Genomic DNA, 57375 nt, shown 5'->3' with positions numbered 1-57375 from the left:
GAGGCCCGTGCCCCGGTAGGCGTACGGGTTGCGCGGGTCGTCGACGGTGCCGCCGAGGCGGACCTGCCCGGTCACCATGTCGTGCCGGGCGAGCCGGGCGGGCAGATCCCGCTCCCCGGACGGGTGCAGACACGCCGCCGCGCCGTCCTTCAGCACGGCCCCGGTGAACGTCGCCAGACTGTGCCGCCCACTGCGCACCCCCTGCCACGCCCGCATGATCCGCGCATGATCCACATCCCGCATCAGCCCGGCCCCCGCCTCCACGACCAGCCGCTCGGCGGCATCGACGGCCCCGGCTTCACGAAGCTGGTTCCACTGGGCGGGGTCGTCCTGGGCGGCGGGGGCCGCCTGCTCCGGCGGCCCGCCTCGGAGGCGTGGAGCGACGAAGCGGCGCCAGACCTCGCCCCAGCGGCCCAGCCGGGCCACCGCGACCAGGATCAACAGGGCCACGAGCAGTTCGTAGCCCCCGTACACGATGAAGGTGCCGACCTGGCCCCCCTCGCCGGAGCCGCCCTGCCAGGAATCGGGAACGATCAGGTCGAGCGGGATCCACCACCAGTAGCCGAGATAGCCGTTCTGCAGCAGGGACCACACGAGCCAGCCCACCAGGAAGGCGATGAGGGCGCCGCCCAGGAGCTGTCGTTTCGGGATCTCCTCGGGTTCCTCGTCGGGTCGCGGTGTATGTCCGAACCGCCACACGCCCGGTGCCGCGTCCGGTCGCGGTGCCCGCAGCCACGCGAGGAAGGAAGACCCGTCCGGCATCGGAGGAACCCCTGGCGCGCGCGAGGGCCGAGGGGGCAGAGCGGCTCCCTCGGGTGGTCCCGTCGGGCGCGGCACAGGATTCGCATGCGTGCCCCGCGCGTCCCGCGTCCCGTCGCTGTTCATCGCGCTTGCCCCCTGACCAGCCGTTCCGTCCACCATCAGCGAGCCAATCTAACGCCCCCGCAAGGGGAGTTCACCGCTTACGTGGCCGGGCGGGCCATGATGCGGCCTGTCCGTGACCCACCCGCCCCCGATTCACCTCCGGCAACGCGCCATGTCCACCAAGGACAAGCGACACCGCCGACAACGCCCACATGGAGCATGCCCAGCAGTCCTTCCCGGTCCTAGCCTGCGAGAAAAGAAGACAAGCGTCCGCAACATCCCCAGGAGCCCCACATGAGCGCACTTCCCCAGGAGCGCCGCGTAGTCACCGCCATCCCCGGACCGAAGTCCCAGGAGTTGCAGGCTCGTCGTGTCGCCGCGGTCGCGGCGGGGGTGGGGTCGGTGTTGCCGGTGTTCACCGCGCGCGCGGGCGGTGGCATCGTCGAGGACGTCGACGGCAACCGGCTGATCGACTTCGGCTCGGGCATCGCCGTGACGAGCGTCGGCGCGAGCGCCGAGGCCGTCGTCCGCCGGGCCACCGCCCAGCTCCAGGACTTCACGCACACCTGTTTCATGGTCACGCCGTACGAGGGCTATGTCGCGGTCGCCGAGGCCCTCGCCGAGCTGACGCCGGGCGACCACGCCAAGAAGTCCGCGCTGTTCAACTCCGGCGCCGAGGCCGTCGAGAACGCGGTGAAGATCGCCCGGTCGTACACCAAGCGACAGGCCGTCGTCGTGTTCGACCACGGCTACCACGGGCGCACCAACCTCACGATGGCGCTGACGGCGAAGAACATGCCGTACAAGCACGGCTTCGGGCCGTTCGCGCCCGAGGTGTACCGCGTCCCGGTGGCGTACGGCTACCGCTGGCCGACCGGCCCGGAGAACGCGGGCCCCGAGGCCGCCGCGCAGGCCGTCGACCAGATCTCCAAGCAGGTCGGCGCCGAGAACGTGGCCGCGATCATCATCGAGCCCGTCCTCGGCGAGGGCGGCTTCATCGAGCCGGCCAAGGGCTTCCTCCCGGCGATCAGCAAGTTCGCCTCCGACAACGGCATCGTCTTCGTCGCCGACGAGATCCAGTCGGGCTTCTGCCGCACCGGCCAGTGGTTCGCGTGCGAGGACGAGGGCATCGTCCCGGACCTGATCACCACCGCCAAGGGCATCGCCGGCGGTCTCCCGCTCGCCGCCGTCACCGGGCGCGCGGAGATCATGGACGCGGCGCACGCGGGTGGCCTGGGCGGCACCTACGGCGGCAACCCCGTCGCCTGCGCGGGCGCCCTCGGCTCCATCGAGACGATGAAGGAGCTCGACCTCAACGCGAAGGCGAAGAGCATCGAGGCGGTCATGAAGGCCCGGCTCACCGCCATGGCCGAGAAGTTCGACGTCATCGGCGACATCCGGGGCCGTGGCGCCATGATCGCCATCGAGCTGGTCAAGGACCGTACGACGAAGGAGCCGAACCCGGAGGCGACCGCCGCGCTGGCGAAGGCCTGCCACCAGGAGGGCCTGCTGGTCCTGACCTGTGGCACCTACGGCAACGTGCTGCGCTTCCTGCCGCCGCTCGTGATCGGTGAGGACCTCCTGAACGAGGGCCTCGACATCATCGAGCAGGCGTTCACCCGCATCTGACACCCGTGCGAGCGCCCCCATTGCGGGGCGCCCGCATACGGAACCTCCCATCCGCCTCCGACGTCCCACGCTTCCCGGAACCGGAATCCGATCCTGGATTCCGGTCCCTGTGGACAAGCGTCGGAGGGCGTGAAGAAGGTGTGCAAGGTGGATGTCGGGGCGCGATTCCGCCTGTCGTCACCGCGATCCCTGTCGTAGGTTCTACCGCAGATGAGAGATACACCCCGCCCACAGGGGACTGTGGGCGACACAGGGTCGGGGCCTCCCCAGCTTCGCCCTGGTCGTGCCCTCGCGCACACACCCGGAGCTTCCGGCTCCGGATCTCCTCACCGATCGGATGGCCGCGCGTCCCAAACCCCCCGGGGCGTGCGGCACACCGATCAGGACGGCCACCCCCGAACCACCCCCCCTGTTCGGGGGTGGCCGACCACCCCCTCCGGCCGCCCCGCCGCCCTCCTCCTTCTCGGCGCCCCGGCCCTCCTCTTCGCCCTGATCACCTGGCAGGTCCTCGCGCACGGCCCACTGGCCCGCGCGGACGAACGCCTCAGCGACTCCCTCGTCCACCGGGGCGCCCCCACCCAGTTCCTCGCCGACCTCGGCAACATCACGGTCGCCGTCCCGGTCCTCGCCGCCGTGCTCCTGTACGTGGGGTGGCGGCTGCGTGCCACCGGTAGGGACCACTGGTGGCGGCCGTCGGCGGGGGCAGCGCTCCTCATGGCCGCCGTACCGCTCTGGGTGATCCCGCTGAAGGAGCTCATCGCCCGCTCGGGCCCGCCGATCATGGGCCCCGGCACGGGTTTCTACCCCTCCGGCCACACCGCGACCGCGTCCGTCGCGTACGGCGGTGCCGTCCTGCTCCTGCTGCCGTGGCTGCGCGGCGCCCCCGCGCGCCGCGCGGTCGTCGTCCTCGCGGTCGTCCTGAACATCGGGGTCGGCTTCGGCCTGGTGCGCCAGGGCTACCACTGGCCGCTCGACGTGGTGGCGAGCTGGTGCGTGTGCGCGCCGCTGCTCTCCTCGCTGTGGTTCGGGGTGCGTCGCCACACCGCACAGGGGTCGCCCTGAAGAGGTGACGTTCTGAAGGGGTGACGTTCTGAAGGGGTGACGTTCTGAAGGGGTGACGTCCGCGTCGGCCGCACGGGCGGCCGACGAGTGCGCGGTGCGGCCGGGGGACGGCCGCCTCACGACGGTGGGGCTGTCAGCCCCCGGCTACCGCTCCTCGTCCCCGGCCAGGCTCGCCGCCGCCTCGTGCATGGCCAGTTCGAGCAGGGCCGGGTCGGTGAGGGTGCCGCTGCCGTCCGGCGGGATCAGCCAGCGGACGCCACCGGTCTGCCGGCCGGGGTACGGCACCACGATCCAGGTGCCCCGGCCCGCGCTGCGCACCCCCGTGCCGAGCCACCGCGACGCCGTGCCCGGCGGTACGAAGAAACCCATGCGGTCGTCGCCGAAGTCGACGAGCACGGGTCCGGGTTGGTCGATGATGCGGGTCAGGACGTCGAGCGTGGGATAGCCGAGTCGGCCCGGCAGGATCAGCACGTCCCAGGCCCTGCCGGCCGGAAGCAGGGCGACCCCCAGGGGGTTGCGCTCCCACTCCCAGCGGCAGGCCTCGGGATCCGGTGATACGGATGCCAGCCATTCGGCCGCCGTCTTGGCCCCAGTCATGACAGGGACCTTCCTCTCTCTAGAGCTCCGTCGGACGCGGTTTCGCGTCACGAGCACAGACAGAGGTTCCGGCCGGGCATTACGCGGGTTCCGACCACTTCTTGGTGGTGAATGGGGTAACACGGTCCGGCAGGGCGTACGCCTGTTGATCACGGGTGCGCCTTCACGCCCCGCTGGCAGGCGTTTCTGGGGGTTCCGGACGGCGCCGCGTCGGCCGCGTCAGCTGTCGAAGCCCAGTCCCAGCCGGTCCATGGCCTTCAGCCACAGATTGCGGCGGCCGGCGTGGGAGTCGGCGCGGGCCAGGGACCATTTGGTGAGGGCGATACCGGTCCAGGCGAAGGGTTCCGGCGGGAACGGCAGCGGCTTGCGGCGGACCATCTCCAGCTCGGTGCGTTCGGTGCGCTCCCCCGCGAGCAGGTCGAGCATGACGTCCGCGCCGAACCGGGTGGCGCCCACGCCCAGGCCCGTATAGCCGGCCGCATAGGCGACTCTGCCCTGGTGGGCGGTGCCGAAGAAGGCCGAGAAACGGGAACAGGTGTCGATCGCTCCGCCCCACGCGTGGGTGAAGCGGACGCCCTCCAGCTGCGGGAAGCAGGTGAAGAAGTGCCCGGCCAGCTTGGCGTACGTCTCCGGGCGGTCGTCGTACTCCGCGCGCACCCGGCCGCCGTACTGGTACACCGCGTCGTAGCCGCCCCAGAGGATCCGGTTGTCGGCGCTGAGCCGGAAGTAGTGGAACTGGTTGGCCGAGTCCCCGAGCCCCTGCCGGTTCTTCCAGCCGATGGACGCCAGCTGGTCGGCGGTGAGCGGCTCGGTCATCAGGGCGTAGTCGTAGACGGGGACGGTGTACGCGCGGACGCGCTTGACCAGGCTGGGGAAGATGTTCGTGCCGAGCGCCACCTGCCGGGTACGGACCTGGCCGTAGGGGGTGCGGACGGCCATGCCGGCGCCGTACGACTTCAGGTTCAGCGCGGGGGTGTGCTCGTAGACGCGGACGCCGAGTCGGATGCAGGCCCGCTTCAGGCCCCAGGCCAGCTTCGCGGGGTGGAGCATGGCGACGCCCCGGCGGTCGTGCAGGCCCGCCTCGAAGGTGGGTGAGGCGACCTGGTCGCGGACGGCGTCGGCGTCGAGGAACTCGATGCCGTCGGCGAGGCCCTCGCGGGCGATCTCGTCGTACCAGTCGCGCAGTTCCCAGGCCTGGTAGGTCTCGGTGGCGACGTCGATCTCACCGGTGCGTTCGAAGTCGCAGTCGAGGCCGTGGCGGGCGACCGCCGTCTCGATCTCGTCGAGGTTGCGGGCGCCCAGCTCCTGGAGCTTGTGGATCTCGTCGGGCCAGCGGGCGAGGCCGTTGGCCAGGCCGTGGGTGATCGAGGCGGCGCAGAAGCCGCCGTTGCGGCCGGAGGCGGCCCAGCCCACCTCACGGCCTTCCAGCAGGACGACATCCCGGTCCGGGTCGCGCTCCTTGGCGATCAGCGCGGTCCACAGTCCGCTGTAGCCGCCGCCGACGACCAGCAGATCGCAGGTCTCGGCGCCGGTCAGCGCGGCCTCGGGACGGGGCTTGCCGGGGTCTTCGAGCCAGTACGGGACCGGCTGTGCGTCGGAGAGTGACTTTGTCCAACGGTTCATGGCGCTTGGGGCCATGATTTCAACTCCCTACAGAGTGATCCGGACGGGCGGCGCTATGCCTTCTGCCGCTTTCTGCGATTCCCGATGGCCATTCCGGCCACCACGAACAGTACGGCGACCAGGAACATGGCCGTACCGATGACATTGATCTGCACGGGTGTGCCGCGCTGTGCCGAGCCCCAGACGAACATGGGGAAGGTGACGGTCGAACCCGCGTTGAAATTGGTGATGATGAAATCGTCGAAGGAGAGCGCGAAGGCCAGCAGCGCACCCGCAGCGATACCCGGCGCCGCGATGGGCAGGGTGACACGGACGAAGGTCTGCACGGGACCGGCGTACAGATCGCGCGCGGCCTCCTCCAGCCTCGGGTCCATCGACATCACGCGGGCCTTGACGGCGACGACGACGAAGCTGAGGCAGAACATGATGTGGGCGATGAGGATCGTCCAGAATCCCAACTGTGCACCCAGATTGAGGAACAGGGTGAGCAGCGAGGCCGCCATCACGACCTCGGGCATCGCCATCGGCAGGAAGATCAGCGAGTTGACGGCGCCCCGCGCGCGGAAGCGGTACCGCACCAGCGCGAAGGCGATCATCGTGCCCAGGACGGTCGCGCCGAGGGTCGCCCAGGCGGCCAGCTGGAGGCTGAGCGAGAGCGAGCCGCACAGGTCGGCCACCCCGCACGGGTCGGTCCAGGCCGCCGTGGAGAATTCCTGCCACTCGTAGTTGAAGCGGCCCTTGGGCTGATTGAAGGAGAAGACGGTGACGACGACGTTCGGCAGGAGCAGATATCCGAGCGTCAGAAGTCCCGCGATGACGACGAGACGGCTCTTGAGCCAGTTGACGAAGGCCATTTAAACGAGATCCTCCGTCCCGGACTTACGGATGTAGACCGTGACCATGAGAAGGATCGCGGCCATGAGGATGAACGAAAGGGCCGCCGCCGTCGGATAGTCGAGGATCCGCAGGAATTGGCTCTGGATGACGTTGCCGATCATCTGGGTGTTGGTGGAGCCGAGGAGTTCGGCGTTCACGTAGTCGCCGCTCGCCGGGATGAAGGTCAGCAGCGTGCCGGAGACGACGCCCGGCATCGACAGCGGGAAGGTGACCTTGCGGAACGTCGTGAACGGCTTGGCGTACAGATCGCCGGCCGCCTCGTGCAGCCGTCCGTCGATGCGTTCGAGGGAGGTGTAGAGCGGCAGGATCATGAACGGCAGGAAGTTGTAGGTGAGGCCGCAGACCACCGCGAGCGGGGTGGCCAGCACCCGGTCTCCGGCGGTGAGGCCGAGCCAGCTGGTGACGTCCAGGACGTGCAGGGTGTTGAGCGCGCCGACGACCGGGCCGCCGTCCGACAGGATCGTCTTCCAGGCGAGGGTGCGGATCAGGAAGCTGGTGAAGAACGGGGCGATCACCAGGATCAGGATCAGATTGCGCCAGCGGCCGGCCCGGAACGCGATCAGATAGGCCAGCGGATAGCCGAGCAGCAGGCACAGGACCGTCGCCGTGCCCGCGTAGAGCACCGAGCGCAGGAACTGCGGGTAGTACTCGCTCAGCGCGTCCCAGTACGTCGCGAAGTGCCAGGTGACCCGGTAGCCGTCCTCCAGGGAGCCCGTCTGCACGGACGTGGAGGCCTGGTAGACCATCGGCATCGCGAAGAAGACCAGCAGCCAGATGAGGCCGGGCGCGAGCAGCAGATACGGCGTCCAGCGGCCCCTCTTGCGGGGTGGCTTCCCGGTGGTGGCCGGGGCGGGGGCGAGAGGCGGGGGCGCCTCGGCCTCGGTGAGGGTCGACATCAGACGGCCGCCCCCTCGTCGACACCGGCGTCGATGTCCTGGGCGGCGTCCAGGCCGAAGGTGTGCGCCGGATTCCAGTGCAGGACGACCTCGGCGCCGGGGACGAGCCGGGTGTCGCGGTCGATGTTCTGGACGTACACCTCGAACTCGGGGCAGACCGAACTGTCGATCACGTACTGGGTGGAGACGCCTATGAAACTGGTCGCGGCGATCGTGCCCGTGATGCGGTTGCGGCCGACCGGGATCTCCCCGGCGTCGTCCGCGTGCGTGAGGGTGATCTTCTCGGGGCGTACGCCGACGAGGACCTTGCCGCCGGTCGTGGCGGGTGCCGAACATCGCGCCTCGGGGAGCACGAGCTTGCCGTCGCCCGCCTTGAGCACGATGTCGCCGGCGCTCTTCGAATCGACCTCGGCCTCGATGAGGTTGGAGGTGCCGAGGAAGTTGGCGACGAAGGTGGTCCGCGGGTTCTCGTACAGGTCGGCGGGTGAGCCGAGTTGCTCGACGTGCCCGCCACTCATCACGGCGACCGTGTCGGCCATGGTCATGGCCTCCTCCTGGTCGTGCGTGACATGGATGAAGGTGATGCCGACCTCGGTCTGGATGCGCTTGAGCTCCAGCTGCATCTGGCGGCGCAGCTTGAGGTCGAGGGCGCCGAGGGGCTCGTCGAGGAGCAGGACCTTCGGGTGGTTGATCAGCGCGCGGGCGACGGCCACCCGCTGCTGCTGGCCGCCCGACAGCTGATGCGGCTTCTTGCGGGCCTGTTCGCCGAGCTGGACCAGTTCCAGCATCTCCCCGACCTGCTTCTTCACGCTCTTGATGCCGCGCCGGCGCAGACCGAAGGCGACGTTCTCGAAGATGTCGAGGTGCGGGAAGAGGGCGTAGGACTGGAAGACCGTGTTGACCGGCCGTTTGTACGGGGGCAGGTTCGTCACGTCGAGGTCGCCGAGGAAGACGCTTCCACAGGAAGGTTCCTCCAGGCCGGCGATCATGCGCAGGGTGGTGGTCTTGCCGCAGCCGGAGGCGCCGAGAAGGGCGAAGAAGGAACCTTCCGGCACGGTCAGGTCGAGCGGGTGCACGGCCGTGAAGGAGCCGTAGGTCTTGCCGATACCGGAGAGGCGGACGTCGCCGCCGCCCTCGCCTGTGCTCTTCTTGCTGGTCATCGTTCTCGTCACGCCCCTGTCAGCTTCGCGAACTTCTCTTCGTACGCCGTCTCTTCCTTCTGGCTGAGGGAGCGGAAGGCGTGTGACTTGGCTGCCATGGCCGCGTCGGGAATGATCAGCGGGTTGTTCGCCGCGTCCGGGTCGATCCTGGCCAGCTCCGCCTTCACACCGTCGACCGGGCACACGTAGTTGATGTACGCGGCGAGTTCGGCGGCCGGCTTCGGCTCGTAGTAGTAGTCGATGAGCCGTTCGGCGTTGGTCTTGTGCCGGGCCCTGTTGGGGATCAGCAGGTTGTCCGTCGAGGTCAGATAGCCGCTCTCGGGGATGACGAAGTCGACGTCCGGGGTGTCGGCCTTGAGCTGGACGACGTCACCGGCCCAGGCGATACAGGCCGCGAGGTCGCCCTTGGTGAGGTCCGAGGTGTAGTCGTTGCCGGTGAAGCGGCGGATCTGGCCCTGGTCGACGGCCTTCTGGAGGCGGGCGATGGCCGCGTCGAAGTCGTCGTCGGAGAACTTCGCCGGGTCCTTGCCCAGGTCCAGCAGGGTCATGCCGATGCTGTCGCGCATCTCGGAGAGGAAGCCGATCCGGCCCTTCAGCTTCGGGTTGTCGAGCATGTCGGAGACCGACTTCACCTCCTGCCCGTCGAGCGCCTTCTTGTTGTAGGCGATGACCGTGGAGATGCCGGTCCACGGATAGGAGTACGCGCGCCCCGGGTCCCAGTCAGGGCTGCGGAACTGCTGGGAGAGGTTCATGAAGGCGTGCGGCAGATTCGACGCGTCCAGTTTCTGGACCCACCCGAAGCGGATCAGCCGGGCGGCGAGCCAGTCGGTGACACAGATGAGGTCGCGCCCGGTGTCCTGACCGGCGGCGAGCTGCGGCTTGATCTTGCCGAAGAACTCGACGTTGTCGTTGATGTCCTCGGTGTACTTGACCTTGATACCGGTGCGCGCGGCGAACTGGTCGAGGCTGGGGTGGTGCTTGCCGCCGTCGTCGACGTCCATGTACTCGGTCCAGTTGGAGAAGTTGACCACCTTCTCCTTCGCCGAGTGGTCCTCGGACGAGACACCCGAGGTGTTCTTCGCCGCGGGGATGCCGCAGGCGCTCAGCGCGCCGAGCCCGCCGATCGCGAGTGCGCCGCCGGTTCCGGCGCGCAGCAGCGAACGGCGGCTGAGGGCCGCCCTGCCGTTCCTGAGGCTGCGCCGCACGGCGGCCACCTGGGCCGGGGACAGGCGGTCGGGCTCGTACTGCTCCATGCGCGTGATGCCCTTTCGGAGGCGCCCTTTCGGGAGGGTGGGCGGGGACCGGCCGGGGGTCGGGCGGCCGGTCCCCGGGGTGGCTAGCGGTCCCCGAAGATCGTGCGGTGCCAGTCCTTCCTGGCGACCGCCGTATTGTCGAACATGACGTGCTTGATCTGGGTGTACTCCTCGAACGAGTACGAGGACATGTCCTTGCCGAAGCCGGAGGCCTTGTAGCCGCCGTGCGGCATCTCGCTGATGATCGGGATGTGGTCGTTGACCCAGACACAGCCCGCCTTGATCTCGCGGGTGGCACGGTTCGTCCGGTACACGTCCCGGCTCCAGGCGGAGGCGGCGAGGCCGTACGGGGTGTCGTTCGCGAGCCGGATGCCCTCGTCGTCGCTGTCGAAGGGCAGGACCACGAGCACCGGGCCGAAGATCTCCGACTGGACGATCTCGCTGTCCTGGGCCGCGTCCGCGACGAGGGTGGGCCGGTAGTAGGCGCCGTTCTTCAGCTCCCCCTGGGGCGCCTGGCCGCCGGTGACCACGCGCGCGTACGCGCGTGCCCGCTCGACGAAGGCGGCGACCCGGTCGCGCTGTGCGTGCGAGATCAGCGGGCCGAGGTCGGTCCCCGGGGCGAAGGGGTCGCCGAGCCGGACGGTCTCCATCAGGGCGGCCGTCCGCGCCACGAACTCCTCGTAGAGGGGGCGTTGTACGTACGCGCGCGTGGCGGCCGTGCAGTCCTGGCCGGTGTTGATGAGGGCGCCCGCGACCGCGCCGTTGACGGCGGCCTCCAGGTCGGCGTCGTCGAAGACCACGAAGGGGGCCTTGCCGCCCAGCTCCAGATGGAGGCGCTTGACGGTGGCCGTGGCGATCTCGGCGACGCGCTTGCCGACGGCCGTGGACCCGGTGAAGGAGGTCATGACCACGTCGGGATGCCCGACGAGGTGCTCCCCGGCCTCCTTGCCGGTCCCGGTGACGATGTTGATCACACCGTCGGGGATTCCGGCGTCCGTGGCCGCCTGCGCGAACAGCAGCGAGGTCAGCGGGGTCAGCTCGGCGGGCTTGAGGACGATCGTGTTGCCCGCGGCGATCGCCGGGAGGATCTTCCAGGCGGCCATCTGGAGCGGGTAGTTCCAGGGCGCGATGGACCCGACGACACCGATGGGTTCACGGCGTACGTACGAGGTGTGGTCGCCGGAGTACTCGCCGGCCGACTGGCCCTGGAGATGCCGGGCGGCGCCCGCGAAGAACGCGGTGTTGTCGACGGTGCCGGGCACGTCGAACTCGCGCGTCAGCTTGAGCGGCTTCCCGCACTGCAGGGACTCGGCCCGCGCGAACTCCTCCGCCCGGTCGGCCAGGACGGCGGCGAAGCGGTGCAGCGCGTCCGACCGTTCACCGGGGGTGGTGGCGGCCCAGCCGGGGAACGCCGCGCGGGCGGCGGCGACGGCCGCGTCCACGTCGTCCGGGCCCGCCAGCTCGTAGGTGAGGACCTCGTCACCGGTCGCGGGGTCCACGACCGTGTGGGTACGGCCCGATGTGCCCTTCGTCGGGCGGCCGGCGATGTACTGCGCGCCGGCCGCGAAGCGGTCCTGTGCGGGGAATCGGTCCGGGGTGGCGCTGCCCGGGTTCTGCATGTCGCTCTCCTCCGCCGGTGCCCCCTGTGTCCTCGGGGGTGGGTGGCGTAGCTCCAGCTCGATTTGAGTGCCGATCCTGACAGAGCCATGCGGCGCCAACAAGTGATTCCGTTGTTGCCTTTTGGTTACGCGACGGAATCTGTCGACCAGGTGTCCAGTCAGGGCGGGAAATCGAGGACGGATTGTCAGTGGTGGCTGCCAGACTCGTCGACATGGAGAAGATCGATTCTTGGGACACGCTCACCGGGGCGGTCCGCTCGGGGGCAAGGGTCAGGTACCTGCACTTCTGGGGCCACCGGCCACGGCCCGACGGCCGGATCGGCGCGAGCTGTCTGAGCCAGTGGTGGCCGTCGCCGTTCACGGTGGACGGCGTGGAGTACGCGACGGCCGAGCACTGGATGATGGCGTCGAAGGCCCGGCTGTTCGGGGACGCGGAGGCGGAGCGCGAGGCCGTCGCCGCGGCGGGCCCCGCGCAGGCCAAGAAGATCGGGCGGCTGGTGCGCGGCTTCGACAATGCCGTGTGGGAGCGGGAGCGCTTCGCGATCGTCGTCGAGGGCAGCATCCACAAGTTCGCCGCCCACACCGACCTGCGGATGTTCCTCCTGGGCACGGGCGACCGCGTCCTCGTCGAGGCCAGCCCCCTCGACCGCGTCTGGGGCATCGGCCTCGCCGCGGACGACGGACGCGCCATGGACCCCGCGCGGTGGCGGGGTCCCAATCTGCTGGGCTTCGCGCTGATGGCGGCCCGGGAGAGATTGTCGAGCGGGGTCGACGTCTAGCGGGTGCGGGGCGAGGCCAGGCCGGCGGTCGGGGCCGCGCCACCGGCGTCGGCCGGCAGCACCAGCGAGAGCGATGTGGAGTAGCCGTCCTCGAAGGGGTCGGTGTCCGAGTCGTAGTCGTCGCTGCCGGGCGCCACGACGAGCAGGACGATGAAGCCGATGCCCAGCAGGATGCCGACGACTCCGCAGATGATCCCGGCCAGGGCGTGCCCCGGGTTCGTCGCCTCGCCCTTGCGGACCTTGACCCGGCCGATGGACCCGAAGATCACGGCCATGATCCCGAGCAGGATCGCCAGCGGCCACAGACAGAACAGCACGGCGGCGCAGATGCCGAGCACCATCGCCGCGATGCCCATCCCGTTGCTCGGCGGCGGCGCCATCGCAGGCCAGGCGTAGCCCGCGCCGGGAGCGGGGTGGCCGGCCACCGGGTAGCCGGCGTGGGGAGCCGGATAGCCGGCCCCGGGGTGTGCGTGGGCGCCCGGGTAAGCCGGGTATTGCGGATAGCCGTACGGCACCTGCCCGGGCCCGTCGGGGCTGAGGGGCGGGGGTGGTACGGCGGCTCCGGGGGCCGCGTAGGGGGCGCCGGGCGCGGGAGGCGGGTAGGACGCGTGGGGCGCACTGGGCGCGTGGGGCGCGGGCGGGGCGAACGGGTTGGGGGCAGGGGCGGTGGACCCGGCGGGCGGCCCGCCCCCCGGCGGTGCGAACGCGCCGGGACCGGCCCAGGGCTGCGGCCTCGCGGGGGTCGATGGAGACGTCGACCCACCCGAACCGGCCGGTGCCGGGCCACTCGTGTCCGCACCCGGCGTAGACACGACCGTCATCCGGTCGTGCACCGAGGGCGAGGAGGGGGCGGAGGCGCTCGGCGCCGGGGTGTCGGCGGGCGCGGCCCATGGATCGCGGGGAGCCGGAGCCGCGGGAGCGGCCGAAGCGGCGGGCGGGGTCGACCACCCGGGCGGAACCGGGGCGACGGGCTGGGCGGGCTCAGCGGGTGCGACGGGCTGGGCGGGTGCGACGGGCTCGGCAGGCTCGGCGGGGCCGGAACTCGTGGACGCGGCCGGCGCGGCCGGCTTGTCCAGCGCGACCGTCGCCGCCGGGGCCGGTATCGCGTCCTCGGGCCCGGGAGCGGCGTCCGACCCGGCCGGCAAGGGGAAACCACCGGCCACCGTCGACGAGTCGGCCCCTTCGACGACCGTGGGCGGTATCGCGTCCTCGGTCACGGTCGGAAGGGAGGCGCCGTCGACGACCGTCGGCGGAACGGCGTCGTCGATCACTGTCGGCAGGGTGGCACCGTCGACCACCGGCGTCGGAACGGCGTCATCGGTCACCGTCGGGAGGGTGGCGCCGTCGACCACCGTCATGGGTATCGCGGCATCACCCTGCGGTGACGCCCACGGGTCGGGCCGCGGATCGGCCGGTGTCTCAGGAATCGGTGCCTCGTCGGACGGCATGAATGGGTCCCCCTGTACGTTCCGTGCCGCTCTGCGTCGTCTTGTCCGTCGTACGCGATCAGCTGTACGTCCGGTCATGCTAAAGCCCGTGGTTCGGCGCGCGGATCGCCGCCTACGATGATCCCGAGTCATCGATCAGCCGATCACCCGCGTCCCCCGACGTAGACCCAGGTCCCGGGCGGACGCCGTTCCCGGGGAGGAACCTTGACCGACCACCGCACCGCGCAGAGCGTGCCCGTGAACCCCGCCGTCTCCGGCGCGTCCGCCGCTCCCGGCGCCTTCGGCACCCGCGACCCGCACGCCTTCATCGCCGGTCTGCCCAAGGCCGAACTGCACGTACACCACGTCGGCTCCGCCTCCCCCCGGATCGTCTCCGAACTGGCCGCCCGCCACCCCGACTCCAAGGTACCCACCGACCCCGAGGCGCTCGCGGACTACTTCACGTTCACGGACTTCGCCCACTTCATCCAGGTGTATCTGTCCGTCGTGGACCTGATCCGCACCCCGGACGACGTCCGGCTGCTGACGTTCGAGGTGGCGCGGGACCTCGCCCGGCAGCAGGTGCGGTACGCCGAGCTGACCATCACGCCGTACTCCTCCACCCGGCGCGGGATCGAGGAGCGGGACTTCATGGAGGCGATCGAGGACGCGCGGAAGGCGGCGGAGGCCGAGTTCGGGACCGTACTGCGGTGGTGCTTCGACATTCCCGGTGAGGCGGGGCTGGTCTCGGCCGAGGAGACCGTCCGGCTCGCCACCGACGACGGGCTGCGGCCGGAGGGGCTGGTGGCGTTCGGGCTCGGCGGGCCCGAGATCGGCGTACCGAGGCCGCAGTTCAAGCCGTACTTCGACCAGGCGATCGCGGCGGGGCTGCACTCGGTGCCGCACGCCGGCGAGACCACCGGGCCCGAGACGATCTGGGACGCGCTGAACGAGCTGCGCGCGGAGCGCATCGGGCACGGCACCAGCGCGGCCCGCGACCCGAAGCTGCTCGCGCACCTCGCCGAGCACCGGATCGCCCTGGAGGTCTGCCCGACCTCGAACATAGCCACGCGCGCGGTCCGCACCCTCGACGACCACCCCCTCAAGGAGTTCGTACAGGCCGGGGTCCTGGTCACCATCAACTCCGACGACCCGCCGATGTTCGGCACCGACCTCAACTCCGAGTACGCGATCGCCGCGCGCCTCCTCGACCTCGACGAGCAGGGGCTGGCCGCGCTGGCGAAGAACGCCGTGGAGGCGTCCTTCCTCGACGAGGCCGGCAAGGCCCGGCTGTCCGCCGAGATCGACACCTACACCTCGGCCTGGCTGACCCCCTGACCCGATCGGGACGACCACCCTCATGAGCACCGTGACAGCCGTCGCCCACCGCGGCGCCCCCTACCGCCACCGTGAGAACACCCTCGACTCCCTGCGCGCCGGGCTCGAACTGGGCGCGGACGCCGTCGAGTTCGACGTACGGACCACCCGGGACGGCGTGCCCGTCCTGCTGCACGACGCGACGCTGAACCGGCTCTGGGAGGTGGAACGGCCGCTGTCCGCGCTCTCCGTGGCGGAGCTGCGCGGGCTGACGGCCGACGGGGTGCCGACGCTGGCCGACGCGCTGCTGACCACCAAGGGCAGCCGGGTGCTGGTCGACCTGCCGGGCGCGGTGAACCCCCGGGCGGTGCGGCAGATCCTCGGCGTCGTACGCGAGTACGACGCCGAGGACCGCGTCTACTACAGCGCCGACCCGCCCACCCTGCTGGCCGTCCGCGCCGCCGCCCCCACCGCCGAGATCGCCCTCACCTGGAAGACCCTCGCCCCACCCCGCCCCGCCCTCCTGGACACCATCCGCCCCCGCTGGCTCAACTACCGCTTCGGCCTCATCACCCGCCCCCTGGCCGACCGCGTCCACAAGGACGGCTACCTCCTCTCCGCCTGGACCCCCGACACCCGTCGCTCCATGCGCCGCCTGATCGAAGCGGGCGTCGACTCGATCACGACGAACCGAATCGACGCGCTGAGCGCACTGAGGCGGCGTTTCTAGACGGCGCTTCTGACTGGGGCCCACCACAGCGCGCCCTTCAGGGGCGCGGGGAACTGCGCGATCAACCACAACGCACCCGCACCCGCCGAAGCCCACACACCCCCGAGCTCTCAGGCGCCCCACACCACGCACCCTCAAGCTCTCAGGCACCCACGGAGTGCCCAGGCGCCCTACACCTCCGACCGCTGCCCCACAGTCGCCGCATCCTCCGGCCTCTCCCGCGTGACGTACTGCGGGACCGGGGCCGAGTCCTTGCCGTCGTCACGGACGAGGCCGTAGCGGCGGGCGCCGCGGTCGGGGCCGTAGGTGATGTCCCCGGTGACGGTGTCCCAGGTGGAGGGGGCGACGGTGATGCCGTAGTCGGCGCCGCGTTCGTTCTGGGTGAGGGTGACCGTGCCGTCGAGGTAGAAGTACTCGTTCTGCCACATCTGCTGGGTGCCGTCGGGGAGGACGGTGTATCCGATGTCGGGGCCGCCCATGCCGGAGGTCCTGCCGTCGGCGGAGGTCGGGTCGTCCATGCGGCGGCCACCGCCCGAGGCGACGTGGAAGAGCTTGCCCTTCAGGCCGGTCCAGGCCGGCATGACCAGGTTCCCGGGCCGGTACTGGGGGGAGATCTGCCAGCGGACCAGGACGTACCCCTCGCCCGTGAAGGTCACGTTGTCGCCGCGGTGGTTCATCACGGTCCGTGCGCCGCCGCTGCTGGTGACGCCGGACTCGGGCCGGCGCGGGAGGGCGGCGGGCGGGGTGTCCGGGTCCGGCGCCTCGTCCACGGCGTCCACGACGCTGCCGTACAGGTCCTTCTCCTTCGTCCGCGACGGCGACGGGGAGGCGGAGGGGGACGGCGAGGGCGACGGGGAGGAGGAGCGGGAGGGCGCGGGGGCGCGGGGTGTCGAGGCGGCCGGCACGCGCGCCGTGCTGAGCGTCGTGGGCGCGGCCTGCGGGGGCCGGTCCTCCGGGGGCTTCGTGACGACGTACGCGCCCCCGGCGACGATCGTCGCGCCCGCCGTCATCGCGACGGCGGGCTTGGAGAGGATGCCGAGCATCTTGGCGGACCAGCCCACGGAGGCGGTCACGGCGGTCGCCGCCACGGCGGTCTTGCCGCCGAACGCCAGCGACAGGGTGAAGCCCACGGGGACGGGGACCAGGGCGAGGCCGACGAGGAGGCGTTCGGCGGGGACGACGACCTCACCGGGGCGGCCGTGGCCGTCGCAGCGGGAGCAGCCCCGGATGTGCCGGGCGATGCGCTTGCGCCACACCGAGTCGGGCCGCCCGCTCCACCGGGCGGTGACCCGGCCCAGGTCGGAGCAGGAGGAGTCGAGGGCGCGGACGATGCCTCGCGCCGTCTCCAGCCGGGCCTTCATCCGCTGGACGCGTACGGCGGCGTGCTGTCTGCTGATACCGACGGCGGCGGCGAGCTCGCGCCGGCTGAGTTCGCCCGCGACCTCCAGCCACCACAGGGACAGCAACTGCCGGTCCTCGTCGTCGAGCCAGCGGACCGCTTCCGCGACCTCCTTCCGCTGCCCCTCCAACTGCAGCCGCAGCACGGTCAGTTCGGCGAAGTCGGCGGCGCCCAGCGCATCGGCGTCGTCGAGCTGGTCGGCGGTGCGCCGGCGCGCCCGGTCCCGTATCTGCCGCATCGCGATCGCGACCAGCCAGGAGCGGAAGCTGTCCGGATCACGCAGCGTGTCGAGGTTGTCGACGGCGCGCAGCATGGTCTCCTGCACGACGTCGTCGACATCGGCGTGGCCGTTGAGGGCCCGGCCGACGATGTTGTAGACGAGGGGCAGCCAGCCCTCGACCAGTTCGTCAAGGGCGCGCCGGTCCCCCGCCTGCGCGGCCGCGATGGTGGAGCGCCACTGCCGCCCGTCCACGTACGTTCCCTCCGGTCCCACTGGGATCGCCCTGCTCACTCGGCTGTGTTCCGTACTTTCTCAGCCATCCCAGTGACGTGGGGATCCTCCGAGGCGGAGATCACACTGCCCATACGGCTCGCTCCTGTACGTGGGGAAACAGGGGATGCCTACGGAGACGGTGTGGAGGCGGCCGGGATAACAGTTTTTCGACCGTCCCACCCGCCGGTGAGGGCCTCCAGCCGCTTGATCCGCCGCCGTACGACGTACAGCGGGATCACCCCGAACACGCCGAACGACATGTCGATCACCGTCCACCAGAAGGGGATGTCCCGGATCGGCCCGCAGATCAGGGCCAGCGGGACGATGCCGGCGCAGGCGATCATGCCGAACTCGACGACCCAGATGTTGCGGACCGGGTCGCGGTAGGGGCCGTAGAAGGCCACCGCGATCACGAGGTGCGCGAAGGCCAGCCAGTCCGTGCCGTAGAGGAGGAAGGGGTACTCGGCGTCGGCGTCGTCGAGGCCCGCCCGTACGCGCTCGACCCACTCCACGAGCGCCGGCAGGTGCTCCCCGACGGACAGCGACCGCAGCAACTCCTCGGTCCAGCGCAGCTCATGGACCAGCGGGAACGCCGTGGCGCCGCTCAGCACCAGACAGACGACGAAGAGGACCAGCCACGCACGGATGCCCTTCAACAGGGCGGATCTGTCGCTCATGCGGTGAGCGTACGCCCCTACTTGAACGCGTTCAAAAGTGGGGTCCGGCGGATGCCGGACCCCCAGGAGAGCGCGACGGGCCGTCAGCCGCCGGGAACCGAGCGGATCGCGGCGATGTCGAACTGCAGGCGCACCTTCTCGCTCACCATGGCACCGCCCTCCGCGAGCCGCTGGTTGTACGTGAGACCCCATTCGGAACGGTTGATGGTGGTCGTCCCGTCGAATCCGACCCGCTCGTATCCGAACGGGTCCATGACGTGTCCTATGTAGGTGAGTTCCAGATCCACGGGTCGGGTGATGCTCTTGATGGTGAGTTCGCCGGCCATGCGGTAGACATCGTTGCCGACCAGCCGCACCGCCGTACTGACGAAACGCATTCGGGGATGGGCCGCGGCGTCCAGGAAGTCGCGGCCCATCAGATGGGCGTCGCGTTGTTCCACTCCGGTGTCGACGGACCTGGTGGACAGAACAATCTCGGCCCGTGAACGCGAGGGATCACGGCCGTCGAAGTAGAGCCGGCTCTGATACTCGGTGAACGCCCCGCGCACGGTCGTCACCAGGGCGTGCCGGACGGAGAAACCGATACGGCTGTGCGCCGCGTCGATCATCCATTCGCCGGTCAGCATCGCCAGGGCGGGATCGGACGGGCCGTTGGAAGCGAAAGCCGGGGACTCGTGGGGGAGTTGTGAGGCTGTGGGGGCTGCCGGGCGGCGCAGGGACGCAGCACGGGTGAACAGGTTCATGATTCACGTAACTACGGCACGAAGAGATGTGCCGCAACCCTTCGCCGGGCGATACGTCAGGTCCGAATCGACACCGAAAGGCCGATAAAGCGCGACCGCACGGCAGACAATTGCACTATCTCCACAGCGCCGCCACGAATTACCCGCCGCCGAACCGTCGCAATTCACCTCGCGCAGACCGGAATACGACCCCGGATTCAGTGCCTCGCCCTGAGCGCCACGGGGATGCGGTCCAGCACCGGGAACGGGACGAGGCCGTAGTGGTAGAAGTCCACGGCGTCGGCCCCGCCGGGCCCGGTGGCCGCCGCGGTCTTCGCCGCCAGCCGCTCGGCGGAGTCCGTGTCCGGGACTCCCGGACGCAGGACGGCCCGCAGGGAGCAGCCCTCCCGCAGAACGGCCCGGTAGGCGGCGACGTCGGCGGCGATCCGCTCCGGGTCCCGGGCGTACGCGAGCACGCCGTAGCCGGGGACGACGGCGCTGATCGCCGCCGCGTCGACACCGATCCGCCAGGCCTCGTCGACGGCGAGCGCGCCCGTCGGCCGGCCGTCCGCGTACCCCTTCACCGCACCGGTCAGATCGAGGAAGACCAGCCGCGAACCCTCCCCCGCCACCGCGTCGGCCACCTCCGCGACGAGCGAGGTGACGGTGCCGGTACGGGTGCGGACGTAGGCGGCGACGGCCTCGGGCAGGTCGGCCATGACCGTGGGCCGGGGGTCCGCCCCGTCGAGCACCCGTCCCACCACCCGGGCCGCCTCGGCGCGGGCGGCGTCCGCGTCCGCCCCGGCGGCCTCCGCCCTCTCCGCGCAGTACGGGCAGAAGCACAGCCCGAGCAGGAACTCCTCCGGCGCGCCCAGGGAGACGAAGCTGCGCTCGTGGTGGTAGCCGTGGCCGAAGGTGCCGTAGTGCAGGGACTCGGCGACCACCGCGTCCACGCCCGCGCGCGCCACCGAGCGGGCCAGCGCCACGGCGTACGCCCGCACCTCGGGGTGGGCCGGGCAGAGGTCCGCCGGGGCGGCCCGGTCGCCGAAGCAGTTCCGCTGGGTGACGTCGGGGTGGGCGAGGCCCAGCGTGGTGTTGTGCAGGAACACGGTCCAGCCGTGCAGCGCCGCGCCCTGCTCCGCCGTACGCCGGCGCAGCTCACGCAACGGCTCCTCCTCGGCGCCCGCCTGCACGGGAGGCACGAGACGCAGCCCGTCGAACAGGTCGGCCGGCGGCACGAAGTGGGCGCCGTCCCGGCGCAGGGTGACCCGGGCCGGACCGTGCGGGGTGACGTCCCGGGCCCGGTGGTACGCGGCGGCGACGGTGAGCGTGTCACAGCCGTACGCACCGAGGACCCGGCCGAGCACGGCGTCGACGCCCTCGGCACGCAGGTCTTCGACGAAGACGTAGGTCGAGGCGGTGGAAGAGGAGGGGCTTTCCATGGGGCTCCTGTTCAAGCGGGGGCAGGCGCCCCGACAGGGGCGCGGGGCTGTATCGATATGCGGCTCCGCCGCGTGGGCGCGACCAGCCACGACGGCGCGGCAGACAACCGACAACACATCACGGCCCTGGCCGCGCAGCGATCAGCGACCGGTGTCCCGGCCCCGGGACGAGCCGAGGACGTGCGAGATGTCGAGGCCCGTACGCACCACCATCGGCCCCACCTCCCGCACCCGCGCCGGAGTCATCCGCGTCGTGAGCCCCGAGACACTGACCGCACCGACCGCCGCGTCGGTGTGGTCGAACACCGGCGCGGCGACACACCGCACCTCGGGTTCGTTCTCGCGGTCGTCGATGGCGTAGCCCTGCCGGCGGACCCGGTCCAGTTCGAAGCGCAGTCTCTGCGGTTCGGTGGTCGTGTGCGGGGTGACCTGCGGCATCCCGGCGGCGACCACGACCCGGAACTCCTCCTCGCCCAGCCACGCGAGGATGGCCTTGCCCACGGCGGTGCGGTAGGCGGGGACCCGGCTGCCGACCCGGGAGGCCATACGGACGTTGGTCTCGTTCTCGACCTTGTCGATGTAGACGATGTCCGGCGCCTCGTACACCACGAGATGGCAGGTCTCCCCCACCGCGTGCTGGAGCAGCCGCAGCGGCTCGGTGGCGACGGTCCGCAGGTCGAGCGAGGAGAGGTAGGCCTGGCCGAGCCGCAGGGTGCCGTGCCCGAGCCGGAACCACCCCGTCTCCCGGTCGCGGACCAGCAGATCGGCCTCCAGGAGCGGCGCGGCGAGCCGCAGCACCGTGCTCTTGTTGATGCCGAGCTCCTCGGCGAGCCGGGTCAGCGAGATGCCCCGGCCGGTGCCGGCGTGGTCGCGGATGTACTCCAGGACGGTGAGCGCCCGGCGCAGCGAGGACGCCTGGTTACGACGGGCCGGGGCTCCCGGGGTGGTGGTCATGTCGTACTCCTCGGCAGCAGTCCACGGGCGACGATGTCGCGGGCGGCCTCCAGATGCCGTCCGGCACGGGCGAGCGAGACCTCATGATGGCCGGGGAACAGCGCGTCGACGTCGAGCGCGGCCAGCAGGGTCAGACTGGCCGCGTACTCGGGCACCCGGCAGTCGTGCAGATTCTGCAGCGAGACACGGCCCCCGGTGAAGACGCAGTCCCCGGAGAAGAGCGCCCGGTAGTCCGGGGTGCGCAGGTGGTAGCAGAGGTGGCCGTCGGCATGGCCGGGGGTCGCGACGGCCCGTAGGACCACGCCGCCGCCGAGGTCGATCTCCTCGCCGTCGCCCATGGCCTCGACCTGGGGGCAGGGGGCGAAGGTGTAGTCGGCCGGGTAGTACCCGGAGGCCTTTCCCCGGTCGAGGCTGACGCCCTGCTCGTCCCCCGCCGCGATCCATGCCGTGGCCTCGGCTCCGGCCAGCACACGCAGACCGGGCAGCCGCTCGGCGAGCGCGGCCGCTCCGCCCGCGTGGTCGGCGTGGCCGTGGGTGAGGAGGAGATGGCCGGGGTCGGCGCCCGCCGCGCGCACGGCGCGTACGACGGCGTGGGCGGACCGGCCGGCGCCCGCGTCCACCAGCGCGCTGTGCCGGGAGCCGCGCACCAGGTAGACATGACAGTCCAGCGGGTCGCTGAGATCGAAGCCGTACGCACCGCTGGCGACGAGCGTGACATGGTCGGTCAGCCGCATGACGGCCCTCCTGATCTCGTGGATGTAGGCGAGGACGGGACGGCCGGACGCCGGCCCTCCCCCGCCTCCCCAACGGCGGCGCCGACCCCGAGGTGACTCCTCATCCGCACGACACCCCTCCCTCGCCCCGCGCCGAACTCTCCGCCGCCGCAGCCCCCGCAGGCCCCACACCGCCGCCCTCACCCCGCCGTACGACCGCGCCCGCGTCCTCGGCCGGCCGCTCGTCCCCCGCCCCCCGCACCGCCGCCACCACGACCCGCGCGGCCAGCTGCACGTCGGCGAGCGCCACCGACTCCGCCGCCGAGTGGGCGTCCGCGACCGAACCCGGGCCGAAGACCACCGACGGGATGCCCGCGCGGGCCAGCTTGCTGGCGTCCGTGCCGAAGGGCATGCCCCGGGCCCCGGACGGCAGGTCGTGGTCGGCGAGGGCCCGGCACAGGGCGGTGACGATCTCGGCGTCGGGGCCGGTGTCCAGGGCCGGGTCGACGGTGAACGGCGGGTCCACCTCCGCCCCCAGCGCGGCGAGTTCGGCGCGCTCGTCCCGCCACACGGTCTCCAGGTCCTCCCCGGGGAGCGTCCGGCGGTCGACGTCCACCTCGCAGCTGCCGGGGACGGTGTTCGGGCCGGTGCCGCCCCGGATCCGGGTGACCGAGCGGGTGGCGGGCCCGAGCAGCGGATGCGGCGGGACACCCGGGGGGTGGTCGGCGAGGTGGGTGACGACCGGCGCCATCAGCGTGATCGCGTTGACGGCCTCCTCGGGGCGCGAACTGTGCCCCGCACGCCCCGTGGTGCGCACGGTGTAACGCACGACCCCCTTGTGCGCGATGGCCGGCACCAGCCCCGTGGGCTCCCCCACGACCGCCCCCACCACCACGCGCCCCGCCAACGCTTCGACCAGTCCCAGCACGCCCCGGTACGCGTGCTCCTCGTCGCACACCCCGGCCAGCACGACCGTGCGCAACGGCGGCTCCCCGGCCGCGAGTTCGGCGAGGGCCAGCAGAAACGCGGCCAGCGGCCCCTTCGCGTCACAGGCACCGCGCCCGTACAGCCGCCCGTCCCTGACCTCCCCCTCGTACGGCCCGACGGTCATCCCGTCCGTCTCGACCGTGTCGAGGTGGGACTCCAGCAGGACCGCCTCGGGACGCCGCCCCGGCACCACGGCGACGACATTGCACCGCCCCGGCAGCACCTCGTGCAGTTCGGCCCGCACACCCCGCTCCGCCAGCCAGTCCCGTACGTACACCGCGACCGCCGTCTCGCCCCCGTCGCCGGCCCCGTCACGGGGGTTGACGGACGGAATCCGTACGAGGTCCCGCAGAAGCTCCTCCGGCGAGGCCGTAGTGATCGCTGAGGCCGGCGTGATCGTCGAGCTCGTCGAGGCCGTCATGTCCGGCGCTCCCTCGCGTAGACCAGCAGCAGTCCGATGATCAGCACGCCTAGCACGACCTGCCGTACGCCCTCGGAGAGGTTCCAGGAGGTCAGGAGGGCGGTGAGGAGGGTGAGCAGGAGGGCGCCGCCGACCGTACCGAGGAGATGGCCACGGCCGCCGAGGATGGAGGTGCCGCCGAGGACGACGGAGGCGATGGACAGGAGCTGGTACGGGTTACCCATGGTCAGGGAGCTGGTGCCGGTGAAGCCGAGCAGGACCAGGCCCGCGACCCCGGCGAGGACCGCGCAGGAGACGTACGCGGTGAACGCCGTGGACACGACCGGCACCCCCGACGCCCGGGCCGCGCCCTCGCCGGCGCCGAGGGCGAAGGCGTAGCGGCCGGTGCGGGAGAGGTGGAGCAGCCAGAAGGCGGCGGCCGTGACGGCGAGCCACAGCACGAACGCCCAGGGGATGCCCAGGAGGCGGCCGTTGGCGAGGGTGTCCAGCAGCGGGACCCGCGCTGAGCTGGGCGAGCCGTCGGTGTAGACGAGCAGGGCGCCCGCGAGGATCGTGCCGGTGGCGAGGGTCATCACCATCGGCGGGACGCGCAGCCACACCACCCCGGCCGCGTTCACGGCACCCACGAGCGCGCTCAGCAGCAGTGCCACCAGGACGGCCGTCGTGCCACCGCCCGTGCCGGAGGCGAACTTGGCACACACCACGGCCGACAGGGCGACCACTCCGGAGACGGACAGGTCGATGCCGCTCATCATGACGACGAGGGTCTGGCCGACCGCGACGATGCCCAGGAACGACGCCGTCTGCACCAGATAGCGAAAGTTGGAGACGCTGTCGAAGCCGTCCGCGAAGAGGATCGCGGCGATCCAGGTGACGGCGAGTACGCCGAACGCCCAGGTCGCCCGGGAACTGGGCAGCGCCAGGCTGCTCATACGGCCGCCTCCCTCGTGAGGTACGTCTTCAGGGCGAGCGCCACGACGAGGATCACGCCCTGCACGATGAGCTGGTAGAAGGGCGAGATCCCGGTGAACAGCAGCAGGTTGGTCAGCAGCCCGATGACGAGCGCGGCCAGAACCGTGCCGCGCATCCGGCCGACCCCGCCGAAGAAGCTGATGCCGCCGAGCACGCACGCGGCGATCGAGTTGAGCGTGTACGGGGCCCCGATCGTCGGGTCGGCGGAACCGGTCTGTACGGCCAGCCCGATCCCGGCGAGCCCGGTGAACGCGCCCGCCAGCGCATACCCGGCGATCTTCACGCCCCGGGTGTGCAACCCGCTCGCGTAGGCGCCGTGTTCGTTGCCGCCGACGGCGTAGAGGGCGAGCCCGTGCCGGGTGGTGCGCAGCAGTTTCCACAGGCCGAGGACGACCGCGACGGTGACGGCGGGCAGGGCGACGCCGTTCCAGCCGTTGTTGTACGCGTCCACCAGCCCGGCGGGCACCTGTCCCCCGGGCTGCGGCAGGACCACCAGGGTGACCCCGGCCCACAGGAAGGACGCGGCGAGGGTGACGACGATCGGTGGCAGCCCGGCGTAGGCGACGAGCGCGCCGTTGACCGCGCCGGCCGCGACCGCCACGCACAGGGCGAGCCCGGCCGCCGCGACCACGCCGCCCGCGCCCTCGGCGTCGTACGTCGCGAACACGGCCATCGCGAGCGCGAGGACCGCCCCGAGCGAGAGGTCGATCCCGCCGAGCAGCATCACCGTCGTCTGCCCGGCCGCCGCCAGGATCAGCGGCAGGAACTGGGCGGACAGGATGGTGATCGAGGCGGGGGTGAGCAGGCTGGAGTCGTAGTGCTGGTACGCGGCCAGCACCACCAGCAGGAGCGCCGCCAGCGCGAGGAGGTCGGTGTTGCCGCGCGCGGCGACCGCGAGGCGCTCACGCATGGACCACGCTCCCCGAGCCGGGGGCGTCCATGGCCGATGTGCCCATGACCGAGGCCCTGACCAGGCTCTCCTCCGTCAGTCCCGGCCCGGTGAGACGGTCCACGACCGCCCCCTCGTACAGGACGGCGACCTCGTCGCACAGGCCGACCAGTTCCATGGTGTCTCCGGAGGTGACGAGCACCGCGAGGCCTTCGTCGGCCAGGCGGCGCAGCAGATGGTAGATCTCGCGCTTGGTGCCGATGTCGATGCCCCGGGTCGGTTCGGCCAGCAACAGGATCCGGGGCTCGGTCGGCAGCCATTTGGCCAGCGCGACCTTCTGCTGGTTGCCGCCGGAGAGCCGGCGGGCCTCCTGCGCCGGGGAGGCCGTCTTGATGCGCAGCCGGGCGATCAGGTCGTCGACGAGCGCGGTCTCGGCCCCGCGCGAGACGGTGGTGAGACGGCGCGCGGGGGCGAGCGCGCGCATGCTGGGCAACGCGAGGTTGGCGCGCACGCTGCGCACGGTGTGGACGCCCTCGGTCTTGCGGTCCTCGGGCACATAGGCGATACCGTGCCGGATCGCGTCCCGGGGCGACGACAACCGCACCGGCCGCCCCTCGAAGCGGATGTCCCCGGTGTGCCTGACCAGCCCGAACAGGGCGCGCAGCACCTCGCGTTGCCCCTGTCCCTGGAGTCCGCCGAGTCCCACGACGCGCCCCGCGGTGAGGTCGAGGTCGACCCCGGCGCAGGCGCGGGGGACGGTGAGCCCGCGGACCCGGAGGAGTGGTTCGGTGCCCTCGGGGGCCGGGGTGTCCGCCTTCGCCGGGAACAGGTCCGACAGCTCCCGTCCCACCATCAGCCGCACGATGTCGTCGTGGTCGGTCTTCCCCCGTTCCCTGGTCGCGGTCACGGCACCGTCCTTGAGGACGGTCAACCGGTCGCTGATGGCGAAGAGTTCGGCCATCCGGTGGCTGACGAAGATCACCGAGCCGCCCTGGTCCCGGAGTTCGCGCACGACCCGGAACACGGCGCCCACCTGGTCCTCGTCCAGCGCGGAGGTGGCCTCGTCGAGGATGAGCAGCCGGGGCTCTCCGGCCAGGGCCTTGGCGAGTTCGACCAGTTGGCGGCTGCCCAGCGGCAGCCGTCCGACCGGGGTGCGCGGGTCGACGTCGAGGCCGACCCGCGCGAGCAGCGGCCGGGCCCGGGCCGCGAGGTCACGGCCCCGGACCAGGCCCCGGCGGCTGGGCCACGCCCCCAGGAAGACGTTCTCCGCGACGCTCTGGTGCGGGTTGAGGCTCAGCTCCTGGTGGACGGAACCGACCCCGGCGGCCCGGGCGCGGTGGGGAGACCACGCCCGGGGGACGGGGGTGCCGTCGTGGACGACCCGGCCGGAGTCTGGGGCCAGGAGCCCGGTGACGAGGGAGAGGACGGTGGACTTGCCGGCCCCGTTCTCGCCGACCAGGGCCAGCACCTCCCCCGGTTCGACGTCGAAGCTCACGTCCGTGAGCACCCGGTTGCCCGCGAACGACTTCGACACCTTCTCCACGCTCAGCAGCGGCACGGTGGTCATCCGCTCACTTGCCGATGAGCTTGTCGATCTCGGCCTGCGGCAGGTCGTTGATCGGGTACGAGTCGTCGGCCTGGTCGGTCTTGGCGAAGTCGCCGAGGTTGTCGTCGGTGATCTCGGGCAGCGGCACGTCGATGTCCTGGGGCACGTCCACGCCCTCCCGCTTGGCGACGGCCGCCTCCAGGGCGATCACGGAGAGGTAGTTGGGCTGGGCGGTGGCCAGGGAGGAGAAACCTTCCTTCTGCTTGCTCTGCCACAGCTTCAGGAAGCCGTTGTAGTTCTCACCGGTGATCGGGACGAGCTTCTTGTCCTGCTTGACCAGCGTCTGCAGCGCGGCGGCCGAGAGCGCGCCTCCTTGCGAGAACACGCCGTCGATGTCCGGGTGGGCGGAGTAGGCGGAGGCGAAGGCCTGGGCGGCCGGGGCGAGGTTGTACTCGCTGTGCACATTGCTGACGATCTTGATGTCCGGGTACTTCTTGAAGACCGTCTCGGCCCCCGACCAGCGGTCCTCGCTCACCGCGACACCGGCCGGCCCGTTCATGGCGATGATGCTGCCCTTGCCGTCCAGCTTCTTCGCCAGCCACTCGGCCATCATCGAGCCCCAGGCCTTCTGGTCCGTCCCGACCCGGATGACCTTCGTACTGGTCGGCAGTGAGTCGAACGCGACGACGGTGATACCGGCGGCGACGGCCTGCTCCAGCGCCGGGTTGAGCGCGGTGGAGGAGCCCGCGTCGACGAGGATCACGTCGTACTTCTGCTGGATCATCGCTCTGATCTGCGCGATCTGCTGCGAGGTGTCGCCGTTGGCGTTGAACGTCTTGAACGAGGACACCTTGCCCGCCGACTTCAGCTTGTCGACGTCCGTCTGAAGCATCTTCAGCGTCTGCTGCATCCACGACGGGGTCAGATAGATCGTCGACCAGCCGACCTTGAGGTCCTTGGCCTGCGGCGCGGACGACGCGCTCTTGTCGGCGCCGGCGGCGGTGCTGCCGGACTCGACGTTGCATGCGGTGACCCCGGCCAGTGCGCAGACGGAGGCGGCCACGGCCAGCGCACCACGTACGGAACGTGCGTTCATCGAAGTTCCTCAATCCCTCGAAAGGTGCCCGAGCCGCCTGAACGACTCGGATGGCAGGTGAGTTGGGGAAGGGGCTTTCGCCGGGTTCCGCGCGCACAGGAACATCACTGTTCCGGCCGTGGGGGGCGGTTCGCCCGGGTGAGGACCGGTCTGTTGAGACGGGAAGGTAGGAGGTGCGCGAGCCCGCGCACCACGTCTGCAACACAAAATTTCGCATTGCACAACACACCCGCTCCGAGGCCTGCCGGACACCGCACCGCCGACCCGTCCGCGCAACGCACCGACGGTCGGGGCACGTTGCGGCCCAGCGCGAAGGTCAGGTATGACCTGATCCGGGCAGAGGTGACGAACACAGGACACAGGGACACAGGGGGAATCCGCGATGCCGCCATACCGGCTCGAAAACCGGCTGGTCGTCGGACTGGCGTCGAGCGCCCTCTTCGACCTCGAAGAGTCCGACGGTGTGTTCCGGGAGAAGGGCGAGGAAGGCTATCGCGTCTATCAGCGGGCGAATCTGGACAACACCCTCAGCCCCGGCGTCGCCTTCTCCTTCATTCGCCGGCTTCTCTCACTGAACGATCTGAACCCGGAAGACGACCCACTGGTCGAAGTGATCATCCTTTCCCGCAACGACCCCGACACGGGACTACGGGTCATGCGGTCCATCAAGGCGCACGGCCTGCCCATAAGCCGCGCCGTGTTCACGCAGGGCCGGGCCCCGTACAAGTTCATGCGCGCCCTGCACATGTCCCTGTTCCTGTCCGCGGACGAGAACGACGTCCGGGAGGCCGTGGCCTCGGGTCTGCCCGCCGGCCGGGTCCTCGGTTCCGCCGTCGCCGACGACCCCGAGGACAGGGAACTGCGGATCGCCTTCGACTTCGACGGTGTCCTCGCCGGCGACGAATCGGAGCGCGTCTTCCAGCGGAACGGGCTCGCCGAATTCCGCGCCCACGAGACCATGAACGTGGCGACTCCGCACGACGCGGGCCCGCTCCGGGATTTCCTGCGCGAGATCAACAAACTGCAGCGACGGGAGGAGGAACGCCGCCGGGAGAACGAGGACTACACGATCCGCGTTCACGTATCCATCGTCACGGCACGCAATGCGCCGACCCACGAGCGCGCCATGACGAGCTTGAACAACTGGGGTGTGACCGTCAACGACGCCTTCTTCCTGGGAGGCATCGACAAGAGTTCCATCATGGATGTACTACGGCCGCACATCTTCTTCGACGACCAGGAAGCCCATCTGAAGGGAACGTCCCGGATGACACCGAGCGTCCACATCCCCTTCGGGGTCGTCAACCAGGACGAGAGCGCGCAGCCGCCGTCCGAGTAGGCACCGGGCAGCGGAAGGCGCGGGAGCCTCGGGCGGCGCCCGACGAATCCCGTGCCCGCGCCCTACAGCCCCACGATCCCGTTCCAGCGCCGAGCGAACTCCCGCCGTTCCTCCGAGGTGATGTCCCGCGCGACGGCGAGCCGGGCGCGCATGCGGTCGTCGGGGAAGATCAGGGGGTCCTCGGCGAGGGCGGCGGTCTCCTCGTCCTTGGAGGAGGCGAGGACGTCGCGGGCGGCGGGGACGGGGCAGACGTAGTTGACCCAGGCGGCGAGCTCGGCGGCGACCTCGGGGTCGTAGTAGAAGTCGACGAGCCGCTCGGCGTTGCTCTTGTGACGGGCCAGGTTGGGGATCATCAGGGACTCGGCCCAGAGTTCGGCGCCCTCCTCGGGGACGACGAACCTGATGTCCGGGTCGTCGGCCTGGAGTTGGATGACGTCCCCGGAGTACGCCTGACAGGCGAGGACGTCCCCGCTGGAGAGGTCCTTGATGTAGTCGTTGCCGGTGAAACGGCGGATGTGACCACTCCGGACGCGCGCCTCGACCTGGTCGCACACGGTGTGGAAGTCGTCCGCCGTCCAGCGCGTGACATCGACGCCGTTGCCCTGCATCAGCAGCGCGAACGCCTCGTCCAGCCCGGAGAGGAGGGTGACCCGCCCCTGGAGATCGTTCGCCCACAGATCGGCGACCCGGCGTATCTCGCGCCCCAGCTTCCGCCGGTTGTACGCGATGCCGGTGATCCCCGACTGCCAGGGCACGGTGAATCTGCGGCCGGGATCGAACGCGGGCGACCGCAGCTGCGGATCCAGATACCGGGTGACGTTCGGCTGCCGGGAGCGGTCCATCTCCTGGACCCACCCCAGCCGTACGAACCGGGCGCACATCCAGTCACTCACGACGACGAGGTCGCGCCCGGTCCGCTGATGATTCATCAGGGCCGGGCTGATCTTGCCGAAGAACTCGTCGTTGTCGTTGATCTCCTCGACATAGTCGACGGCTATCCCGGTCCGCCTCTCGAACGCCTCCAGCGTCGGCCGCCGCGAGGTGTCCTCGTCGTCCGTGTCGATGTACAAGGGCCAGTTGGCCCAGCTCACCCGCTTGTCCCGGGCCGACAGGTCGGCCCCGGCCCGATCCCGGGGCGCGACATAGGCGGCGGGCACCCCACACCCGGCGAGCGCACCGAGAGACCCACCCGTGCCGAGGGCGCCCAGCAGGGAGCGGCGCGTGAGCATGCCGGTACGAGGCCCCGCGCCCCGATGGGCCGAAGGCCCTTCAGGGGCGCGGGGAACTGCGCGATCAACCACGACGAACCCGCGGCCGTCAACCAACCCCTCAGCCCAACGACGTCATCACGTGCTTGATCCGCGTGTAGTCGTCGAACCCATAACCCGAAAGATCCTTGCCGTACCCGGACTTCTTGAACCCGCCGTGCGGCATCTCCGCGACCAGCGGAATGTGCGTGTTGATCCACACGCACCCGAAGTCCAGCGCCTTCGACATCCGCATCGCCCGCGCGTGGTCCTTCGTCCACACCGACGACGCGAGCGCGTACTCGACGCCGTTCGCCCAGCCGACCGCCTGCTCCTCGTCGGAGAACGACTGCACCGTGATGACCGGCCCGAAGACCTCCTTCTGGACGATCTCGTCGTCCTGCTTCAGCCCGGAGACGACGGTCGGCGCGTAGAAGTACCCCTTCTCGCCGACCTGGTGACCACCGGCCTCGACCTTGGCGTGGGCCGGCAGCCGCTCGATGAACCCGGAGACCTGCTTGAGCTGGTTGGGGTTGTTGAGCGGCCCGTACAGCACGTCCTCGTCGTCCGGCTGCCCGGTCTTCGTCTCGGCCGCCGCCTTCGCGAGCGCGGCCACGAACTCGTCGTGGATGCCCTCCTGGACGAGGACGCGCGTCGCGGCCGTACAGTCCTGCCCGGCGTTGAAGAAGCCCGCCACCGAGATGTCCTCGACGGCCTTGGCGATGTCGGTGTCGGCGAAGACGACGACCGGAGCCTTGCCGCCCAGCTCCAGGTGGACGCGCTTGACGTCCTTGGACGCGGACTCGGCGACGGACATACCGGCCCGCACGGACCCGGTGATGGACGCCATCGCGGGGGTCGGGTGCTCGACCATCAGCCGCCCGGTGTCACGGTCGCCCGTGATCACGTTGAAGACGCCCTTCGGCACGATCGCCCCGATGATCTCGGCGATGAGGACGGTCGACGCCGGCGTCGTGTCCGACGGCTTCAGCACGACCGTGTTGCCCGCGGCGATCGCGGGCGCGAACTTCCACACGGCCATCATCATCGGGTAGTTCCACGGCGCGACCTGGGCGCAGACACCGACCGGCTCACGGCGGACGATCGAGGTCATCCCCTCCATGTACTCGCCGGCCGAGCGGCCCTCCAGCATCCGGGCCGCACCCGCGAAGAAGCGGATCTGGTCCACCATCGGCGGGATCTCCTCGGAGCGGGTCAGCCCGATCGGCTTGCCCGTGTTCTCCACCTCGGCCGCGATGAGTTCCTCGGCCCGCTCCTCGAACGCGTCGGCGATCTTCAGCAGGGCCTTCTGGCGCTCGGCCGGGGTCGTGTCGCGCCAGGCCGGGAACGCGGCCGCGGCGGCGGCCATCGCCGCGTCGACATCGGCCTGGCCGGACAGGGGCGCGGTCGCGTAGGCCTCGCCCGTCGCGGGGTTGACCACCTCGGTGGTCCGTCCGTCGACGGCGTCACGGAATTCCCCGTCGATGTAGTTACGCAGACGACGCAGCTCGGTGCTCACTGCCGGCCCTCCAGATGTAGGCGTCCAGGTTGGGGTGTCCAGTCCTTGAGACACCACCCTAATCCGCCGTCCGACGTTTTCAACACCCCCGACACCTCGAAGGCTGCGAAATCCGCAAGCTACAAGCCCGTAAACAACGAATTTCATCGATTCAGCCTTGCGGAACTGTCGAGACGTCGTGCACAGTGACCTCGTGGCCAGTCGAAGCGCAGAGCAGAAGGACTCCAAGGACCCCAGGAGGGACTCCAAGGAGCCCAGGAACGGCACTCCCCAGTTGGACGCCGTCTCCCTCGCCATCGTCGAGCAGCTCCAGGAGGACGGACGGCGGCCGTACGCCGCGATCGGCAAGGCCGTCGGTCTGTCCGAGGCGGCCGTGCGCCAGCGCGTCCAGAAGCTGCTCGACCAGGGCGTGATGCAGATCGTCGCCGTCACCGACCCGCTCACCGTGGGCTTCCGGCGGCAGGCGATGCTCGGCATCAACGTCGACGGGGACCTGGATCCCGTGGCGGACGCGCTGACGGCGATGTCGGAGGTCGAGTACATCGTGATCACCGCCGGCTCCTTCGACCTGATGGCGGAGATCGTCTGCGAGGACGACGACCACCTCCTGGAGGTCATCAACAAGCGCATCCGGACCCTGCCCGGTGTGCGGTCGACGGAGAGCTTCGTCTACCTCAAGCTCAAGAAGCAGACCTATATGTGGGGAACCCGATAACCGTGAGGACGCGATAACCGTGAGCCCCAAGGACCTCAGCCAGACCGCGTACGACCACCTGTGGATGCACTTCACCCGCATGTCCTCGTACGAGAACGCCCCGGTCCCCACCATCGTCCGGGGCGAGGGCACGTACATCTACGACGACAAGGGCAAGCGGTACCTCGACGGTCTCGCCGGTCTCTTCGTGGTCCAGGCCGGCCACGGCCGCGTCGAGCTTGCGGAGACCGCGTTCAAGCAGGCGCAGGAGCTGGCCTTCTTCCCGGTGTGGTCCTACGCCCACCCGAAGGCCGTGGAGCTGGCGGAGCGGATCGCCCACCATGCGCCCGGCGACCTGAACAAGGTCTTCTTCACCACCGGCGGCGGCGAGGCGGTCGAGACCGCCTGGAAGCTCGCCAAGCAGTACTTCAAGCTCACCGGCAAGCCGACCAAGTACAAGGTCATCTCGCGTGCCGTCGCCTACCACGGCACCCCGCAGGGCGCCCTGTCCATCACCGGCCTGCCCGCCCTGAAGGCCCCCTTCGAGCCGCTCGTCCCGGGCGCGCACAAGGTCCCGAACACCAACATCTACCGGGCCCCGCTCTTCGGCGACGACCCGGAGGCCTTCGGCCGCTGGGCCGCCGACCAGATCGAGCAGCAGATCCTCTTCGAGGGCCCGGAGACGGTCGCGGCGGTCTTCCTGGAGCCGGTGCAGAACGCCGGCGGCTGCTTCCCGCCCCCGCCCGGCTACTTCCAGCGGGTCCGCGAGATCTGCGACCAGTACGACGTACTGCTCGTGTCGGACGAGGTCATCTGCGCCTTCGGCCGGCTCGGCACGATGTTCGCCTGCGACAAGTTCGGCTACGTCCCGGACATGATCACCTGCGCCAAGGGCATGACCTCGGGCTACTCCCCGATAGGCGCCTGTGTCGTCTCGGACCGTCTCGCCGAGCCGTTCTACAAGGGCGACAACACCTTCCTGCACGGCTACACCTTCGGCGGCCACCCGGTCTCGGCGGCCGTCGGCCTCGCCAACCTCGACCTGTTCGAGCGCGAGAAGCTCAACCAGCACGTCCTCGACAACGAGACGGCGTTCCGGTCCACGCTGGAGAAGCTGCACGACCTGCCGATCGTCGGCGACGTCCGCGGCAACGGATTCTTCTACGGGATCGAGCTGGTCAAGGACAAGGCGACGAAGGAGAGCTTCGACGACGCCGAGACCGAGCGGATCCTCTACGGCTTCCTGTCGAAGAAGCTGTTCGAGAACGGTCTCTACTGCCGGGCCGACGACCGCGGCGACCCGGTCGTCCAGCTCGCGCCGCCGCTGATCTCCGACCAGTCGACCTTCGACGAGATCGAGCAGATCCTGCGGGCGACGCTGTCGGAGGCGTGGACGCTGCTGTAACCCGCGCCCCACCCGCGCGATCCGGTGATCGAAACGGCCCGGGACGCCCCCATCCGAGTGAGATGGGGGCGTCCCGGGCCGTGTGCTGTCCGACCCCCGCCACCCTGACTCCCTAGCGTGCCCCTGTAACCGATCGGCCCTGCCTTCGTTCCCCCGGACGGGGGACTCCCCGCGGCAATCCTGATCCGAACCGAGGTGTACGCCCATGGTGGCCCCGCCGGACAACGACGTGCTCTGGGCACGTGGTCTGACCTACGCGCACGACGGCTCACCCGCCCTGCAAGGCGTGTCGCTGGCCGTCCGGGAGGGCGAGATCCTCGCCGTCACCGGCCCGCGCGGCAGCGGAAAGACCACGCTCCTGCGGTGCCTGTCCGGACAGCTGCGGGTGCGGCAGGGCGAGGTGTGGTTCAACAGCGTTCCCGTGCACACCATGGGGCCGCTGGCCCGGGAACGGCTGCGCCGCGAGCGCTTCGGCTGGATCGACCCCGAGCCGGTCCTCGTCCCCGAGCTGAACGCCTGGGAGAACACCGCCCTGCCGCTGATGCTGCGCGGCACGGGCCGCCGGGCCGCCAAGGCCGCCGCCCTGGAGTGGCTGGAGCGCCTCGACATCCGCGACGCGGCCCGCAAGCGCCCGTACGCCCTCCTCCAGTCCGAGCGCCAGCGCGTGGTGGTGGCGCGCGCCCTGGTGGCCGCCCCCACCGTCCTCTTCGCGGACGAGCCCACCGCCCCCCTCCACCGCGCCGAACACACCCACGTCCTGCGCACCCTCACCACGGCCGCCCGCTCCCACGACATCACGGTCGTCCTCGCCACCCACGACCCCGAAACCGCCGCCCTCGCGGACCGCACGCTGACCCTGCTGGACGGCCGCCACGTGAAAACGGTCCACCTGCCGCCTCCCCCGGAAGCAGAGTCCCGCGCGACCCCGAACGCCAACCGCACCACCACGACGGCCCCCGGCCACCGGCCCACAGCGAACCCGGAACACCACCTCCCAGCAGACCCCGACCACAGCCCCGCACCGCACCCGGACCACCACCGCACAGCCGAAGCCACGAGCCGCCCCACCGCCGAAGCCACGGGCCGCCGCACCGGCGAACGCACAGGCCGCCCCGCCACCGAAGCCACGAGCCGCCGCACCGGCGAACGCACAGGCCGCCCCGCCACCGAAGCCACGAGCCGCCGCACCGGCGAACGCACAGGCCGCCCCGCCACGGAAGATGCAGGGCGCCCCACCCGCGAAGACTCGGGTCACCCCACGCCCGAAGGTTCAGGCCGACTCGCTGCGGAAGCCGCAGGCAGGCCCACCGCCCAACGCACCGGCCGCCCCGCCGCCGAAGGCACGCATCGCCCCACCACCAAGCCGAAGGGTCGCCCCATCGCCGAGCAGGCAGGCCGGCCCCCGGCCGAAGGGGGAGGTGATCCGCCGGCCGACATGACCGCTGGACCCACCACCGACACGGCTGCCGGACCCACCGCCGACGCGACCGCCGGACCCGCCACCAACGCAACCGCTGGACCCGCCACCGGCGGGACCGACGGGCCCACCGCCGAAGCGGAGCGCACAGGTGTTGCCCATAGGCAGCGCGTGGCCGACACCGAAGGGCAGCGTGCGACGGGCCCCCAAGCGGAGCGCACGGCTGGCACCCAGGCGGAGCACGCATCGGACGCCCAAGGGGAGCGCGCGACCGGCGCCGACGAGGCAGACCGGGCCGGCGCCGTCGGAGACGATCGCGCCGCCGCCGAAGGGGAAGGCCGGGCCGCGTGCTCGCTCTCCGTCTAGCCCGCCGGGCCCACCCCGCCGTCCAGCTCCGCCGTCTCCTGGTCGCCGCGGCCACCGGTGGCACGGGCTTCCTGCTGCTCTGCGCCCTGGGGCACGCCATGGCCCACCCGCACGCCCCGGCCGGCTCGGTACTCCGGCTGGCCTGGTGCGTCGCGCCCGCCGCCGCCACGGTGTACTTCGCGGTGACGGTGGCCCGGACCGACCCCGGCACCCGGCCCCGCCCCGGTCTGTCCGCGATCGGCCTGGGCCCCGGCCGGCTGATGGCCATCTCGGCGGTCACGACGGCCCTGTCCACCGTCCTCGGCTCGCTCCTCGCCCTGCTCTTCTTCCTGCATCTGCGCGGCGACCTCACGGGCATGCCCTTCGACGGCGCCGCCACCGACGTCCTCGCCGCCGGCCGCCCCCTGCCGCTCCCGGCAGCCCTCACCCTCCTCGCCCTGGTACCGGCCGCCGCCTCTGTGACGACCGCGCTCGTCCTGCGCCCCAAGGACACCGCGGCCCGGCCCGCCGGACTCCGCACCCGCTTCATGGCGTACGACACCTTCGCCATCGGCCGGCGGGCCGCGTCCCCGGCGGGCGCCACGAGGTACGAGGAGGAGCCGGACGACGAGCCCGCCGCCCCCACGGGCCCCCAGGAACCGGCGGCTCCACGCCCCGCCCCCGGCGGCCTCCCCTGGGGCGTCGCCGTGCTGGCCGTCGGCCTCGCCGTCGAGACATACGCCGGACAGTCCGACCACGCCCCCGGCCTCACCCTCCCCGGCGGCTTCGCCGACAGCCCCGCCGGAGTCCTCGGCGGCTGGCTGCTCACCGCGCTCGGGCTGGTCCTCGTCGGGCCGGGGCTCACCCACCTCACCGGGCGCCTGCTCCAGTCCGTACGCCCCGGCGCACTGCGCCTGCTCTCCGGGCGCGTGCTCAAGGAGGAGGCCCGGCACATCGGTCGCCCGCTCGGCGTGGTGTGCGCGGTGGCCTCCGGGGCGTACGCCATGGTGACGCTGTCCTCCGGCACACGCCCCGCGGTGGGCCCGCTCACCCTGCTGGGGGCGCTCGTGGTGGCCGGCTGTGCCGTGCTCACCCTCGCGACGGCCGCCGTCGAGGCCCGGCGGGCGCACGCGGACACCACGGCCGCGCTGGTGCGACTGGGGGCGCCCAGCGCACTGCCCCGGCAGGCGGCCCTGCTCCGCGCGGGCGCCCTGCTCGCCGTGTTCGGCCCGCTGACCTGGACCATCGCCCAGCTGGCGACACTTCCGCTGGCCGCCTGAAAACTCGTACGAAAAATATCCGCGCACGGCGATGACTTTCGCAGGGGCCCCCGGTCTACCCCTCCGAACGAACCGAAACCGACGGGAGAGACCTCGCCATGTACCAGCAGATGATCTTCGTGAACCTGCCCGTGAACGACCTCGACGCCTCCAAGAAGTTCTTCACGGAGCTGGGCTACGCGCTCAACCCCCAGTTCAGCGACGAGAACGCGGCCTCCGTCGTGATCAGCGACACCATCGTGGCGATGCTGCTCACCAAGCCGTTCTACTCGTCCTTCACGAAGAAGGAGATCGCGGACGCCACGAAGACCAGCGAGGTGATGCTCTGTCTGAGCGCCGAGAGCCGCGCGAAGGTGGACGAGCTGGTCGACAAGGCGGTCGCCGCCGGCGGCACGGCCTCCGAGAAGGTCCAGGAGATGGACTTCATGTACGGCCGCGCCTTCGACGACCTCGACGGCCACACCTGGGAGGTCGTATGGATGGACCCGACCACGATCGAGGGCTGAGGGCCACACCCGCGCCCGCGCCCCAAAAGGGGCGCGGGGAACTGCGCAGGCAACCACGCACAACCCGCGGCCGCCCGCGCACAGTCGCCCCCACCCCGTAGGCGCCCGGCCGACCCGGCGGAGCGACCTAGCATGGGCGGGTGCAGACGATGCCCGCCCACGCGGCCCACCACGACGATCACGAGATCGAGACGATCGAGGAGTTCGACGCGACCGTCTCGGCCCGTGGCACCCTCTCCGGATTCCGCGTCCAGGCCGTGGACCTGACGGACCGTACGCGCGAACTGCTCGCCACCGACACGACGGGAGCCGTCTTCCTCGGCTGCCCGATGCGCGAGGAGGCCGCGGCGAAGATACGCGCGGACGGCGCCCTGGTCTTCCCGCCCGTCCCCGGTCTGCCCTTCGACCCGTACCGGGGCCTGGTCTACTCCCCCGACGAACTCTTCGCGTCCCTGTCGGACGGCGGTTACGAGGCGACACCGGACGCCCTCGCGTACGCCTGGTTCCAACGGACGAAGGCCGACCGGGACGTGTACGCCTCCATGCTGCGCGCCGTCCACGACGACTCCGTCTCGGACGCCCTCGACGAACTCCTGTCCGGCGCACGGGTGGTGGGCGTGATGGGCGGCCACGCGATGGCACGCGGCACGGAGGCGTACGAGGGTGCCGCCCGCCTCGGCCGCACCCTGGCCCGCTCGGGTCTCACCGTCGCCACCGGCGGCGGCCCGGGCGCGATGGAGGCCGCGAACCTGGGTGCCTACGCGGCCCCGTACGACGACGAGATGCTCGCCGAGGCGCTCCGGCTGCTGGCGAAGGCACCGAAGTTCACGCCCTCGATCACCGAGTGGGCGGCCGCCGCCTTCGAGGTGCGCACCCGCTGGCCGAAGGGCGGCACCTCCGTCGGCATCCCCACCTGGTTCTACGGCCATGAGCCGCCGAACCCGTTCGCCTCGCACATCGCCAAGTACTTCGCCAACGCCACCCGCGAGGACGGCCTGCTCGCCCGCTCCAACACCGGCGTCGTCTTCCTGCCGGGCGCGGCCGGAACCCTCCAGGAGATCTTCGACAACGCGACCCCCAACTACTACGAGTCGCGCGGCGAACCGACCCCCATGGTCCTCGTCGACCGGGCGCACTGGACGGAGAAGCTGCCGGCCTGGCCGCTGCTGCGGTCGCTGGCCCGGGGGCGTTCGATGGAGGCCCGGATCGCCCTGGTGGACCGGATCGAGGAGGCCCCGGAAGCCTTGGCCCGTCTCAAAGCCAACCGCCCAAACACTTCTTCGGATTGACAGTACTTATGGCGCGCTTATAAACCTGTGAGGCACATGGGGAAGCCGCTCCTCCGGCGGCCCTCCGTCACCCCCACTCCCCCTGTGCTTCCCGTGAAGGGCAAACGTGTCCATAATCCCCCGTACCGCGCGAGCCTCGCGCCATGTCGGTGTTGCCATCGCGTCCGCCGCACTCGTGTTCGGCGCCGCGGGCAACGCCATGGCCTGCAGCATCAAGGACTTCTCCGCCGTCGCCGAGTGCGACGGTGACAAGGGCGTCATCCGTGTGACCGACGTGGACCCCGAGGGCGTCAAGGCCGAGATCACCGTCTATCTGGAGAACAACGGGGCAGACCTGCGTCAGGTCGGCAGCAGGACGATCGAGAACTCCACCGCCGAGGGTGTCACCGTCACCTTCGAGGAGAACTGGGAGCCGAAGGCCGAGTACCGCATCCACGTCACGGCGGCGGACTACGTCAACGAGGACATCGCGCCCAACCTGATCGCCCCCGCGAAGGCCTGCGGGGCCGACGCGGACACCCCACCGGCCGCCTCGAAGAGCCCGGGGAAGCCCGCCGACAACGAGAACAAGGGCAAAGACAAGGACAAGAACAAGGGCGAGGGCGAGGGCAGCGGCAAGGACGAGCCGTCCAGGACCAAGAACTCCCCCTCACCGTCCGCATCCGCGTCCGAGGGCACCACACCCGTGGGCTCGAACGACGACAACGCCCCCTCCCCCGAGGGCGATTCCAACCTCGCCGCGACCGGTGGCGACTCCAACACCGGCACGATCGCCGGTGCCGCGGCGGCGCTGGTCGCCCTCGGCGCCGGCGCGGTGTACTACAGCATGCGGCGGCGTGGGGCCTCCACACGCTGAGCCGGCGCGTACACCCCTGGGCCCGTACCTCTCACCGAGGGGTACGGGTTTCGCGGGGGTGCAGGCGGCTCACCCGAACGTCGCCCGTTCCAGCCAGAAGTCCAGCAGTTCCCGGTCGCCGAGCACCTCCAACCGCCGACCGTCCGGCGGCAGTCGGCGGTAGAAGGCGAGCAGCACCTCGGTGAGGGGCCCGCGCAGCGCGACGGTCGCCTTCTCGTGGCCGCGACGCCAGCGCACGACGTCCTCGGTCAGCTCGACCACCCACTCGGCGTTCACCTCGGGGGACGTGTCGGTGGCGTGGAGGTGGATGCTGCGTCCCGGGCCGCGCAGTTCGACCGCCTCGTCGTGCGGCATGGTCCGCTGTACGAACTCGACGATCTCCAGCCACTCGTCGATCGCGTCGGCGGCGATCTCCGGCGCCACCTCGACCGCACGTCCGACGGTGAGTGCCGCGTCCGCGCCGTGGACGACCTGCTCATGGGCCATCCGCCGGGCCCAGAACCCCGCGCTGTGCTCCCAGCCCCACGACCACACCGGCGCCTCGGGCCCCGCCTCGCGCAGCGTGGCCGCGGTCATCTCGCAGGTCTCCGCGAGCCACGCGTCCAGCGCGGCCGGGTCTCCCTGCTTCTCCGGGCCCTCGTACAGCGGGACGTCGGCCTCGGTCACCTCCTCCTTCGACCGGGTCCGTACGTTCAGTTCGACCCAGCGCAGGGCGCCGCCGGTGTGCCGGACAAGCTCTTCCAGCGACCAGTCGGGGCAGGTCGGCACGGTCTTCGACAGATCGGCGCCGGAGGTCACGATGTCCCTCAACCGCCGTATCTGAAGCTCGATCTCGGCGCAGTAGCGTTCGTGCCGGACCTGGGGTTCTTGCTGAGGCATCGCCATGGTGCCGCACCCTATGCGGCCGGACCGGCTCCCAGCACGACGATTTCGGCCGCGTCGAAGCACACACCGACCTCGTCCCCGAGCCCCGGCGCGTCCCGCAGCGCGCACGCCGCCTCCAGGCGCGGGGCGCCCTCCGGCTGAAGGTGCACGGCGACATGGGTGCCCCGGAAGGTGCGCGCGGCCACCGTGCAGCGCAGCCCGTCGGCGACATCGACCAGGCGCACACCGGCGGGCCGGACGAGCAGCGCGCACGCCCCCTGTGGCGAGCCCTCCGGCACCGGCACCTTGCCCCACACCGTGTCCGCGGCCGCCCCGGTGACGGTCGCCTCGACCACGTTGTCGAAGCCGAGGAAACGGGCCACGAACTCGTCCACCGGCCGCTGCCACACATCGAGGGGCGTACCGGACTGGGCGATCCGCCCGTCCCGCATCACCACGACCCGGTCGGCCAGCGCGAAGGCCTCACCCTGGTCGTGCGTGACCGCGAGCACGGTCGTCCCCAACTCCCCGAACAGCTCCCGCAGTTCGACGACCAGCCGCTCCCGCAGCGACCGGTCCAGCTGCCCGAGGGGCTCGTCGAGCATCAGCAGCCGGGGGCGCGGGGCGAGGGCCCGGGCCAGCGCGACCCGCTGCTGCTCACCGCCGGACAGCTCCCCGACCCGACGCCGCGCGGCCCCGGGCAGTCCGACCAGCTCCAGCAACTCCCTTACCCGTACGGCCCGTTCGTCCTTCGCCGCGCCGTGCATACGGGGTCCGAAGGAGACATTGCCGGCCACGTCGCGCTGCGGGAAGAGCTGGTGGTCCTGGAACATCAGGCCCACACCACGCTTGTGCGCGGGCACGCCCGCCTGGTCCTTGCCGTCGAGCGACACCCGCCCGCCGTCGAGGGGTTGGAGCCCGGCGACCACCCTCAGCAGCGTCGACTTGCCGCTCCCGCTCGGCCCCAGCACGCACACGATCTCGTGCTCGGCGACCTCCAGACCGACCGCGTCGAGCACGGGCCGTCCGTCGAACCGTACGGTCGCGTCCTGAAGCCTGAGCAGCACCATCAGAACTCCCCCATACGATCGGCGCGATCGGTACGGAGACGCTCCAGCACCAGCAGGGACACCGCGCACACCACCATCAGAATCGTCGAAAGGGCCATCGCCTGGCCGTAGTTGAGGTCACCGGGCCGCCCGAGCAGCTTCGCCACCGCCACCGGGAGCGTCGGGTTGTCGGCGCGCGCGATGAACACGGTCGCCCCGAACTCCCCGAGCGACACCGCGAAGGCGAACCCGGCCGCGACCAGCAGCGCCCGCCGCACCATCGGCAGATCGACCTCGCGCCACACCCGCCACGGCGACGCCCCGAGCACGGCCGCCGCCTCGCGCAGCCGCTCGTCCACCGCCCGCAGCACGGGCAGCATGGTCCGTACGACGAAGGGGACACCCACCAGCGCCTGGGCCAGCGGCACCAGGATCCAGGAGGACCGCAGGTCGAGCGGCGGCTCGTCCAGCGCGATCAGGAACCCGAAGCCGACGGTCACCGCCGACACCCCGAGCGGCAGCATGAGCAGCGCGTCGAAGCCCCGGACGAGCCGGCCGGCCCGCCGGGTGAGCGCGGCGGCGGCGAGCCCGCCGATCACCAGGGCGATGGCGGTCGCGGCTGCCGCGTAGGTGAGCGAGTTGCCGACCGCCTCGATCGGCGCCACCAGGAAGATCCCGCTGTCGTCGCTGGTCAGCGCCTTGTAGTAGCCGAAGGCGGACCCGGACGACGTGTCGAACGAGCGCTCCACCAGCACACCCAGCGGCAGCAGGATCAGCACGACGACGGTGACCAGGACCCCGCCCAGCAGCGCCCACTGCCCCGCCCCGCGCGGTCGCCGGGAGGTGAGCGAGGCATCCACCAGCCGCAGCGCGGTCTCCCGCCGCCGTACGGTCCACGCGTGCACGGCGAGGATCAGCCCGACCGCGGCGAACTGCACGAGCGTCAGTACGGCGGCCGTCCCCAGGTCGAAGATCTCCGAGGTCTGCCGGTAGATCTCCACTTCGAGCGTGGAGAAGGTCGGCCCGCCGAGGATCTGCACCACGCCGAACGAGGTGAAGGTGAAGAGGAAGACCATCAGCGCGGCGGCGGCCACGGCCGGCGCGAGCGCCGGAAGCGTGACCCTCCGCCAGGCCGCGAGCGGCGACGCCCCGAGCATCCGCGCGGCCTCCTCCTGCCGCGGGTCGAGCTGTGCCCAGAGCCCGCCGACGGTCCGTACGACGACCGCGTAGTTGAAGAACACATGCGCGAGCAGGATCGCCCACACCGTGGTGTCCAGCCGTACGCCCCACAGGTCGTCGAACAGCCCGCCCCGACCGACCAGCGCCAGGAACGCCGTACCGACGACCACGGTCGGCAGCACGAACGGCACGGTCACGACCGCCCGCAGAATGTCCTTGCCCCTGAAATCGAAGCGCGCGAAGACATACGCGCCGGGGAGCGCGATCAGCAGCGTGAGCGCGGTCGAGACGAGCGCCTGCCAGGTGGTGAACCACAGCACGTGCCGGATCCCGGAGTCCCCGAGCACCTCCCCGATCCGCCCGAGCTCCCAGATCCCGTCGGCCTTCAGCCCCCGGACGAGGATCGCGGCGACGGGGTGGGCGAAGAACACCCCGAAGAACGCGACGGGCAGCGCCATGAGCCCCAGCCGTGCCGCGCTCCCCCTACGGGCCGTCCGTCGCGGGGCCTTCGTTACTTCAGTACGAGAGAGGTCCACGACTTGACCCACTGGTCACGGTTCTCGGCGATCTTCTCCGGCGCCATGGTCTCGGGGTCCTTCGCCGCGGGCCCGTACTCGGTGAACTCGGCGGGCACGGCCGCCCCCTCTACCACCGGGTACACGAACATGTTGAGCGGCATGTCCTCCTGGAACCTCTTCGAGATCAGGAAGTCGATCAGCGCCTTGCCGCCCTCGGTGTTCTTCGCGTTGCTGAGCAGCCCCGCGAACTCGATCTGCCGGAAGCAGGTGCCGGCCGCGACCCCGGTGGGCGCGGTCTTCGGCTTCGGGTCCGCGTAGACGACCTCGGCGGGGGGCGAGGAGGCGTACGACACGACGAGCGGCCGGTCACCGCCCGCCTTCTTGCCGTCCGTCGACCCGGAGAACTCCTGGTAGTAGGCCTGCTCCCAGCCGTCGACGACCTTGACGCCGTTGGCCTTGAGCTTCTCCCAGTAGCCCGCCCACCCGTCGTCGCCGTACTTCGCGGCCGTACCGAGGACGAATCCGAGGCCGGGCGAGGAGGTGGAGGCGTTCTCGGTGACGAGGAGGTCCTTGTACGCGGGCTTGACGAGATCGTCGAACGACCGAGGCGGCTCGATGTTCTTCTCGCTGAAATACGCCTTGTCGTAGTTGACGCAGATGTCACCGGAGTCGACGGGCGTGACCCGGTGCTCGTCCTTGTCGAGCTGGTACTCGGCGCCGACCTTGTCGAGGCCCTTCGCCTCGTACGGCTGGAAGAGGCCGTTGTCGAGCGCGCGGGACAGCAGCGTGTTGTCGACGCCGAAGAAGACGTCGCCCTGCGGGTTGTCCTTGGTCAGGATCGCCTGGTTGACGGCCTGCCCCGCGTCCCCGCTCTCCAGGACCTTGACCTTGTACCCGGACTCCTTCTCGAACGCCTTCAGCACGTCCTTGGAGTAGGCGAAGGAGCCGTGGCTGACGAGGGTGACGTTCTTGGAGCCGGCGCCCGATCCGCTGTCGTCGGAGGACGACGAACCACACGCGGACAGCGTGACGAGCCCGAGGCCGACGGCCGCGGCGACGAACGTTCTGATGTGCGCTGACTGCACTTGATTCCTCCTGGGGTGACCAGGAAGAGACGCGGCCCTGCCCGGGGACCGCCGGAGGTTCCTACGGCTCCCGGGCAGGGCGCAACAGCTTGAGTGAAGACCGAACTTCCTACCCAGAATGACCTGGGCGAGGTTCAGAGGGTCTGCGGCCCGATTGCCGCACTCTCAGCGCTGTGGCGCTCCCCTGTCGGAATATGAAGATATGCGTACGAGGGTCAGAGTACCCCGTGGCCGAATCCCGACTCCTGCCGGTGGCCACGAGCCCTCTCCCCCCCGTTCTACCTCTCGGTGGCCGCCAGCTGTCCGCACGCCCCGTCGATCTCCTGCCCCCGGGTGTCCCGGACGGTCACCGGCACCCCGTGGGCGGCGATGGCCTCGACGAACGCCTTCTCGTCCTCGGGCCGGGAGGCGGTCCACTTGGAGCCCGGGGTCGGGTTCAGCGGGATCAGGTTCACATGCACCGGCTTGCCCTTGAGCAGCCGGCCCAGCCGGTCACCGCGCCACGCCTGGTCGTTGATGTCGCGGATCAGCGCGTACTCGATGGACAGCCGACGCCCGGACCTGGCCGCGTACTCCCATCCGGCGTCCAGGACCTCGCGCACCTTCCACCGTGTGTTCACCGGCACGAGCGTGTCCCGCAGCTCGTCGTCCGGGGCGTGCAGGGAGATCGCGAGCCGGCACTTGAACCCCTCATCGGCGAACCGATGGATCGCGGGCACCAGCCCGACCGTGGACACCGTGATCCCGCGCTGCGACAGCCCCAGCCCGTCCGGCTCCGGATCGGTGAGCCGGCGGATGGCGCCGACGACGCGGTTGTAGTTGGCGAGCGGCTCGCCCATGCCCATGAAGACGATGTTGGAGAGCCGAGCCGGCCCGCCGGGGATCTCCCCGTCCCTGAGCGCCCGCATCCCGTCGACGATCTGATGGACGATCTCGGCGGTGGACAGATTCCGGTCGAGCCCGGCCTGCCCGGTGGCACAGAACGGGCAGTTCATCCCGCACCCGGCCTGCGAACTGATGCACATGGTCACCCGGTCCGGGTACCGCATCAGCACCGACTCCACGAGCGTCCCGTCGAACAGCCGCCACAGCGTCTTCCGCGTGGTCTCCTGATCCGTCGACAGATGCCGCACGACCGTCATCAGCTCCGGAAGCAACGCCTCCTGAAGCTTCGCGCGCGCCCCCGCGGGGATGTCGGTCCACTGCTCCGGATCGTGCGCGTACCGCGCGAAGTAGTGCTGCGACAGCTGCTTGGCGCGAAACGGCTTCTCCCCGATCGCGGCGACGGCTTCCTTACGCTCCACAGGCGAAAGATCAGCAAGATGCCGCGGCGGCTTCTTGGCTCCGCGGGGGGCGACGAATGTGAGTTCTCCGGGCTTCGGCATAACCCTCCCAGTGTCGCAGATCAACTCCGGTGGCCCAGGCCCCAGGAGGGGTGGGGGTGGTCACCCGTGGGTGGCTCGGCGAGATTCCGAGACCGTCAGGAGAGGCCTCGGTAGATCAGCCATCCACCGAGAGCGAGGAGCACAGGAGAGCCCACGAACCAGATCGCCATACCTGTCTGTTGCAGTCGGCCGTCGGAGACCTTACGGCTCAGAACGCCGATCAACGGGAGGCCGAGAGCGATCACGAGCACGCCGACGAGAAGGTCCATGCTGGCCACCCCAAAGGTCGCGGGCCGCTGAGGCGGAGCATCGTACGTGGCCACGAAGCCTTTGAGATACCGGGCCGTCGGCCACTTTTGTGCATGAGGCAGCGCCACGGCCCGGCGTCGGCGTGACGCGTAGGCCGGCGGAGCGGCTGTGGGCCGGAGCTGCGGCCGGGCCCGTCCCCACCCCGGCAAGCCGTACGCCCGGCCACAGCAATGGGCCCCCGCCCCGGCGAACCGGGACGAGGGCCCACAGGCACGACAACCGCGACCGTCAGCCGGAGCCCACGAACAGCACCAGCAGCAGCCAGACCACCGGGGCGGTCGGGAGAAGGGAGTCGAGGCGGTCCATGATGCCGCCGTGGCCCGGCAGGAGCGTGCCCATGTCCTTGATGCCGAGGTCCCGCTTGATCATGGACTCGCCGAGGTCGCCCAGCGTGGCGCTGGCGGCGACGGCGAGGCCGAGGAGCAGGCCCTGCCACCAGGCGCCGTCGTCGATGACGAACTGCATGAGCAGCGCGCCCGCGACCATGGCGAAGGCGATCGCGCCGAGCAGGCCCTCACGGGTCTTGCCGGGGCTGATCCGCGGCGCGAGCTTGTGCGTGCCGAAGCGCCAGCCGACGGCGTACGCGCCCGTGTCGCTGACGACGGTCAGCACCAGGAACACCAGGACCCGCTGCGGCCCGTCGTCGGCGGTCAGCATGAGCGCGACGAACGTGGCCAGGAACGGCACGTAGAAGGCCGCGAAGACCCCCGCCGTGACGTCCTTGAGGTAGTTCTCCGGCGGTTCCGTCATCCGCCAGACGAGGACGGCGAGCGCGGTGAGCGCCATGGCCACCCAGGCACCCTCGGGCCCGCGGACGTACCCGGTGACGACCATGGCGGCGCCACCGACCGCGAGCGGAACGAGGGGCGCCTTGATGCCCTTGCGTTCCTGTAGGCGCGAGGTGAGCTCCCACAACCCGACCACCACGGCCACCGCTATCACGCCGACGAAGGCAGCCTTGACGATGAACAGCGAGGCGACGATGACCACGCCGAGCCCGACGCCGACCCCTATGGCGGCGCCGAGGTCACGACCCGCGCTCTTCTTCTGCGGGGCGGGCTGCGGGGCGTCGGGCATGGGCTCCGGCTTCTGCGGCGCCTCCCCGTGGGGGTGCGCCGACGGCGTCTCGTCGCGGAACGGGGGGCCGGCCTGCCGAGCGGCCCCCCGGTCGTCGTCCTGGTTCCCGCCATGCGCGGGTACGTCGGGCACGATGGGCATGGGCCGAGTCTGCTGGGCCTCAGGCGCATCGTACGGGGGACCCGCCGGGGCGTGCCCCTGGACAGGTCCCCGGTCGGTCGGCGCCCAGTACCCGGCTTGTGGCGGCGCTCCCCAGGAAGAGTCGTTCATCAGACCTCGAGGAGTTCCGCTTCCTTGTGCTTGAGCAACTCGTCCACCTGGGCGACGTACTTCGCCGTGGTGTCGTCGAGCTCCTTCTCCGCACGACGGCCCTCGTCCTCGCCGACCTCACCGTCCTTGACGAGCTTGTCGATCGCGTCCTTGGCCTTGCGGCGGACCGCGCGGATGGACACCTTGGAGTCCTCGGCCTTGCTCCTGGCGACCTTGATGTAGTCGCGGCGGCGCTCCTCGGTCAGCTCGGGGAACACCACTCGGATGATGTTGCCGTCGTTGCTCGGGTTGACGCCCAGGTCGGAGTCGCGGATCGCCTGCTCGATGTTGCGCAGGGCGGTCTTGTCGAACGGGGTCACCACGGCCATGCGCGGCTCCGGCACCGAGAACGAGGCCAGCTGGTTGATCGGCGTCAGCGCACCGTAGTAGTCGGCCACGATCTTGTTGAACATCGCCGGGTGCGCACGACCGGTGCGGATCGCGGCGAAGTCGTCCTTGGCGACGACGACGGCCTTCTCCATCTTCTCCTCGGCCTCGAGGAGGGTCTCTTCGATCACCACTTGCTCCTGCGTGTCTTGAGTAGGCCCGGCAGCTGTTCTTGGTCTGGTCGGCGGCCGGCTGCGTCGCGTCTTGTTCCTGCACGGTTCCCGACCGGCAGGACATTGTCCATCCCCCCGGTCAGGCTCCGTCCCCCGGGCAGGGGAAGGACCCGGTCAGGCCCGGCTTCCCTGATCACCCACGAGAGTGCCGATCTTCTCACCCTTGACGGCCCGCGCGATATTGCCCGCCTTGAGAAGCTCGAACACGAGGATCGGGAGCTTGTTGTCACGGCAGAGCGTGATCGCGGTGGCGTCGGCGACCTTCAGCTCCCGGGTGATGACCTCGCCGTAGCCGAGGGAGTCGAACTTGACCGCGTCCGGGTTGGTCTTGGGGTCGGAGTCGTAGACCCCGTCCACGCCGTTCTTGCCCATCAGCAGCGCCTTGGCGTCGATCTCCAGAGCGCGCTGGGCGGCGGTGGTGTCGGTGGAGAAGTACGGCATGCCCATACCGGCGCCGAAGATGACCACGCGGCCCTTCTCCAGGTGACGCACGGCGCGCAACGGGATGTACGGCTCGGCGACCTGGCCCATGGTGATGGCGGTCTGGACGCGGCTGTCGATGCCCTCCTTCTCCAGGAAGTCCTGGAGGGCGAGGCAGTTCATGACCGTACCGAGCATGCCCATGTAGTCGGAGCGGGCACGGTCCATGCCGCGCTGCTGGAGTTCGGCGCCGCGGAAGAAGTTGCCGCCGCCGATGACGACCGCGATCTCCGCTCCGTCGCGCACGACGGCCGCGATCTCCCGGGCGATGGCGTGCACCACGTCCGGGTCGACGCCGAGGCCACCGCCCCCGGAGAACGCCTCTCCGGACAGCTTCAGCATGAACCGGCCGCGTTCCGCTTTGCTTTCGTCGCTCTTCTCGGGCTTGGTGGTCATGGAGATTCGCCTCTTTACCTGTCGCACATACGAAGAAGGCCATTGCCGGTGGGGTGGTGTTCGCATCCCATGCGCGGCAATGGCCTCCTCGTCAGATCCGCTGTCGTCCGTCGCGCGTCACGCGCGCACGTGGCGTGCGTACGCGAACGACTGCACTCGACCCTATCGGGGCCGGGCGCCCGTCGCGTAACGGACTCAGATGCCGACCTTGATGCGCGTGAAGCGCTTCAGGGTGACACCGGCCTCGTCCAGGACCTTCTGGACGGACTTCTTGTTGTCCAGCGCGTACGGCTGGCCGAGCAGCGTGGCGTCCTTGAAGAAGCCGTTGAGGCGACCCTCGACGATCTTCGGCAGGGCGGCCTCGGGCTTGCCCTCGGCGCGGGTGGTCTCCTCGGCGACGCGACGCTCGGACTCGACGACGTCGGCCGGCACATCCTCCTTGGAGAGGTACTTCGGCGCGAAGGCGGCGATGTGCTGGGCGATGCCCTTGGCCACGGCGGCGTCGGCCTTGTCCAGCTCGACCAGGACACCGATCTGCGGGGGCAGGTCGGGCATGGTGCGGTGCATGTAGGCGAAGACGAAACCGTCCGCGTACTGCGCGAAGCGGTCGAGGACGATCTTCTCGCCGAGGTTGGCGTTGGCCTCGTCGACGTACGCCTGGACGGTCTTGCCGGCCTCGATCTCGGAGGCGAGCAGGGCCTCCAGGTCGGCCGGGGAGGTCGCGGCGACGTGCGCGGCGATCGCGTTCGCGGCGGCCTGGAACTTCTCGCCCTTGGCGACGAAGTCCGTCTCGCACTTCAGCTCGACCAGGACACCGGAGGTGTTGTCGTCGGCGATGAGGGAGACCACGGCGCCGTTCTCGGCGGAGCGACCCTCGCGCTTGGCGACGCCCTTCTGGCCCTTGATGCGCAGGGCCTCGACGGCCTTGTCGACGCTACCCTCGGCCTCGTCCAGGGCCTTCTTGCAGTCCATCATGCCGGCGCCGGTGAGCTCACGGAGCTTCTTGACGTCAGCGGCGGTGTAGTTCGCCATGATCTGTGAATCTCTTCTCGGAGTTCGAAGTCTCGAAGTCGGCGTCCGCCGCCGCTCGTAGGGCGGGCGCCCGCCGAAGATCTACGGGCTGTGGATGAACGGCGGGTGGCGCGCTCGGCGCCACCCGCCGTCATCTCGACAGCGCTACGACCGTGAAGGTCAGGCCTGCTCGGCGTCCGCGGCCGGAGCCTCGGCGGCGGGCGCCTCGGCCTCGGCGGCGGGGGCCTCGGCAGCGGCCTCGGCCGGAGCCTCGGTCTCGGCGGGGGCCTCGGCGGCAGCCGGAGCCTCAGCGGCGGCCGGAGCCTCGTCGGCCTTCTTCTCGCCCTCGAGCAGGTCGCGCTCCCACGCGGCCAGCGGCTCGCCGGCGGCCTTGTCGCCCTTGCCCTCGGTCGCGACACGCGAGCGGGAGATGAGGCCCTCGGCGACCGCGTCGGCGATCACACGGGTGAGCAGCGTGACGGAGCGGATCGCGTCGTCGTTGCCGGGGATCTTGTAGTCGACCTCGTCGGGGTCGCAGTTGGTGTCGAGGATGGCGACGACCGGGATGTTGAGCTTCCGGGCCTCGCCGACCGCGATGTGCTCCTTCTTGGTGTCCACGATCCAGACGGCGCTGGGCACCTTCTGCATCTCGCGGATACCGCCGAGGGTCTTCTCCAGCTTGGCCTTCTCACGCGAGAGGACCAGGAGCTCCTTCTTGGTCAGACCCGAGGCCGCGACGTCCTCGAAGTCGATCTGCTCGAGCTCCTTGAGGCGCTGCAGCCGCTTGTAGACGGTGGAGAAGTTGGTGAGCATGCCGCCCAGCCAGCGCTGGTTGACGTAGGGCATGCCGACGCGGGTCGCCTGCTCGGCGATCGCCTCCTGCGCCTGCTTCTTCGTGCCGACGAACATGACCGTGCCGCCGTGGGCGACGGTCTCCTTGACGAACTCGTAGGCGCGGTCGATGTACGACAGCGACTGGAGCAGGTCGATGATGTAGATGCCGTTGCGCTCCGTGAAGATGAAGCGCTTCATCTTCGGGTTCCAACGACGGGTCTGGTGACCGAAGTGGACGCCGCTTTCCAGCAGCTCCCGCATCGTGACGACGGCCATGGCCGTTCTCCTTGTATTTCTCGGTTGTGCCGCGGGAACCGGACGGCTCCCGCGCCTGACGCCCGCGATGCGCCGTTGCCACGAAGGACCGAGGGGCGCTGATACGGACCGTCCGACGGATCTGACGGACCTCGTACCGGGGCGTGCGAAGTCGACCCGGTGACCCGGATCGCCATCAGAAGTGTACGGGACCCGCGAGGCCCCGGGTGACGCCGATATCCACAACCGACGAGTACTCCACAGATCCCGGCCATGATCGCGCCATCCGCGCGACGCTTCCCCCATGTCTCACGAGATGCCCCACGAGCGAACGACCCGACGACGTGCGCGTCTTTGGCTTGCCCTGTTGCTGTGCCTGACCTCGGCACTCCTGGCCACGGCCTGGACGACGGCACCCCGCGCGGCCCCGGGACCACCGGGCACCGACGAGCCCGTACCCGCCGTCGGCCGCGCCTGGCCGGTGGGCCTGCGCCCCTTGGTGATCCACTCCTGGGACCCGCCCCCGACCCCCTACGCCCGAGGCCACCGGGGCGTCGATCTGTCCTCCCCCGCCGGCTCCCCGGTACGCGCGGTCGCGCCGGGCCGGGTGTCCTTCGCGGGCCGGGTCGCGGGCCGAGGAGTCATCGCCGTCGAACTGACCGGCACGGGCGAACCACCCCTGCGCACGACCTACGAACCGGTCCGGCCCTCGGTGAAGAAGGGCGACGAGGTAACAGCGGGCGCCCTCCTGGGCACCCTGGAGGCCACCCCCTCCCACTGCCCGACAGCCTGCCTCCACTGGGGCCTGCGCAGAGGAGACACCTACCTGAACCCACTGTCGCTACTGCCCCCGTGGCTCCTACGGAGGGGCCCGTCCCGCCTACTACCGGTACCGGCGTAGCCGCGCCACCGCCGCATTCAACTGCGGGCAATCGTGCCGCTGGGGCGGCACGGGTGGGCGCAGGCGGTACCTCGCAACCGCCGAGCAGCGGACCCGCCCCCGCCCAGCCCCAGCGGAGGGCGCCGAACCACGAGGGCTCAGCCCCAAAGCAGGCGCCGCAACCTCAGCCCCGCACACCCCGCAGAGCCATGCCCACGGCAGCCTCAGTGATCGCGGAGGGATCCTCGGCGGCCCCCAGCTCGATACGCCGCACGGCCGCGTCCACAACCCCCTGCAACAGCATCGCCGCCAACCGCGGCTCCGCCTGCCCGAGCCCCGCGAGCGCCTCCACGATCATCGCGACGAGCCCCCCGTGCGCGGCCCGGATCTTCTCCCGCGCCCCGGCGTCCAGCTCACTCGCCGAGATCGCCACCACGGCCCGATGCCGCCGGTCCCCGACCAGCTCCAACTGCTTGCGGACGTACGCCTCGACCTTGCCCTCGGGCTTCTCGACCGAGGCCATGGCCGCCTCGACCTCCGCCGCCCAGACGGGGAAGTCGACCTCGCACAGCTCCTCGACCACGGCGGCCCGCGACCGGAAGTACTCGTACACGGACGACCGCGCCAGCCCCGTACGCTCGGCGAGCGCCGGGAACGTCAACGCCTCCGTCCCACCCTCGGACAGCAGGGACCGCGCCGCGTCCAGCAGGGCGGCTCGCTGCATCGACCGGTGCTCGGCCACGGAGGCCGCTCGAATCCTTGGCACGTCAACCACTCTACGGACGGACCGCGGCCCACGGGAGTGCCTTCCCCCGACGAGCCCCCGCCCACCCCGCCGAAGCCGGCACGCACACTGCGGACAGCAGGTGGGCGCGCACGGCGGACGCACACAGCGGACGCACACGACATCCGGCCAGATCCCACCGGATCAACGGCCGAAACTCGCCAGCTTCGCCCGCAGCTGCAGCACCGACTTCGTGTGGATCTGACTCACCCGGCTCTCGGTGACCCCCAGCACGTTCCCGATCTCCGCGAGGGTGAGGCCCTCGTAGTAGTACAGCGTGACGACGGTCTTCTCCCGCTCGGGCAGTGTGTTGATGGCCCGGGCCAGGAAGCGGCGCAGCTCCCGGTCCTCGGCGACCTCGACCGGGTTGTCGGCGGCGGTGTCCTCCAGCGTGTCCATCAGGCTCAGCCGGTCGCCGCCCTCGCCTCCGACATGCAGCAGCTCCTCCAGCGCCACCACGTTCGCCAGCGACAACTGGCTGAAGACCGCGTGGAGTTCGTCGACCGCGATCCCCATCTCGGCGGCGACCTCGCCCTCGCTCGGGGTGCGTCTGAGCCGTGACTCCAGCGTGGCGTAGGCCCGCTCCACGTTGCGCGCCTTCTGCCGCACCGACCGGGGGATCCAGTCCAGCGCGCGCAGCTCGTCGATCATGGCGCCCCGGATCCGGGTGATCGCGTACGTCTCGAACTTGATCTCCCGGTCGATGTCGAACTTCTCGATCGCGTCGATCAGCCCGAAGACCCCGGAGGAGACGAAATCGGCCTGCTCGACATTGGCCGGCAGGCCGACGCTCACCCGGCCCGCGACGTACTTCACCAGCGGTGAGTAGTGCAGGATCAACTGCTCGCGCAGCCGTTCGTCGCCCGTCGTCTTGTACGTCCGCCACAGCTCGTCGAGTGTCGAGGGGGCGGGCGGGCGCACGGTGCCGCGAGCGGCGGAGGGAACCGCCGCCCGGTCAGACCCGGAGGTGTGCTGGGGCATTCGTCGCCTTGTGCCGTTCTGCCGTGAACTGGGGGTGCCTGGGTGAGCTGTCGGTCTGATGTCGAGTTGCCTGTCCTGAGTCGGAATCCTCGTGAGCGTAGCGTGACTGAGGAGTCGCAGTGCGCGAAGGTCGGCGGATCGCCGGTGCGCAGATACGTTCCGCTGGACGCCCCGCGGGGGCACGCCGCTCGCCCTGTGTGACCGGGCCGGGACGCCAACTGCCGGAAACCACAAGGCTGTCGGCGTTCCCCCGTACGGCCGAACACACCCGGTCAACCCGGCCTCCGATCGGAGGAGACCGAGATCATCGCCTGGCGTGTCAACTTCCAGCCGTCGCCGTGTCGTTCGACGTATCCGAGTGCGCGGAGTTCGTACAGTCTCCCGACCGCGTCGTCCACGGTTGTGCCCGCGCCCCGGGCGACCTCGTCGGCGGGCACGGCCCCCCGCCCCGGCAGCGCGGCGAGAACCTGCCGCGCGCCGGGTTCCAGCAGGTCACGGGGGAGGACGGGCCCCCGTCGGTCGGGCGCCAGCTCTCCCATGTCACCCACCAGCTCGACGACTTCGGCGGCGTCGGTCACGAGCACGGCGTCACCCCGCAGCAGTTCGTGCACGCCGGCCGAGAGGGCGGAGGTCGCGGGGCCCGGGAGACCTGTTCCGGCGGACACCTCTTCTTCCTGGATATCCGCGTCCGTGAAGGCGCGCGGGTCCACGCGTCCCTCAACGCGCAGCGGCGGCACCAGGGGCGCAGTCCACACGGGCTGACCCGTGTCGGGCAGGGCGGCCATGATCTCGTCCCAGACCCCGCAGTTGCGCCAGGTCTTGTAACGGGAGTGGATGCCCTTCCACAGGCCGAACCGCTCAGGAAGCTCCTCCCACAGAACGCCCGTGCGCGCCTTGTGGAACATCGCGTCGAGCATCACGCGACCGGGGCGCATGCGGTGGTTCGGCGGCTCCCACGCCTTGACGATCGGCTCAGCCAGCGCCCATGCCTCGTCGGTCAGCTCGTCCGGCACGAGCCGCCCGTTCGCTTTGAACCACCCCGCCATGGAGCAGGCCAGACCGACCCGGGGTCGCGGGATCGGGCCGGTGATGGTGACCTTCACGTCCAGCAGCGCCAGCACCTCGCCCTGCTCAGCCGAGGTCATGTCGGCCAGGCGCTCACGGGCGACGGTGGCCAGGGCGGCAAGGTCATGCGCTCGCTGCCCAGCGGCCTCGGTCTCCTCCAGCCACGCCGTGGCCTCGTTGCGCATCGCCTGGAGCTGTTCCAGTTCCTCGGTCAGCGCGCGGGTCGCAGCGGCCACGGCGACCGCCGGTAGCCCTGCCTTGGCGTAATCGGTGACCGTGGTGGTGATGGCCCGCTCGCGCTCCTTGATCTGGCGGTCCAGGTCGCCGATGCGGTCGGCGTGGTTGGTCTGGTCGCCAGCGGCCATGCCGACCCATTCAGCCGCCATGGCCTTGAGGCGATCCGGGTCGCTCAGCAAGCCGACCACATCGCCCCACACAGCGGCCTCGACGGCGTCGGCATCGACCACGTCACACGAGCACTGCGGGTCGCCCGGGTACTTCTGCGCCTTGCCCGTGCACCGGTACCACCGCCCCGCCCGGCCTGTGCGCTTCAAGCCGACGTAGTAAGCGCCGCAGTGGCCGACGATGCGCTTCGAGAGGGGGTAGCCGTGCGGCTTCGGCTTGGGCTTGCCGTTGCCGAGTCGCCCCATGGCCGTGCTGAGGTCGGCCACTTCCTCCGGCGTGAAGATCGGGTCAAGCTTGATCGTGACCGTTGCGCCGTGCTTGGCCGTGCCGTCCTTATTAAGGGCCGCACCGTGTCCGGCGTGCGCACGGTTGGGGTTCCGGAAGGTCACGATCGCCTTGAGGGTCGAGTCAGACAGGAGCTTGGCCCGCAGGTTGGAGTGCGACCAAGGCTTGCCCGACCGCGTGACCATCTCCAGCGCGTTGAGCCGCTGGGCCATCTCTCGCGTGTTCAGCCCCTCATCGACGGCCATCTTGCGGGCGGCCTTGAGGATGGCGGCCTCGTGCTCGTCGACGACCAGGAACGACCCGCGCTTGCCCTTGCCTTCGATCCGGTAGCCGTAGGGCGGTGCGCCACCCGGCCACCCGCCCGCCTCGGCCTTCTTCTGCAACCCGCCTTGGGTGCGCTCGCGGATCAGGTTGTACTCCATCTCCGCGATGGCCGCGTACTGCTGCAACATGAACTTGCCGTGCGTGGTGGTGGTGTCGATGTCCTGGGTGACCGACACGATCGCGGTTTCGAGGTCTTCGAGCTGCCAGATCCACCGCCAGAACGCCCGACCCGTCCGGCCCACCCGGTCGAACTTGTGGACCACGACCACGTCAATGAGTCCGGCCTTCACGTCGGCCATCAGCCGATCGAAGCCGGGACGCTTGGTCAGGGAGCCGCTGACACCCTCGTCCTTATAGATGTCGTGCAGCCGCCAGCCCTTGCCCTCGACGTACGCCCGGCAGGCGTCGTCCTGGACGTCGAGGCCATAGCCGCGCGTCTGCTCCTCGGTGCTGACCCGCTCCAGGATGGCGGCTCGCATGCTTTGCTTGCTCACGCTGGGTTCCTCAATCTCTCAGCACTGCGGCCCGGTCGGGGGTGCGACCCCGACCGGGCTCGTTCATCAGCGGGCGAAGTAGGCCGTGCAGTCGACCCAAACGAAGTCGCCGCTGGCCTCGTCGGCGGCAAGTTCGCGCACCTTCAGTGCGTGCGTCTCGGGGCAGGCGGCCACGGCCTTGTTGGCCAGCCGCTGGATCTCGTCGCGGGAGTGGTGCTGGGCGGTGACCACGCGCCCGGCGGGGTTGCGGTACTGGATCTTGAACACTGGGGCTCCTCAGGGGAGCCGGGCGGCCTCAGCCGACCGCCCGGCGGGGCGGGTCGGTCAGACGGTCTGGAACTTGAGGGTGCGGCGCTCCTTGCCCTTCACCTCGTAGACGAAGTGGTCGCCGTCCATGTGGCCGGTGAAGGTCGCGCGACCTACCTTGGCCGTGACCTTGGCGGGAGCCTTCGCCTTGGGGGCGACCTTGCGGGCGGCGCGGGCTGCGGCGCGCTCGGCCTTCTCGGCGGCCTTGGTCTCAGCGCGCTTCACGCCAGCGGCGACCATGTGGGCGAACGCGAACTTGGCCGCGTGGGTGGAGGCGTCGGCGGAGCTGGCGATGCCGTCCACCGTCCGGATGACCTCGGTGCCGTCGGCCCCCGCCTTGATCAGGAACGACTTCAGCTTGGCGTCATGGCCCGGAGCGAACTGGCGCTTGGTCTCCGCCGCGCAGCCGGTGGTGCGGCCGTCAGCGGTGGCGAACTGCGAGCAGGTGCAGGCGACGGGCTCGGCCTGGGCGGTCTTCG

General features: G+C 70.7%; 49 protein-coding genes and 4 pseudogenes (2 of these 53 running past the window's edge). 14 read left to right on the top strand and 39 right to left on the bottom strand.

Going from position 1 to position 57375, the window contains the following annotated elements:
- Positions 1 to 885: the beginning of an ATP-binding protein gene (locus ABT147_RS18875; protein ID WP_351407337.1), read on the bottom strand. 1248 nt of this gene lie to the left of the window's left edge; the window shows 885 of its 2133 coding nt (coding positions 1-885); its start codon is at positions 883 to 885; the stop codon falls past the left edge of the window.
- Between the two features lie 273 nt (positions 886 to 1158).
- Between ABT147_RS18875 and gabT the strand changes: the two genes are divergently transcribed.
- Both gabT and ABT147_RS18865 read left to right on the top strand, forming a co-directional pair.
- A complete protein-coding gene (gene gabT, locus ABT147_RS18870) occupies positions 1159 to 2493 on the top strand; it encodes a 4-aminobutyrate--2-oxoglutarate transaminase (RefSeq protein WP_351407335.1) in 1335 nt (444 codons plus the stop codon).
- A 366-nt stretch (positions 2494 to 2859) separates the two neighbouring features.
- Positions 2860 to 3555, top strand: coding sequence for a phosphatase PAP2 family protein (locus ABT147_RS18865; RefSeq protein WP_351407333.1), 696 nt, complete (start codon positions 2860 to 2862; stop codon positions 3553 to 3555).
- Positions 3556 to 3699: 144 nt separating this feature from the next.
- On the opposite strand, the gene ABT147_RS18860 is transcribed toward ABT147_RS18865, so the two are convergent.
- From ABT147_RS18860 to ABT147_RS18830, 7 genes are all read right to left on the bottom strand, one after another.
- The gene (locus tag ABT147_RS18860) at positions 3700 to 4152 is read right to left on the bottom strand and encodes a hypothetical protein (protein WP_351407330.1); all 453 of its coding nucleotides are present in this window, start codon (positions 4150 to 4152) and stop codon (positions 3700 to 3702) included.
- A 219-nt stretch (positions 4153 to 4371) separates the two neighbouring features.
- Positions 4372 to 5790, bottom strand: coding sequence for an NAD(P)/FAD-dependent oxidoreductase (locus ABT147_RS18855; RefSeq protein ID WP_351407328.1), 1419 nt, complete (start codon positions 5788 to 5790; stop codon positions 4372 to 4374).
- A gap of 38 nt (positions 5791 to 5828) precedes the next feature.
- Positions 5829 to 6629, bottom strand: a complete 801-nt coding sequence (locus ABT147_RS18850; protein WP_351407326.1) for an ABC transporter permease — start codon at positions 6627 to 6629, stop codon at positions 5829 to 5831.
- Positions 6630 to 7568: an ABC transporter permease gene (locus tag ABT147_RS18845; RefSeq protein ID WP_351407324.1), complete on the bottom strand. Its 939-nt coding sequence runs from the start codon at positions 7566 to 7568 to the stop codon at positions 6630 to 6632. It abuts the gene before it with no gap.
- Entirely contained in the window at positions 7568 to 8728 is a 1161-nt protein-coding gene (locus ABT147_RS18840; protein ID WP_351407322.1) for an ABC transporter ATP-binding protein, read from the bottom strand. The genes ABT147_RS18845 and ABT147_RS18840 overlap by 1 nt, the downstream gene beginning before the upstream one ends.
- Positions 8729 to 8736: 8 nt before the next feature.
- Complete coding sequence (locus ABT147_RS18835) at positions 8737 to 9981, bottom strand: polyamine ABC transporter substrate-binding protein (protein WP_351407320.1); 1245 nt, start codon at positions 9979 to 9981, stop codon at positions 8737 to 8739.
- Between the two features lie 83 nt (positions 9982 to 10064).
- Positions 10065 to 11600 carry a gamma-aminobutyraldehyde dehydrogenase gene (locus ABT147_RS18830; protein WP_351407318.1) on the bottom strand — a complete coding sequence of 512 codons (1536 nt, stop codon included), beginning with the start codon at positions 11598 to 11600 and terminating at the stop codon, positions 10065 to 10067.
- A 212-nt stretch (positions 11601 to 11812) separates the two neighbouring features.
- On the opposite strand from ABT147_RS18830, the gene ybiA reads away from it, so the two are divergent.
- Positions 11813 to 12379: a riboflavin biosynthesis intermediates N-glycosidase gene (ybiA, locus tag ABT147_RS18825; protein ID WP_351407491.1), complete on the top strand. Its 567-nt coding sequence runs from the start codon at positions 11813 to 11815 to the stop codon at positions 12377 to 12379.
- On the opposite strand, the gene ABT147_RS18820 is transcribed toward ybiA, so the two are convergent.
- Complete coding sequence (locus ABT147_RS18820) at positions 12376 to 13737, bottom strand: DUF4190 domain-containing protein (protein WP_351407317.1); 1362 nt, start codon at positions 13735 to 13737, stop codon at positions 12376 to 12378. The two genes, ybiA and ABT147_RS18820, sit on opposite strands and share 4 nt — an antisense overlap.
- 194 nt (positions 13738 to 13931) lie before the next feature.
- Here ABT147_RS18820 and ABT147_RS18815 point away from each other — a divergent pair.
- Both ABT147_RS18815 and ABT147_RS18810 read left to right on the top strand, forming a co-directional pair.
- Positions 13932 to 15144: pseudogene (locus ABT147_RS18815) on the top strand (adenosine deaminase).
- Positions 15145 to 15166: 22 nt separating this feature from the next.
- Positions 15167 to 15853, top strand: a complete 687-nt coding sequence (locus tag ABT147_RS18810; RefSeq protein WP_351407315.1) for a glycerophosphodiester phosphodiesterase — start codon at positions 15167 to 15169, stop codon at positions 15851 to 15853.
- A gap of 170 nt (positions 15854 to 16023) precedes the next feature.
- Here the strand turns inward: ABT147_RS18810 and ABT147_RS18805 are convergent, their stop codons facing one another.
- From ABT147_RS18805 to ABT147_RS18755, 11 genes are all read right to left on the bottom strand, one after another.
- Positions 16024 to 17724 carry a sigma-70 family RNA polymerase sigma factor gene (locus tag ABT147_RS18805; protein WP_351407313.1) on the bottom strand — a complete coding sequence of 567 codons (1701 nt, stop codon included), beginning with the start codon at positions 17722 to 17724 and terminating at the stop codon, positions 16024 to 16026.
- Between the two features lie 149 nt (positions 17725 to 17873).
- Positions 17874 to 18422, bottom strand: a complete 549-nt coding sequence (locus ABT147_RS18800; RefSeq protein WP_351407311.1) for a hypothetical protein — start codon at positions 18420 to 18422, stop codon at positions 17874 to 17876.
- An 83-nt stretch (positions 18423 to 18505) separates the two neighbouring features.
- A complete protein-coding gene (locus ABT147_RS18795) occupies positions 18506 to 19165 on the bottom strand; it encodes a YceI family protein (RefSeq protein ID WP_351407309.1) in 660 nt (219 codons plus the stop codon).
- 197 nt (positions 19166 to 19362) lie between these two features.
- The gene (locus tag ABT147_RS18790) at positions 19363 to 20586 is read right to left on the bottom strand and encodes a hypothetical protein (protein ID WP_351407307.1); all 1224 of its coding nucleotides are present in this window, start codon (positions 20584 to 20586) and stop codon (positions 19363 to 19365) included.
- 141 nt (positions 20587 to 20727) lie between these two features.
- Entirely contained in the window at positions 20728 to 21540 is an 813-nt protein-coding gene (locus ABT147_RS18785) for an IclR family transcriptional regulator (RefSeq protein ID WP_351407304.1), read from the bottom strand.
- Positions 21537 to 22274, bottom strand: coding sequence for an MBL fold metallo-hydrolase (locus ABT147_RS18780; RefSeq protein ID WP_351407302.1), 738 nt, complete (start codon positions 22272 to 22274; stop codon positions 21537 to 21539). The genes ABT147_RS18785 and ABT147_RS18780 overlap by 4 nt, the downstream gene beginning before the upstream one ends.
- Before the next feature lie 100 nt (positions 22275 to 22374).
- Positions 22375 to 23661: a M20/M25/M40 family metallo-hydrolase gene (locus ABT147_RS18775; RefSeq protein ID WP_351407301.1), complete on the bottom strand. Its 1287-nt coding sequence runs from the start codon at positions 23659 to 23661 to the stop codon at positions 22375 to 22377.
- Positions 23658 to 24593: an ABC transporter permease gene (locus ABT147_RS18770; RefSeq protein WP_351407300.1), complete on the bottom strand. Its 936-nt coding sequence runs from the start codon at positions 24591 to 24593 to the stop codon at positions 23658 to 23660. The genes ABT147_RS18775 and ABT147_RS18770 overlap by 4 nt, the downstream gene beginning before the upstream one ends.
- On the bottom strand, positions 24590 to 25543 hold the full coding sequence (locus ABT147_RS18765; RefSeq protein WP_351407299.1) for an ABC transporter permease: 954 nt from the start codon (positions 25541 to 25543) through the stop codon (positions 24590 to 24592). Before ABT147_RS18765 ends, ABT147_RS18770 begins: the two co-directional genes overlap by 4 nt.
- The gene (locus ABT147_RS18760; RefSeq protein WP_351407296.1) at positions 25536 to 27089 is read right to left on the bottom strand and encodes a sugar ABC transporter ATP-binding protein; all 1554 of its coding nucleotides are present in this window, start codon (positions 27087 to 27089) and stop codon (positions 25536 to 25538) included. The genes ABT147_RS18765 and ABT147_RS18760 overlap by 8 nt, the downstream gene beginning before the upstream one ends.
- A 4-nt stretch (positions 27090 to 27093) precedes the next feature.
- Complete coding sequence (locus ABT147_RS18755) at positions 27094 to 28164, bottom strand: ABC transporter substrate-binding protein (protein ID WP_351407294.1); 1071 nt, start codon at positions 28162 to 28164, stop codon at positions 27094 to 27096.
- A 382-nt stretch (positions 28165 to 28546) separates the two neighbouring features.
- Between ABT147_RS18755 and ABT147_RS18750 the strand changes: the two genes are divergently transcribed.
- The gene (locus ABT147_RS18750) at positions 28547 to 29503 is read left to right on the top strand and encodes a 5'-nucleotidase (protein ID WP_351407292.1); all 957 of its coding nucleotides are present in this window, start codon (positions 28547 to 28549) and stop codon (positions 29501 to 29503) included.
- 62 nt (positions 29504 to 29565) lie between these two features.
- On the opposite strand, the gene ABT147_RS18745 is transcribed toward ABT147_RS18750, so the two are convergent.
- Together ABT147_RS18745 and ABT147_RS18740 are read right to left on the bottom strand one after the other, a co-directional pair.
- Positions 29566 to 30732, bottom strand: a complete 1167-nt coding sequence (locus tag ABT147_RS18745) for a polyamine ABC transporter substrate-binding protein (protein ID WP_351407290.1) — start codon at positions 30730 to 30732, stop codon at positions 29566 to 29568.
- Between the two features lie 100 nt (positions 30733 to 30832).
- Complete coding sequence (locus ABT147_RS18740; RefSeq protein ID WP_351407288.1) at positions 30833 to 32269, bottom strand: gamma-aminobutyraldehyde dehydrogenase; 1437 nt, start codon at positions 32267 to 32269, stop codon at positions 30833 to 30835.
- 178 nt (positions 32270 to 32447) lie between these two features.
- Here ABT147_RS18740 and ABT147_RS18735 point away from each other — a divergent pair, with 178 nt between their 5' ends.
- The 7 genes and pseudogenes from ABT147_RS18735 to ABT147_RS18705 all read left to right on the top strand — a co-directional run bounded on the left by ABT147_RS18735 (position 32448) and on the right by ABT147_RS18705 (position 40061).
- Positions 32448 to 32984, top strand: coding sequence for an Lrp/AsnC family transcriptional regulator (locus tag ABT147_RS18735; protein WP_351407285.1), 537 nt, complete (start codon positions 32448 to 32450; stop codon positions 32982 to 32984).
- Positions 32985 to 33003: 19 nt separating this feature from the next.
- Entirely contained in the window at positions 33004 to 34368 is a 1365-nt protein-coding gene (locus tag ABT147_RS18730) for an aspartate aminotransferase family protein (protein ID WP_351407282.1), read from the top strand.
- Positions 34369 to 34573: 205 nt separating this feature from the next.
- Positions 34574 to 35287: pseudogene (locus tag ABT147_RS18725) on the top strand (ABC transporter ATP-binding protein); the annotation flags it as partial.
- 845 nt (positions 35288 to 36132) lie between these two features.
- Positions 36133 to 37410: a hypothetical protein gene (locus ABT147_RS18720; RefSeq protein WP_351407280.1), complete on the top strand. Its 1278-nt coding sequence runs from the start codon at positions 36133 to 36135 to the stop codon at positions 37408 to 37410.
- 98 nt (positions 37411 to 37508) lie between these two features.
- Positions 37509 to 37916, top strand: coding sequence for a VOC family protein (locus ABT147_RS18715; RefSeq protein ID WP_351407278.1), 408 nt, complete (start codon positions 37509 to 37511; stop codon positions 37914 to 37916).
- A gap of 140 nt (positions 37917 to 38056) precedes the next feature.
- Positions 38057 to 39205, top strand: a complete 1149-nt coding sequence (locus tag ABT147_RS18710; protein ID WP_351407276.1) for an LOG family protein — start codon at positions 38057 to 38059, stop codon at positions 39203 to 39205.
- 106 nt (positions 39206 to 39311) lie between these two features.
- Positions 39312 to 40061, top strand: coding sequence for an LAETG motif-containing sortase-dependent surface protein (locus ABT147_RS18705; RefSeq protein ID WP_351407274.1), 750 nt, complete (start codon positions 39312 to 39314; stop codon positions 40059 to 40061).
- A 69-nt stretch (positions 40062 to 40130) separates the two neighbouring features.
- Here the strand turns inward: ABT147_RS18705 and ABT147_RS18700 are convergent, their stop codons facing one another.
- The 11 genes from ABT147_RS18700 to rpsB form a co-directional block, all read right to left on the bottom strand.
- On the bottom strand, positions 40131 to 40946 hold the full coding sequence (locus ABT147_RS18700) for a maleylpyruvate isomerase family mycothiol-dependent enzyme (protein WP_351407272.1): 816 nt from the start codon (positions 40944 to 40946) through the stop codon (positions 40131 to 40133).
- A gap of 11 nt (positions 40947 to 40957) precedes the next feature.
- Complete coding sequence (locus ABT147_RS18695; protein ID WP_351407487.1) at positions 40958 to 41992, bottom strand: ABC transporter ATP-binding protein; 1035 nt, start codon at positions 41990 to 41992, stop codon at positions 40958 to 40960.
- 2 nt (positions 41993 to 41994) lie between these two features.
- Entirely contained in the window at positions 41995 to 43611 is a 1617-nt protein-coding gene (locus ABT147_RS18690; protein ID WP_351407269.1) for an ABC transporter permease, read from the bottom strand.
- Positions 43612 to 43664: 53 nt separating this feature from the next.
- Positions 43665 to 44756, bottom strand: a complete 1092-nt coding sequence (locus tag ABT147_RS18685; RefSeq protein WP_351407267.1) for a thiamine ABC transporter substrate-binding protein — start codon at positions 44754 to 44756, stop codon at positions 43665 to 43667.
- 278 nt (positions 44757 to 45034) lie between these two features.
- Positions 45035 to 46141: a dual-specificity RNA methyltransferase RlmN gene (gene rlmN / locus ABT147_RS18680; protein ID WP_351407264.1), complete on the bottom strand. Its 1107-nt coding sequence runs from the start codon at positions 46139 to 46141 to the stop codon at positions 45035 to 45037.
- Between the two features lie 95 nt (positions 46142 to 46236).
- Positions 46237 to 46410, bottom strand: a complete 174-nt coding sequence (locus ABT147_RS18675; RefSeq protein WP_351407262.1) for a hypothetical protein — start codon at positions 46408 to 46410, stop codon at positions 46237 to 46239.
- Between the two features lie 268 nt (positions 46411 to 46678).
- The gene (locus ABT147_RS18670) at positions 46679 to 47797 is read right to left on the bottom strand and encodes a phosphatidate cytidylyltransferase (protein WP_351407260.1); all 1119 of its coding nucleotides are present in this window, start codon (positions 47795 to 47797) and stop codon (positions 46679 to 46681) included.
- Positions 47797 to 48354: a ribosome recycling factor gene (frr, locus tag ABT147_RS18665; RefSeq protein WP_037696051.1), complete on the bottom strand. Its 558-nt coding sequence runs from the start codon at positions 48352 to 48354 to the stop codon at positions 47797 to 47799. Before frr ends, ABT147_RS18670 begins: the two co-directional genes overlap by 1 nt.
- A gap of 156 nt (positions 48355 to 48510) precedes the next feature.
- Positions 48511 to 49272: a UMP kinase gene (gene pyrH / locus ABT147_RS18660; RefSeq protein WP_351407256.1), complete on the bottom strand. Its 762-nt coding sequence runs from the start codon at positions 49270 to 49272 to the stop codon at positions 48511 to 48513.
- 195 nt (positions 49273 to 49467) lie between these two features.
- Positions 49468 to 50304: a translation elongation factor Ts gene (gene tsf, locus ABT147_RS18655; RefSeq protein ID WP_351407253.1), complete on the bottom strand. Its 837-nt coding sequence runs from the start codon at positions 50302 to 50304 to the stop codon at positions 49468 to 49470.
- A 159-nt stretch (positions 50305 to 50463) separates the two neighbouring features.
- Positions 50464 to 51393: a 30S ribosomal protein S2 gene (rpsB, locus tag ABT147_RS18650; RefSeq protein ID WP_351407251.1), complete on the bottom strand. Its 930-nt coding sequence runs from the start codon at positions 51391 to 51393 to the stop codon at positions 50464 to 50466.
- A 283-nt stretch (positions 51394 to 51676) separates the two neighbouring features.
- Between rpsB and ABT147_RS18645 the strand changes: the two genes are divergently transcribed.
- Positions 51677 to 52273 carry a murein hydrolase activator EnvC family protein gene (locus ABT147_RS18645; RefSeq protein WP_351407249.1) on the top strand — a complete coding sequence of 199 codons (597 nt, stop codon included), beginning with the start codon at positions 51677 to 51679 and terminating at the stop codon, positions 52271 to 52273.
- A gap of 163 nt (positions 52274 to 52436) precedes the next feature.
- On the opposite strand, the gene ABT147_RS18640 is transcribed toward ABT147_RS18645, so the two are convergent.
- The 6 genes and pseudogenes from ABT147_RS18640 to ABT147_RS18615 form a co-directional block, all read right to left on the bottom strand.
- Positions 52437 to 52994 carry a TetR/AcrR family transcriptional regulator gene (locus ABT147_RS18640; RefSeq protein WP_351407484.1) on the bottom strand — a complete coding sequence of 186 codons (558 nt, stop codon included), beginning with the start codon at positions 52992 to 52994 and terminating at the stop codon, positions 52437 to 52439.
- A gap of 186 nt (positions 52995 to 53180) precedes the next feature.
- The gene (whiG, locus tag ABT147_RS18635; RefSeq protein ID WP_351407247.1) at positions 53181 to 54017 is read right to left on the bottom strand and encodes an RNA polymerase sigma factor WhiG; all 837 of its coding nucleotides are present in this window, start codon (positions 54015 to 54017) and stop codon (positions 53181 to 53183) included.
- 272 nt (positions 54018 to 54289) lie between these two features.
- Positions 54290 to 54667: pseudogene (locus ABT147_RS18630) on the bottom strand (DNA-processing protein DprA); the annotation flags it as partial.
- A 144-nt stretch (positions 54668 to 54811) separates the two neighbouring features.
- A pseudogene (locus ABT147_RS18625) lies at positions 54812 to 56575 on the bottom strand (recombinase family protein); the annotation flags it as partial.
- An 81-nt stretch (positions 56576 to 56656) separates the two neighbouring features.
- A complete protein-coding gene (locus ABT147_RS18620; RefSeq protein WP_351407244.1) occupies positions 56657 to 56857 on the bottom strand; it encodes a hypothetical protein in 201 nt (66 codons plus the stop codon).
- Between the two features lie 57 nt (positions 56858 to 56914).
- Positions 56915 to 57375 carry the 3' portion of a hypothetical protein gene (locus ABT147_RS18615; RefSeq protein ID WP_351407242.1) on the bottom strand. The gene runs 22 nt beyond the window's last position, so only the last 461 of its 483 coding nucleotides appear in the window; its start codon lies beyond the right edge, outside the window; it ends in the stop codon at positions 56915 to 56917.

The organism is Streptomyces sp. NPDC001868, from assembly GCF_040297125.1.
In the GTDB taxonomy this organism is placed as follows: domain Bacteria; phylum Actinomycetota; class Actinomycetes; order Streptomycetales; family Streptomycetaceae; genus Streptomyces.
The sequence above is the reverse complement of the archived record's forward strand: the minus strand, read 5'-3'. Positions and strand labels throughout refer to the sequence as shown.

What these genes read in the sequence shown, in the direction of transcription:
- gabT (WP_351407335.1), top strand. Translation starts at nt 1,159, where the DNA reads ATGAGCGCACTTCCCCAGGAGCGCCGCGTAGTCACCGCCATCCCCGGA.
- ABT147_RS18860 (WP_351407330.1), bottom strand. Translation starts at nt 4,152, where the DNA reads ATGACTGGGGCCAAGACGGCGGCCGAATGGCTGGCATCCGTATCACCG.
- ABT147_RS18855 (WP_351407328.1), bottom strand. Translation starts at nt 5,790, where the DNA reads ATGGCCCCAAGCGCCATGAACCGTTGGACAAAGTCACTCTCCGACGCA.
- ABT147_RS18850 (WP_351407326.1), bottom strand. Translation starts at nt 6,629, where the DNA reads ATGGCCTTCGTCAACTGGCTCAAGAGCCGTCTCGTCGTCATCGCGGGA.
- ABT147_RS18845 (WP_351407324.1), bottom strand. Translation starts at nt 7,568, where the DNA reads ATGTCGACCCTCACCGAGGCCGAGGCGCCCCCGCCTCTCGCCCCCGCC.
- ABT147_RS18840 (WP_351407322.1), bottom strand. Translation starts at nt 8,728, where the DNA reads ATGACCAGCAAGAAGAGCACAGGCGAGGGCGGCGGCGACGTCCGCCTC.
- ABT147_RS18835 (WP_351407320.1), bottom strand. Translation starts at nt 9,981, where the DNA reads ATGGAGCAGTACGAGCCCGACCGCCTGTCCCCGGCCCAGGTGGCCGCC.
- ABT147_RS18830 (WP_351407318.1), bottom strand. Translation starts at nt 11,600, where the DNA reads ATGCAGAACCCGGGCAGCGCCACCCCGGACCGATTCCCCGCACAGGAC.
- ybiA (WP_351407491.1), top strand. Translation starts at nt 11,813, where the DNA reads ATGGAGAAGATCGATTCTTGGGACACGCTCACCGGGGCGGTCCGCTCG.
- ABT147_RS18820 (WP_351407317.1), bottom strand. Translation starts at nt 13,737, where the DNA reads ATGACGGTGGTCGACGGCGCCACCCTCCCGACGGTGACCGATGACGCC.
- ABT147_RS18810 (WP_351407315.1), top strand. Translation starts at nt 15,167, where the DNA reads ATGAGCACCGTGACAGCCGTCGCCCACCGCGGCGCCCCCTACCGCCAC.
- ABT147_RS18800 (WP_351407311.1), bottom strand. Translation starts at nt 18,422, where the DNA reads ATGAGCGACAGATCCGCCCTGTTGAAGGGCATCCGTGCGTGGCTGGTC.
- ABT147_RS18795 (WP_351407309.1), bottom strand. Translation starts at nt 19,165, where the DNA reads ATGAACCTGTTCACCCGTGCTGCGTCCCTGCGCCGCCCGGCAGCCCCC.
- ABT147_RS18790 (WP_351407307.1), bottom strand. Translation starts at nt 20,586, where the DNA reads ATGGAAAGCCCCTCCTCTTCCACCGCCTCGACCTACGTCTTCGTCGAA.
- ABT147_RS18785 (WP_351407304.1), bottom strand. Translation starts at nt 21,540, where the DNA reads ATGACCACCACCCCGGGAGCCCCGGCCCGTCGTAACCAGGCGTCCTCG.
- ABT147_RS18780 (WP_351407302.1), bottom strand. Translation starts at nt 22,274, where the DNA reads ATGCGGCTGACCGACCATGTCACGCTCGTCGCCAGCGGTGCGTACGGC.
- ABT147_RS18775 (WP_351407301.1), bottom strand. Translation starts at nt 23,661, where the DNA reads ATGACGGCCTCGACGAGCTCGACGATCACGCCGGCCTCAGCGATCACT.
- ABT147_RS18770 (WP_351407300.1), bottom strand. Translation starts at nt 24,593, where the DNA reads ATGAGCAGCCTGGCGCTGCCCAGTTCCCGGGCGACCTGGGCGTTCGGC.
- ABT147_RS18765 (WP_351407299.1), bottom strand. Translation starts at nt 25,543, where the DNA reads ATGCGTGAGCGCCTCGCGGTCGCCGCGCGCGGCAACACCGACCTCCTC.
- ABT147_RS18760 (WP_351407296.1), bottom strand. Translation starts at nt 27,089, where the DNA reads ATGACCACCGTGCCGCTGCTGAGCGTGGAGAAGGTGTCGAAGTCGTTC.
- ABT147_RS18755 (WP_351407294.1), bottom strand. Translation starts at nt 28,164, where the DNA reads ATGAACGCACGTTCCGTACGTGGTGCGCTGGCCGTGGCCGCCTCCGTC.
- ABT147_RS18750 (WP_351407292.1), top strand. Translation starts at nt 28,547, where the DNA reads ATGCCGCCATACCGGCTCGAAAACCGGCTGGTCGTCGGACTGGCGTCG.
- ABT147_RS18745 (WP_351407290.1), bottom strand. Translation starts at nt 30,732, where the DNA reads ATGCTCACGCGCCGCTCCCTGCTGGGCGCCCTCGGCACGGGTGGGTCT.
- ABT147_RS18715 (WP_351407278.1), top strand. Translation starts at nt 37,509, where the DNA reads ATGTACCAGCAGATGATCTTCGTGAACCTGCCCGTGAACGACCTCGAC.
- ABT147_RS18700 (WP_351407272.1), bottom strand. Translation starts at nt 40,946, where the DNA reads ATGGCGATGCCTCAGCAAGAACCCCAGGTCCGGCACGAACGCTACTGC.
- ABT147_RS18690 (WP_351407269.1), bottom strand. Translation starts at nt 43,611, where the DNA reads ATGGCGCTGCCCGTCGCGTTCTTCGGGGTGTTCTTCGCCCACCCCGTC.
- rlmN (WP_351407264.1), bottom strand. Translation starts at nt 46,141, where the DNA reads ATGCCGAAGCCCGGAGAACTCACATTCGTCGCCCCCCGCGGAGCCAAG.
- ABT147_RS18675 (WP_351407262.1), bottom strand. Translation starts at nt 46,410, where the DNA reads ATGGACCTTCTCGTCGGCGTGCTCGTGATCGCTCTCGGCCTCCCGTTG.
- ABT147_RS18670 (WP_351407260.1), bottom strand. Translation starts at nt 47,797, where the DNA reads ATGAACGACTCTTCCTGGGGAGCGCCGCCACAAGCCGGGTACTGGGCG.
- pyrH (WP_351407256.1), bottom strand. Translation starts at nt 49,272, where the DNA reads ATGACCACCAAGCCCGAGAAGAGCGACGAAAGCAAAGCGGAACGCGGC.
- tsf (WP_351407253.1), bottom strand. Translation starts at nt 50,304, where the DNA reads ATGGCGAACTACACCGCCGCTGACGTCAAGAAGCTCCGTGAGCTCACC.
- rpsB (WP_351407251.1), bottom strand. Translation starts at nt 51,393, where the DNA reads ATGGCCGTCGTCACGATGCGGGAGCTGCTGGAAAGCGGCGTCCACTTC.
- ABT147_RS18645 (WP_351407249.1), top strand. Translation starts at nt 51,677, where the DNA reads ATGTCTCACGAGATGCCCCACGAGCGAACGACCCGACGACGTGCGCGT.
- whiG (WP_351407247.1), bottom strand. Translation starts at nt 54,017, where the DNA reads ATGCCCCAGCACACCTCCGGGTCTGACCGGGCGGCGGTTCCCTCCGCC.